Source organism: Pseudomonas sp. MF6394 (assembly GCF_002018845.1).
In the GTDB taxonomy this organism is placed as follows: domain Bacteria; phylum Pseudomonadota; class Gammaproteobacteria; order Pseudomonadales; family Pseudomonadaceae; genus Aquipseudomonas; species Aquipseudomonas lactis.
Genome location: NZ_MVOJ01000015.1, coordinates 115343 through 161085, shown reverse-complemented (window position 1 = coordinate 161085; position 45743 = coordinate 115343). Strand labels below are relative to the sequence as shown.

Annotated in this window: 44 protein-coding genes (1 of these 44 cut by a window edge); 26 read left to right on the top strand and 18 right to left on the bottom strand. The window is 59.5% G+C overall.

Annotated elements, in window-relative coordinates:
* Window positions 1-224: 224 nt before the first annotated feature.
* Window positions 225-1424, bottom strand: a complete 1200-nt coding sequence (gene tyrS / locus MF6394_RS17425) for a tyrosine--tRNA ligase (RefSeq protein ID WP_078467140.1) — start codon at window positions 1422-1424, stop codon at window positions 225-227.
* Between the two features lie 209 nt (window positions 1425-1633).
* Here tyrS and MF6394_RS17420 point away from each other — a divergent pair, with 209 nt between their 5' ends.
* Together MF6394_RS17420 and MF6394_RS17415 are read left to right on the top strand one after the other, a co-directional pair.
* Entirely contained in the window at window positions 1634-3046 is a 1413-nt protein-coding gene (locus MF6394_RS17420) for a peptidoglycan DD-metalloendopeptidase family protein (protein ID WP_078467139.1), read from the top strand.
* Window positions 3047-3049: 3 nt separating this feature from the next.
* Complete coding sequence (locus MF6394_RS17415) at window positions 3050-4141, top strand: anhydro-N-acetylmuramic acid kinase (RefSeq protein WP_078467138.1); 1092 nt, start codon at window positions 3050-3052, stop codon at window positions 4139-4141.
* Window positions 4142-4205: 64 nt separating this feature from the next.
* Here MF6394_RS17415 and erpA read toward each other — a convergent pair whose 3' ends face one another.
* Window positions 4206-4556, bottom strand: coding sequence for an iron-sulfur cluster insertion protein ErpA (gene erpA, locus MF6394_RS17410; RefSeq protein ID WP_003176443.1), 351 nt, complete (start codon window positions 4554-4556; stop codon window positions 4206-4208).
* A 165-nt stretch (window positions 4557-4721) separates the two neighbouring features.
* Complete coding sequence (argC, locus tag MF6394_RS17405) at window positions 4722-5756, bottom strand: N-acetyl-gamma-glutamyl-phosphate reductase (RefSeq protein WP_014720162.1); 1035 nt, start codon at window positions 5754-5756, stop codon at window positions 4722-4724.
* Between the two features lie 134 nt (window positions 5757-5890).
* Here argC and hemJ point away from each other — a divergent pair, with 134 nt between their 5' ends.
* From hemJ to coq7, 6 genes are all read left to right on the top strand, one after another.
* Window positions 5891-6319, top strand: a complete 429-nt coding sequence (hemJ, locus tag MF6394_RS17400) for a protoporphyrinogen oxidase HemJ (protein WP_003194674.1) — start codon at window positions 5891-5893, stop codon at window positions 6317-6319.
* A gap of 24 nt (window positions 6320-6343) precedes the next feature.
* Window positions 6344-7306: an NAD(P)H-dependent flavin oxidoreductase gene (locus MF6394_RS17395; RefSeq protein ID WP_044269422.1), complete on the top strand. Its 963-nt coding sequence runs from the start codon at window positions 6344-6346 to the stop codon at window positions 7304-7306.
* Between the two features lie 68 nt (window positions 7307-7374).
* The gene (locus MF6394_RS17390; RefSeq protein ID WP_044269424.1) at window positions 7375-8331 is read left to right on the top strand and encodes a DUF805 domain-containing protein; all 957 of its coding nucleotides are present in this window, start codon (window positions 7375-7377) and stop codon (window positions 8329-8331) included.
* Window positions 8332-8392: 61 nt separating this feature from the next.
* Window positions 8393-9181, top strand: a complete 789-nt coding sequence (locus MF6394_RS17385) for an SDR family NAD(P)-dependent oxidoreductase (RefSeq protein ID WP_003194680.1) — start codon at window positions 8393-8395, stop codon at window positions 9179-9181.
* Window positions 9182-9225: 44 nt separating this feature from the next.
* Window positions 9226-9564: a histidine triad nucleotide-binding protein gene (locus tag MF6394_RS17380; RefSeq protein ID WP_003194682.1), complete on the top strand. Its 339-nt coding sequence runs from the start codon at window positions 9226-9228 to the stop codon at window positions 9562-9564.
* Window positions 9565-9649: 85 nt separating this feature from the next.
* A complete protein-coding gene (gene coq7, locus MF6394_RS17375; RefSeq protein ID WP_003194684.1) occupies window positions 9650-10297 on the top strand; it encodes a 2-polyprenyl-3-methyl-6-methoxy-1,4-benzoquinone monooxygenase in 648 nt (215 codons plus the stop codon).
* Between the two features lie 47 nt (window positions 10298-10344).
* Here coq7 and MF6394_RS17370 read toward each other — a convergent pair whose 3' ends face one another.
* Window positions 10345-10767, bottom strand: a complete 423-nt coding sequence (locus MF6394_RS17370) for an OsmC family protein (protein WP_003194686.1) — start codon at window positions 10765-10767, stop codon at window positions 10345-10347.
* Window positions 10768-11013: 246 nt separating this feature from the next.
* Here MF6394_RS17370 and crp point away from each other — a divergent pair, with 246 nt between their 5' ends.
* On the top strand, window positions 11014-11658 hold the full coding sequence (crp, locus tag MF6394_RS17365; RefSeq protein ID WP_044269426.1) for a cAMP-activated global transcriptional regulator CRP: 645 nt from the start codon (window positions 11014-11016) through the stop codon (window positions 11656-11658).
* On the opposite strand, the gene MF6394_RS17360 is transcribed toward crp, so the two are convergent.
* From MF6394_RS17360 to MF6394_RS17345, 4 genes are all read right to left on the bottom strand, one after another.
* A complete protein-coding gene (locus tag MF6394_RS17360; protein WP_078467137.1) occupies window positions 11655-12350 on the bottom strand; it encodes a lipoate--protein ligase family protein in 696 nt (231 codons plus the stop codon). The genes crp and MF6394_RS17360 overlap by 4 nt on opposite strands.
* Window positions 12351-12489: 139 nt before the next feature.
* On the bottom strand, window positions 12490-13326 hold the full coding sequence (trpC, locus tag MF6394_RS17355; RefSeq protein WP_078467136.1) for an indole-3-glycerol phosphate synthase TrpC: 837 nt from the start codon (window positions 13324-13326) through the stop codon (window positions 12490-12492).
* A complete protein-coding gene (gene trpD / locus MF6394_RS17350) occupies window positions 13323-14372 on the bottom strand; it encodes an anthranilate phosphoribosyltransferase (RefSeq protein ID WP_003194694.1) in 1050 nt (349 codons plus the stop codon). Before trpD ends, trpC begins: the two co-directional genes overlap by 4 nt.
* 9 nt (window positions 14373-14381) lie before the next feature.
* Window positions 14382-14975, bottom strand: a complete 594-nt coding sequence (locus MF6394_RS17345; protein WP_044269431.1) for an aminodeoxychorismate/anthranilate synthase component II — start codon at window positions 14973-14975, stop codon at window positions 14382-14384.
* Between the two features lie 412 nt (window positions 14976-15387).
* Here MF6394_RS17345 and estP point away from each other — a divergent pair, with 412 nt between their 5' ends.
* On the top strand, window positions 15388-17310 hold the full coding sequence (gene estP, locus MF6394_RS17340) for an esterase EstP (RefSeq protein ID WP_069557396.1): 1923 nt from the start codon (window positions 15388-15390) through the stop codon (window positions 17308-17310).
* A gap of 132 nt (window positions 17311-17442) precedes the next feature.
* On the opposite strand, the gene trpE is transcribed toward estP, so the two are convergent.
* The 4 genes from trpE to MF6394_RS17320 form a co-directional block, all read right to left on the bottom strand.
* Window positions 17443-18924 (bottom strand): anthranilate synthase component I, encoded by a 1482-nt coding sequence (trpE, locus tag MF6394_RS17335; RefSeq protein WP_078467135.1) that lies wholly within the window; start codon window positions 18922-18924, stop codon window positions 17443-17445.
* A 69-nt stretch (window positions 18925-18993) separates the two neighbouring features.
* On the bottom strand, window positions 18994-19812 hold the full coding sequence (locus MF6394_RS17330; RefSeq protein ID WP_078467134.1) for a phosphoglycolate phosphatase: 819 nt from the start codon (window positions 19810-19812) through the stop codon (window positions 18994-18996).
* On the bottom strand, window positions 19809-20483 hold the full coding sequence (gene rpe, locus MF6394_RS17325) for a ribulose-phosphate 3-epimerase (protein WP_003194703.1): 675 nt from the start codon (window positions 20481-20483) through the stop codon (window positions 19809-19811). The genes MF6394_RS17330 and rpe overlap by 4 nt, the downstream gene beginning before the upstream one ends.
* Before the next feature lie 84 nt (window positions 20484-20567).
* Window positions 20568-21716: an iron-containing alcohol dehydrogenase gene (locus MF6394_RS17320; protein ID WP_057710306.1), complete on the bottom strand. Its 1149-nt coding sequence runs from the start codon at window positions 21714-21716 to the stop codon at window positions 20568-20570.
* A gap of 213 nt (window positions 21717-21929) precedes the next feature.
* Between MF6394_RS17320 and MF6394_RS17315 the strand changes: the two genes are divergently transcribed.
* The gene (locus MF6394_RS17315; protein ID WP_047711910.1) at window positions 21930-22904 is read left to right on the top strand and encodes an alpha/beta hydrolase family protein; all 975 of its coding nucleotides are present in this window, start codon (window positions 21930-21932) and stop codon (window positions 22902-22904) included.
* A gap of 177 nt (window positions 22905-23081) precedes the next feature.
* Here MF6394_RS17315 and MF6394_RS17310 read toward each other — a convergent pair whose 3' ends face one another.
* From MF6394_RS17310 to MF6394_RS17300, 3 genes are read right to left on the bottom strand one after another with little or no spacing between them, the layout of a single operon-like run.
* Entirely contained in the window at window positions 23082-23849 is a 768-nt protein-coding gene (locus MF6394_RS17310) for a TerB family tellurite resistance protein (RefSeq protein WP_047711911.1), read from the bottom strand.
* Window position 23850: 1 nt separating this feature from the next.
* Complete coding sequence (gene murU, locus MF6394_RS17305; protein WP_078467133.1) at window positions 23851-24525, bottom strand: N-acetylmuramate alpha-1-phosphate uridylyltransferase MurU; 675 nt, start codon at window positions 24523-24525, stop codon at window positions 23851-23853.
* The gene (locus MF6394_RS17300) at window positions 24522-25547 is read right to left on the bottom strand and encodes an aminoglycoside phosphotransferase family protein (RefSeq protein WP_078467132.1); all 1026 of its coding nucleotides are present in this window, start codon (window positions 25545-25547) and stop codon (window positions 24522-24524) included. Before MF6394_RS17300 ends, murU begins: the two co-directional genes overlap by 4 nt.
* 130 nt (window positions 25548-25677) lie before the next feature.
* On the opposite strand from MF6394_RS17300, the gene MF6394_RS17295 reads away from it, so the two are divergent.
* The 11 genes from MF6394_RS17295 to MF6394_RS17245 all read left to right on the top strand — a co-directional run bounded on the left by MF6394_RS17295 (window position 25678) and on the right by MF6394_RS17245 (window position 39823).
* Window positions 25678-28479, top strand: a complete 2802-nt coding sequence (locus MF6394_RS17295; protein ID WP_057710303.1) for an LPS-assembly protein LptD — start codon at window positions 25678-25680, stop codon at window positions 28477-28479.
* On the top strand, window positions 28460-29794 hold the full coding sequence (locus MF6394_RS17290; RefSeq protein ID WP_137204231.1) for a peptidylprolyl isomerase: 1335 nt from the start codon (window positions 28460-28462) through the stop codon (window positions 29792-29794). Before MF6394_RS17295 ends, MF6394_RS17290 begins: the two co-directional genes overlap by 20 nt.
* Window positions 29791-30780 (top strand): 4-hydroxythreonine-4-phosphate dehydrogenase PdxA, encoded by a 990-nt coding sequence (pdxA, locus tag MF6394_RS17285; RefSeq protein WP_003194722.1) that lies wholly within the window; start codon window positions 29791-29793, stop codon window positions 30778-30780. The genes MF6394_RS17290 and pdxA overlap by 4 nt, the downstream gene beginning before the upstream one ends.
* A complete protein-coding gene (rsmA, locus tag MF6394_RS17280; protein ID WP_003194724.1) occupies window positions 30777-31589 on the top strand; it encodes a 16S rRNA (adenine(1518)-N(6)/adenine(1519)-N(6))-dimethyltransferase RsmA in 813 nt (270 codons plus the stop codon). Before pdxA ends, rsmA begins: the two co-directional genes overlap by 4 nt.
* 212 nt (window positions 31590-31801) lie before the next feature.
* Window positions 31802-32182: a Co2+/Mg2+ efflux protein ApaG gene (gene apaG / locus MF6394_RS17275; RefSeq protein WP_044269452.1), complete on the top strand. Its 381-nt coding sequence runs from the start codon at window positions 31802-31804 to the stop codon at window positions 32180-32182.
* Window positions 32182-33033 carry a symmetrical bis(5'-nucleosyl)-tetraphosphatase gene (locus tag MF6394_RS17270; protein WP_078467131.1) on the top strand — a complete coding sequence of 284 codons (852 nt, stop codon included), beginning with the start codon at window positions 32182-32184 and terminating at the stop codon, window positions 33031-33033. Before apaG ends, MF6394_RS17270 begins: the two co-directional genes overlap by 1 nt.
* Before the next feature lie 9 nt (window positions 33034-33042).
* The gene (gene glpE / locus MF6394_RS17265; RefSeq protein WP_032895035.1) at window positions 33043-33372 is read left to right on the top strand and encodes a thiosulfate sulfurtransferase GlpE; all 330 of its coding nucleotides are present in this window, start codon (window positions 33043-33045) and stop codon (window positions 33370-33372) included.
* Between the two features lie 285 nt (window positions 33373-33657).
* A complete protein-coding gene (locus MF6394_RS17260) occupies window positions 33658-35580 on the top strand; it encodes a PrkA family serine protein kinase (RefSeq protein WP_003194732.1) in 1923 nt (640 codons plus the stop codon).
* A 113-nt stretch (window positions 35581-35693) separates the two neighbouring features.
* Window positions 35694-36965 carry a YeaH/YhbH family protein gene (locus tag MF6394_RS17255; RefSeq protein ID WP_003194735.1) on the top strand — a complete coding sequence of 424 codons (1272 nt, stop codon included), beginning with the start codon at window positions 35694-35696 and terminating at the stop codon, window positions 36963-36965.
* Complete coding sequence (locus tag MF6394_RS17250) at window positions 36962-38527, top strand: SpoVR family protein (RefSeq protein ID WP_003194736.1); 1566 nt, start codon at window positions 36962-36964, stop codon at window positions 38525-38527. The genes MF6394_RS17255 and MF6394_RS17250 overlap by 4 nt, the downstream gene beginning before the upstream one ends.
* Before the next feature lie 63 nt (window positions 38528-38590).
* The gene (locus MF6394_RS17245) at window positions 38591-39823 is read left to right on the top strand and encodes a multifunctional CCA addition/repair protein (protein WP_044269457.1); all 1233 of its coding nucleotides are present in this window, start codon (window positions 38591-38593) and stop codon (window positions 39821-39823) included.
* Between the two features lie 72 nt (window positions 39824-39895).
* Here MF6394_RS17245 and folK read toward each other — a convergent pair whose 3' ends face one another.
* Window positions 39896-40414 carry a 2-amino-4-hydroxy-6-hydroxymethyldihydropteridine diphosphokinase gene (folK, locus tag MF6394_RS17240; protein ID WP_044269459.1) on the bottom strand — a complete coding sequence of 173 codons (519 nt, stop codon included), beginning with the start codon at window positions 40412-40414 and terminating at the stop codon, window positions 39896-39898.
* Window positions 40405-40758 carry a dihydroneopterin aldolase gene (gene folB, locus MF6394_RS17235; protein ID WP_032895029.1) on the bottom strand — a complete coding sequence of 118 codons (354 nt, stop codon included), beginning with the start codon at window positions 40756-40758 and terminating at the stop codon, window positions 40405-40407. The genes folK and folB overlap by 10 nt, the downstream gene beginning before the upstream one ends.
* Before the next feature lie 74 nt (window positions 40759-40832).
* Here folB and plsY point away from each other — a divergent pair, with 74 nt between their 5' ends.
* A complete protein-coding gene (gene plsY, locus MF6394_RS17230; RefSeq protein WP_032895027.1) occupies window positions 40833-41402 on the top strand; it encodes a glycerol-3-phosphate 1-O-acyltransferase PlsY in 570 nt (189 codons plus the stop codon).
* A 31-nt stretch (window positions 41403-41433) separates the two neighbouring features.
* On the opposite strand, the gene tsaD is transcribed toward plsY, so the two are convergent.
* Window positions 41434-42459: a tRNA (adenosine(37)-N6)-threonylcarbamoyltransferase complex transferase subunit TsaD gene (tsaD, locus tag MF6394_RS17225; protein ID WP_003194748.1), complete on the bottom strand. Its 1026-nt coding sequence runs from the start codon at window positions 42457-42459 to the stop codon at window positions 41434-41436.
* A gap of 203 nt (window positions 42460-42662) precedes the next feature.
* Here tsaD and rpsU point away from each other — a divergent pair, with 203 nt between their 5' ends.
* From rpsU to rpoD, 3 genes are all read left to right on the top strand, one after another.
* Window positions 42663-42878, top strand: coding sequence for a 30S ribosomal protein S21 (rpsU, locus tag MF6394_RS17220; RefSeq protein ID WP_002551877.1), 216 nt, complete (start codon window positions 42663-42665; stop codon window positions 42876-42878).
* 442 nt (window positions 42879-43320) lie between these two features.
* Window positions 43321-45291, top strand: a complete 1971-nt coding sequence (gene dnaG / locus MF6394_RS17215) for a DNA primase (RefSeq protein WP_032895025.1) — start codon at window positions 43321-43323, stop codon at window positions 45289-45291.
* A 67-nt stretch (window positions 45292-45358) separates the two neighbouring features.
* Window positions 45359-45743: the 5' end (the start) of an RNA polymerase sigma factor RpoD gene (rpoD, locus tag MF6394_RS17210; protein ID WP_003194751.1), read on the top strand. It continues 1463 nt past the right edge of the window; the window shows 385 of its 1848 coding nt (coding positions 1-385); the start codon lies at window positions 45359-45361; the stop codon falls past the right edge of the window.

The following is a 45743-nucleotide window of genomic DNA, read 5'->3' as shown; positions in this document are numbered from 1 at the left end:
CACTTGCGCTTGCGATCTCTCGTAAGCGGGAGGCGAATTCTACAGCGTTACACGCTGCTGTCAACACCTCTTTTTCAACTTCCTTTTGGCTTCGATGAACTGAAGCAACTTGCTGTCGAGAACCGCGCAACTCATTGTTTACCAAGGAGTTTTCCGTTTCGACTGCGCCGGAAGTGGGGCGAATTATAGACAGATATAATTCGCCGTCAACACCTATTTCAGACTTATTCGGATTTGAGCGTAATACGCGCAAATGCCTTCTTACCCGCCTGGCAAACGTGAGTGGCGCCCAGCTCGTATATAAAGGTGCGATCAACCACCTCACCATCTATACGCACACCGCCCGAACCCAAGAGATCGCGCGCGACCGCCGAGTTTTTCACCAGGCCAGCCTTATTAAGCACAGCCGCAATCGGCATAGCCTCGGCAGCAGCCAGCTCAATCTCCGGCAGATCGTCAGGCAACTCGCCATCTTTCATGCGATTACCTGCCGCACGGTGAGCGCTGGCCGCAGCCTCCTCACCATGGAAGCGTGCAACGATTTCTTCAGCCAGCTTAATCTTCACATCCCGAGGATTAGCGCCCGCCTCGACATCCGCACGCAGCGCATTGATTTCGTCCATCGAGCGGAAGCTCAACAGTTCGAAGTAACGCCACATCAGCGCGTCCGGAATAGACACCAGCTTGCCGTACATCACACCCGGCGCTTCCTGGATACCGACATAGTTACCCAAGGACTTGGACATCTTCTTGACGCCATCCAAGCCTTCCAGCAATGGCATGGTCAGAATGCACTGAGCCTCCTGACCATAGGCGCGCTGCAATTCACGCCCCATCAACAGGTTGAACTTCTGATCAGTGCCACCCAACTCAACGTCCGCACGCAGCGCCACCGAGTCGTACCCTTGAACCAGCGGGTAAAGGAACTCATGGATGGCGATTGGCTGATTGGTCGAGTAACGCTTGTCGAAGTCATCGCGCTCAAGCATGCGCGCCACGGTGTACTGGGACGTCAGGCGAATGAAATCTGCCGGCCCCATTTTGTCCATCCAAGTGGAGTTGAACGCCACCTCGGTCTTGGCTGGGTCAAGGATCTTGAATACCTGGGTTTTATAGGTCTCAGCATTATCGAGCACCTGCTCGCGAGTCAGCGGCGGGCGCGTAGCGCTCTTGCCGCTTGGATCACCGATCATCCCGGTGAAGTCACCTATAAGGAAGATGACCTGATGGCCCAGTTCCTGGAACTGACGCAGCTTATTAATAAGCACGGTATGACCCAAGTGCAGATCCGGCGCAGTCGGATCAAAGCCAGCCTTGATACGCAGGGGCTGGCCACGCTTGAGCTTTTCGATCAGCTCGGACTCGACCAACAGTTCTTCCGCACCACGTTTTATCAGCGCTAGCTGCTCTTCAACCGACTTCATAACAGACCCGCAAGGCTCAGATTCAAAAGGGAACCAACCATACAAGATCAGGGACTAATTACAAGTTTTGCCCTGCGCACGGACACCGTTCAGCAAGCCCAGCGTTCGCGAGCTTGCGCCACAGATGATTTGGTTATATTTTATACAGTTATTTCATCTTCATCATGTCATTCATCTTTTCCATTTCATCTTCAAAGTCAAAATTACCTATGACCACTGAACCGTCTAAAGCGCCGCCGCTTTACCCGAAGACCCACCTGCTCGCAGCAAGTGGTATCGCCGCCCTTCTCAGCCTGGCACTGCTGGTATTCCCTTCCAGTGACGTTGAAGCCAAACGAACATCCCTGAGCCTTGATCTGGAAAGCCCAGTTGAACAACTGACACAAGATCAAGACGCTTCCGACGCACAACAAGCCACAAACACTGCGACTGAATCACCTTTCGCACAGATCGAAAGCACTCCCGAAGACACCCAGCAAGCCGCCCAGGAAGCACCTGCGGCCGCCGCAACCAAGAATCCCCAGCATCGCGAAGTCATCGTGGGCAAAGGCGACACTCTCTCTACCCTGTTCGAAAAGGTTGGGTTGCCTGCCGCCGCTGTAAATGACGTGCTCGCCAGCGATAAACAAGCCAAGCAATTCACTCAGCTCAAACGTGGCCAAAAGCTTGAATTTGAGCTGACGCCAGACGGCCAGTTGAACAACCTGCATACCAGCATCAGTGACTTGGAAAGCATCAGCCTGAGCAAAGGCGCCAAAGGCTTCGCATTCAACCGAATCACCACCAAACCCGTCATGCGTTCCGCCTACGTACATGGCGTGATCAACAGCTCCCTGTCGCAATCGGCCGCGCGTGCGGGCCTGTCGCATAGCATGACCATGGACATGGCCAGCGTATTTGGCTACGACATCGACTTCGCTCAGGACATCCGTCAAGGCGACGAATTCGACGTGATCTACGAGCAGAAAGTAGCCAACGGAAAAGTAGTCGGCACTGGCAACATTCTGTCTGCACGCTTCACAAACCGTGGCAAAACCTACACCGCCGTGCGCTACACCAACAAACAAGGCAACAGCAGCTACTACACGGCTGATGGCAACAGCATGCGCAAGGCCTTCATCCGTACACCCGTTGACTTTGCCCGTATTAGCTCGCGTTTCTCCATGGGCCGCAAGCATCCAATTCTGAACAAAATTCGCGCACACAAGGGCGTCGACTATGCCGCGCCGCGTGGCACGCCAATCAAGGCGGCGGGCGACGGCAAGGTCTTGTTGGCGGGGCGCCGTGGTGGTTACGGCAATACGGTGATCATCCAGCACGGCAACACTTACCGCACGCTGTACGGCCACATGCAAGGGTTCGCCAAGGGCGTGAAGACTGGCGGCAACGTGAAACAAGGCCAAGTGATCGGCTACATCGGTACCACCGGCCTCTCCACCGGCCCGCACTTGCACTACGAGTTCCAGGTCAACGGCGTACACGTCGACCCATTAGGCCAGAAGCTGCCGATGGCCGACCCGATTGCCAAGGCCGAACGCGCGCGCTTCATGCAGCAGAGCCAGCCGCTGATGGCACGGATGGATCAAGAGCGCTCCACCTTGCTGGCTTCGGCGAAGCGTTAAGGTATGCCGCTCTATATCGGCGTGATGTCCGGGACCAGCCTCGACGGCCTGGATATCGCCCTTATCGAACAAGGTGCGGCGATCAATCTGATCGCCACCCGCTACATCCCGATGCCTGACGCCTTGCGCACAGAACTGCTGAGCCTATGCGCCAGCGGCCCGGATGAGATCGCCCGCTCGGCAATCGCCCAGCAACAATGGGTCACGCTCGCCGCCCAAGGCATCCACGCCTTGCTGGATCAACAGAACCTCAAGCCTCAGGACGTTCGGGCGATTGGTAGCCATGGCCAGACGATTCGCCATGAACCCGCCCGAGGCTTTACCGTTCAGATCGGCAACCCTGCCCTTCTCACCGAACTGACAGATATCACCGTCGTCAGCGACTTCCGCAGCCGCGATGTCGCTGCCGGCGGCCAAGGCGCCCCATTGGTTCCAGCCTTTCATGAAGCCTTGTTCGGCGAGCAGACGGGCAATCGCGCGGTATTGAATGTCGGCGGGTTCAGCAACCTCAGCCTGATCGAGACGGGCAAGCCTGTCGCCGGTTTCGACTGCGGCCCAGGGAACGTGCTGCTCGATGCGTGGATTCATTTGCAGCGCGGCGAACACTTCGATCAGGACGGGCAATGGGCGGCCAGCGGAAAGGTACAGCCCCAGTTGCTCACCACGTTGCTCAGCGATCCGTTTTTCTTGACCAAAGGCCCGAAAAGCACGGGGCGAGAGGTGTTCAACCTGGCCTGGCTGCAGCAGCACCTTGGCCGCTTGCCCGCCTTTGACCCCCAAGACGTGCAGGCCACCCTGCTGGAGCTGACGGCCCTGACCGTCGTCGAGTCCCTGCAAAGCGCCCAAACTGACACAACAACCTTGCTGATCTGCGGCGGCGGCGCCCATAACGGGGCACTGATGAGCCGGCTGACCGCGCTACTGCCTTCCACCCATGTCAGCACTACAGCGGCCTACGGCGTAGACCCTGACTGGGTAGAGGCAATGGCCTTCGCCTGGCTGGCCCATTGCTGCCTTGAGGGAATTGCCGCCAATCGCCCCAGCGTCACTGGCGCTCGCGGGCTTCGAGTGCTTGGCGCGATCTACCCCGCCTGAATCCCAGACAGCAAAACGCCGCTTGGCCCGTAAAGCCAAGCGGCGTTTTTGTATCTGCTACCGGTCAGATCGAGAACGAGGACCCGCAACCACACGTCGTGGTGGCATTAGGGTTCTTGATCACGAAGCGCGAGCCTTCCAGACCTTCCTGATAATCCACCTCTGCACCCGCCAGGTATTGGAAGCTCATCGGATCCACGACCAGGCTCACACCCTCGCGCTCAACGATAGTGTCGTCATCGGCCACATCTTCATCGAAGGTAAAACCGTACTGAAACCCTGAACAACCGCCGCCCGTAACAAATACGCGCAGCTTCAAGCGATCATTACCCTCTTCATCGACCAGGCTCTTCACCTTGTGCGCAGCACCGTGGGTGAATTGCAAAGCCGTGGGGGTGAAGGATTCAACGCTCATGCTGATAATCTCCCGGCGTAGCGCCGCCATATGCGTAATGACCGGCATTATCCGCTTCTCCTAGAAAAGCGGTCAACTATTGTTACGGTATATCAATCTGCCCAGCGACCATTAAAAATGCAAAAGGCCCGATCAACGGGCCTTTCGCGCAACGGTAAGCCCGCGTTAAGGCAACATCCCCGCGTGGGACAGGCCCAACTTCTCGTCCAGGCCGAACAGGATGTTCATGTTCTGCACCGCCTGGCCCGACGCGCCCTTGACCAAGTTGTCGATCACCGACAACACCACCACCAGGTCGCCATCCTGCGGACGATGCACCGCAATACGGCACACATTGGCACCACGCACGCTGCGCGTTTCCGGATGGCTGCCGGCCGGCATCACGTCGACGAACGGCTCATTGGCATAACGTTTTTCAAACAGCGCCTGCAGGTCTACCGAGCGATCGGTGACGGTTGCATACAGCGTGGAGTGGATCCCACGGATCATCGGCGTCAGGTGCGGCACGAAGGTCAGCCCCACATCCTGGCCGGCAGCGCGACGCAAGCCCTGGCGGATTTCCGGCAAGTGCCGATGACCTTTTACCGCATAGGCTTTCATGCTTTCCGACGTTTCGGAGTACAGAGAACCTACCGCCGCACCACGGCCCGCACCACTGACGCCCGACTTGCAGTCGGCGATCAGGCGCGACGCATCCGCCAGACCAGCTTCCAGCAATGGCAGGAAGCCCAATTGCGTGGCTGTTGGATAGCAACCCGGCACCGCAATCAGGCGTGCTTGCTTGATCTGCTCGCGATTGACTTCCGGCAGGCCGTAGACTGCCTCTTCCAACAGCTGCGGCGCACCATGGGGTTGGCCGTACCACTTGGCCCACTCATCGGCGTCTTGCAGGCGGAAGTCTGCCGACAAATCGATAACCTTGGTACCCGCCGCCAACAGCTCACCGGCCAACGCATGGGCTACACCGTGAGGCGTGGCGAAGAACACCACGTCGCAGGCACCCAGGGTCTTGGTGTCCGGCACACTGAACGCCAGGCCGTCATAGTGGCCTCGCAGGTTCGGGTACATATCGGCCACGGCCAGCCCGGCTTCGGATCGGGAAGTGATAACCACCACCTCAGCTTGCGGATGCTGAGCCAACAGACGCAGCAATTCGACACCGGTGTAACCCGTGCCGCCGACGATACCGACCTTGACCATAAACCTGCCCTCAACGAACCCACTGGAAAGCCGTCGATAATAGGGGCCGTATCGTCCTGCGACAACCGTCAACGTGACGTACGGGCGCATGAGCCACTACTATCTTCGCTACCGTGAACCTGGGAATAACTAAAATGCTCTATCTATGGGTCAAAGCCTTCCACATCGTCAGCATCGTTTGCTGGTTTGCCGGGCTGTTCTACCTGCCGCGCCTGTTCGTCTACCACGCCCAAAGCGAAGACACCGTCAGCAAGGAACGCTTCAGCATCATGGAGCGCAAGTTGTACCGGGGCATCATGGGCCCGGCGATGGTTGCCACACTGGTCTTCGGCATCTGGATGCTGGCCCTCAACCCCGGCATTTTCCAGTCGGGCGCCTGGATCCACGCCAAGCTGACCCTGGTCGTCCTGCTGATTGGCTACCATCACATGTGCGGCGCACAGGTAAAGCGCTTCGCCCGTGGCGAGAACACCCGCAGCCATGTCTTTTATCGCTGGTTCAATGAAGTCCCGGTTCTGATATTGCTGGCTATCGTAATTTTGGTCGTGGTCAAACCGTTCTAACTTCAATTACTCGGGGAACCTCCAATGTCGCTGCCCGCTCTGCTGGAACAACGTCTGCGCCTGCCCGTGGTGGCCGCGCCGATGTTTCTGATCTCCAATCCGCAACTGGTCCTGGCATGCTGCCGCAACGGCGTAGTTGGCAGTTTCCCGGCGCTCAACCAACGCGAAAGCAGTGGATTCAAGGCCTGGTTGGAAGAAATCGAAGCGGGCTTGGCGCAGTTGGACAACCCTGCGCCCTATGCTGTGAACCTGATCGTGCACAACAGCAACCCGCGGCTGGAGGCCGACCTGGCGATCTGCGTCGAGCACAAGGTGCCCATCGTCATCACCAGCCTGGGTGCGGTAAAGGAATTGGTAGATGCCGTTCACAGCTACGGCGGCCTGGTATTTCATGACGTCACTACCCGACGCCATGCCGAGAAAGCCGCTGAAGCCGGCGTCGACGGCCTGATTGCCGTAGCCGCTGGCGCGGGAGGCCACGCTGGCACCTGGAGCCCCTTTTCGCTGATTGCCGAGATTCGCCAGTTCTTCGACAAAACCCTGCTGCTGGCGGGCTGCCTTAACCATGGGCACGAAATTCTTGCCGCCCAGGTGCTGGGGGCAGACCTCGCTTATTTCGGCACGCGCTTTATCGGCACCACCGAAAGCCAGGCACCGGATGCCTATAAGGAGATGCTGCTCACATCGCGCGCCGCCGACATCGTGCACACTCCTGCTGTCTCCGGCGTACCTGCAAGCTTCATGCGCCAGAGCCTGGAAAATGCCGGTTTTGACCTCGCTGCGCTTCAAGGCAAAGGGGAAGTCAACTTCGGTTCCAAGCTCAAGCCATTGAGCGATGAGGCCAAAGCGTGGAAAACTGTATGGTCTGCCGGCCAAGGCGTCGGTGAGATCAATGATGTGCCCAGTGTGGATGAGCTCATAGCGCGCCTGGATGCCGAATACCGCAAAGCACGCGAGCATGCCGCGCAACTGCGCTGGCCTCGCTGACCCACTGCCGGGCCTGCCAATTGGACAGGCCTGCATACTCCCCCTGATTAAGTGACAAGGATGCCCGCATGAGCGACAGCCGTTTCAAGATTGTGTTTGACGGAGCCTTGCGCCCAGGTGTCGAAAGCACCACCGCCAAGCTGAACCTCGCCGAGTTATTCAAAAGCGATGTTGACGCAATCGAAAAGCTCTTCACCGGCCGCCCCGTCGCGCTCAAACGCGACCTGTCCCACTCCGACGCTGAAACCTACCTCACGGCACTGCACAATGCCGGGGTGGACGCACGCATCGAAGCCGAACAACCCGTGGCATTCAGCCTGGCGGAAACCCACGAGACAGGCTCGTCAACCGCTGACCGCGCCGCCGCGTCACCTTATGCACCACCACGCGCTGCCGTTGGCGACGACCTGCCGGAGTTCGCCACTCTAAAGGTGTTCACCATCCACGGGCGCATCGGGCGCCTGCGCTACCTGGCCTGGACGCTGGCGCTGACCGTCGCGATGTTGGTGGCCGCGGGCATCATCAGTACGGTGGGCTTCGCGGTGGCGACAGCCTCGCCAACCATCGCCATCATTATTGGCTCACTGCTGGGTTTCGCGCTGTTTGTGGCACTGGTAGTGGTGAGCGTGCAAATCGGCGTGCAGCGCCTGCATGACCTGGGCTGGTCTGGCTGGCTGTACCTGCTCAACCTGGTTCCGCTGGTAAACAGCGTATTCCCACTGCTGTTGCTGGTATTGCCAGGCAATACGGGCGCCAACCAATACGGCGCGCCACCACCACGCAACTCCACTGCGGTGAAAATACTGGCCTCGCTGTGGCTGGCGTTTATCCCTTTGATGCTCATCATTGTCGTCACCCTGGGCATGAACGGCTATCTGGACCAGCTTGAAGCCAACATGGACAGCAGCTACGAAAGCAGCTCCATCACCTCCGATGCAGACGCCGATCAAAGCGTTATCGTTGATGAAGCCGCAGCGCAAAGTGCTGACGACGCAGCCGAACCTGTAGACTCTCCAGAACAGTGAAGAAACGCCCGCCGCCTGTGACGCACTGTCATAGGCCGGTGGCGTTGCGATGGAGAAAGGCATGACCCGTTACGCTCTGATCACCGGCGCCTCCAGCGGCATCGGCCTGGCATTGGCCGAAGCCTTGGCACGGCGCGGCCGCAGCTTGATTCTGGTGGCCCGCCAGCGTGATCAGTTGGAAAGCATTGCATTGGAATTGACCCAACGCTTCGGCGTCGAGGTGCTGTTTCGTGCCTGTGACCTGGGCGAACCGCTGCGTTTGTCCGGCTTTTTGCTGGAGCTCGAAGAGGGTGAGCGGCAGATCGACCTGCTGGTCAACTGCGCCGGCATCGGCACCAGCGGGCCGTTCCTGGCCCAGGACTGGATGACCGAGCAGGATCTCATCGAAGTCAATATCCTGGCCCTGACCCGCATGTGCCACGCACTGGGCAATGCCATGGCCCTGCATGGCGGCGGGCAAATCCTCAATGTGGCCTCGGTCGCCGCCTTCCAGCCTGGGCCGTGGATGAGCAGCTACTACGCCAGCAAAGCCTACGTGCTGCACTTTTCCGAAGGGTTGCGCGAAGAATTGAAGACCTGCGGCATCAAGGTTTCAGTGCTGTGCCCCGGCCCTACGCGCACCGCATTCTTCGGCACCGCACAGATGGATACGGCGAAACTCGACCGCAGCCAGCAACTGATGAGCCCGGAAGAAGTCGCGCTCTACACCGTACGCGCACTGGAAAAGAACAAAGCCATCATCATTCCCGGGCGCCGCAACCGTTGGCTGACGTTCAGCCCACGCCTGAGCCCGCGCTGGCTGACCCGCAAAATTGCCGGCGCCATCAACAAGGCCTACTGCCCTCGCTGATGGCCTAAGTACACTCACCTCACATTCACGATGGAGATACAGCTGTGGATACTCTGTTCACCAAGATCATCAACAGAGAAATACCGGCGAAGATCATCTATGAAGATGACCAGGTCCTGGCTTTTCACGATATCGCCCCACAGGCGCCGGTGCATTTTCTGGTTATCCCGAAAAAGCCCATTCGTACCCTCAATGACCTGACCGAGGACGATAAGGCGCTGGCCGGCCATATCCTGTTCACAGCTCAACGCCTGGCCGTGGAACAAGGCTGCGAAAAAGGCTTTCGCGTGGTGATGAATTGCAATGAAGACGGCGGGCAAACCGTTTATCACATCCATATGCACGTGCTGGGTCAGCGCCAGATGAACTGGCCACCAGGCTGAGTGCACAAGGGCAAATTGACTCAGCACAAACGCTGGACGCTCTCTTGCGGTAAACTGGCCGCCGAGATTCTTCCCGGAGGTCAGCATGACTACCCAACGTCACTACTCGCCGATTGACCGTCTGTTGCTGCAAGCCGACATGGCCATGCGCACCCTGCTGCCGTTCAGCGGCCAACCTTACCGTCCATCGCCCGCCATCGTGCAGCCGGATGTACAGCTGAGCGAGACCGACACCCGTCACGTGGCCGGCCTGATGCGCATCAACCATACCGGTGAAGTCTGTGCCCAGGCGCTGTACCAGGGCCAGGCGCTGACCGCCAAGTTGCCACAGGTACGCACGGCGATGGAGCACGCGGCCGAGGAAGAGATCGACCACCTGGCCTGGTGCGAACAACGCATCCGCCAGTTGGGCAGCCATCCCAGCGTGCTCAACCCACTGTTCTATGGCTTGTCGTTTGGTATCGGCGCGGCTGCCGGGCTGATCAGCGACAAAGTCAGCCTGGGGTTTGTGGCCGCGACAGAACATCAGGTGTGCAAACACCTGGATGAACACCTGGAGCAACTGCCGGCCGAAGACGAAAAGTCCCGGGCCATTCTTGAGCAGATGCGCATCGATGAAGAACACCATGCAGAAAGCGCGCTGGACGCGGGCGGCTTCCGCTTTCCAGCCCCGGTACGGTTCGGCATGAGCCTGCTGGCCAAAGTCATGACCAAAAGCACCTATCGAATCTGAACCGAAAAAAAGGGCGCCCAAAGCGCCCTTTCTTTTGCCTGCTGCAATCAACCCAACTCGATGATTTCGTAGTCGTGGGTAATGACTACGCCCGCCGCCCCCAGCATGATCGATGCTGAGCAGTACTTCTCGGCCGACAGCTCAATGGCACGCTTGACCTGGGCTTCTTTCAGCGCCCGGCCCTTGACCACGAAATGCATATGGATCTTGGTAAAAACCTTAGGGTCTTCAGTGGCGCGCTCGGCTTCCAGGAAGGCTTCGCAGCTTTCCACGGCCTGGCGCGACTTCTTCAAGATGCTGACCACATCGAAGTTGCTGCAACCGCCCACACCCAGCAGTAACATTTCCATCGGGCGTACACCCAGGTTACGCCCGCCGGCTTCCGGCGGACCGTCCATGACCACCACATGGCCGCTGCCCGACTCACCGAGGAACATGGCTTCGCCCGCCCATTGGATGCGTGCCTTCATCGCCCAGACTCCACTGCTAAAAAAGGGTCGCCAGCTTAGCACAGGGCTTTGAAACAGCAGCGCCCTGCATAAATTCGATAAATGACAGCGTTTGCCCGATAAATTGGCTAATCGTGACAGAAGGTGTCTGGTAAGCTGGCGCCAAATGAATGGCGCATTGCCATGACTTGTACAGCGTCTATCAATGAGAGGCCGCTGGATAAAAACAACGCCAACTACACCGCGCAGTCTTTTCGGGATACAACCATGGTTGCTCTTACTCCCACACCCAAGATCAAGAACCTCGACAAGCTGCTGTTGCATTGCCAGCGCCGGCGTCATCCGGCCAAGCACAACATCATCTGCGCTGGCGAGCGTTCAGAAACCCTGTTCTTCATTATCAAGGGCTCGGTCACCATCCTGATCGAGGATGAAGATGGCCGTGAGATGATCATTGCCTACCTCAACACCGGGGATTTCTTCGGGGAGCTGGGCCTGTTTGAACAAGCAGGCAAAGAGCAGGAACGCAGCGCTTGGGTAAGGGCCAAAGTTGAGTGCGAAGTGGCCGAGATCAGCTATTCGAAATTTCGCGAACTGGCCCAGCATGATCCGGATATCTTGTATGCCCTGAGCGGTCAGATTGCCCAGCGCTTGCGCGATACCACGCGCAAGGTCGGCGACCTGGCGTTCTTTGATGTCACCGGTCGCGTCGCTCGCTGCCTGCTGGAGTTATGCAAGCAACCCGATGCCATGACCCATCCCGACGGCATGCAGATCAAAGTCACGCGCCAGGAGATCGGACGTATTGTCGGGTGTTCGCGGGAAATGGTCGGCCGCGTGCTCAAGGACTTGGAAGAACGCAATCTGGTGCACGTCAAAGGCAAGACGATGGTGGTGTTCGGCACCCGTTAAACCGGCAGGAAGCCAGCCAGCATCTGACGGTACAGCGTGTCGAGCCGACTGATAGCATCCGGCGCGGGAAACGCTTCGTGCAGTGCGATATGGCTGTCGGCGCGAACTCGCTGCTCCAAGCCGCAGGCTTGATTGAAGCGATTGACCGCCGCAATCAGTTGCTCACGATCGTTCTCCAGCAACATCGCCCCATGCACCAATCCGACCGGGCGGCCACCGCTTTGTCGCCAACGCTGGGCAGTGCCCACCATTTTGCGGCCATCAAGGTTGACATTGTAACGACCGTCGCAAAAGGCACCGTCAATTTCGCCGACGGACGCATTACCGCCCAACTCGATCAACAGATCACAGATCGGTTGGCACAAGCGCTGATAGCCGGTTTCGATACGCCCTTGGTCGCCTTCACTGCGCGGCGGGGCATAGACCAGGGCGATATTGACCGTGGCGCCGGACTGCGGCACCGGCTCACCGCCGGTTTCACGCAGCAACACCGGCCAACCCGCATCGGCCGAGACCTGGCTCGCAGCCTCGAATGCCGGCAACCGGCTCAAACGGCGCGGCATGACCAGCGCTTGGTCACTGGGCTGCCAGAACAGCAATCCGAAAACCTGCTCCCCCGCGCAAACGGCTGCCAATAGGTCTTGCTCGGCGGCAAGGCCTGCTTCGACAGTCATGATCACGGGCTGGAGCATCGAACACCTACCTACCTGAATAAACACAACACCAATGTGGGAGCTGGCTTGCCTGCGATGGCGGTGTATCAGCTACACAGAGGTTGGCTGACCCGCCGCTATCGCAGGCCAGCTCCTACAGTTCCGAGCGTATTTCAAATCAGTCTAGTGTCGAACCGCTGATCGTCGTACCGCGCTCCGGGAAGAACAAGCGCTGCAATTCCGCCCCTGGGTTCTCGGCGCGCATAAACGTCTCGCCCACCAGGAACGAGTACACGCCACTGATTTCCATCAGTTCCACATCGGCGCGGTTGACGATGCCACTTTCGGTAATCACCAGACGATCGCGAGGGATACGCGGCAGCAGGTCCAGAGTGGTTTCCAGGCTGACGTCGAAGGTATGCAGGTTACGGTTGTTGACGCCCACCAGCGGTGTGTCGAGAGTCTTCAATGCGCGCGCCAACTCGTCGCCGTCGTGCACTTCGACCAATACATCCAAGCCGACGCTTTTGGCCACGGCCGCCAGCTCGGCCATCTTCACGTCATCCAACGCGGAAACAATCAGCAACACGCAGTCGGCACCCAAGGCTCGGGCTTCGACGATTTGGTATGGGTCAACCATGAAATCCTTGCGGATCACCGGCAACTTGCACGCGGCGCGAGCCTGTTGCAGGAACAGGTCGGAACCCTGGAAGTAGTCGATATCGGTCAGCACAGACAGGCAGGTCGCTCCACCCTTCTCGTAACTGGCGGCGATTTCAGCAGGTACGAAGTGTTCGCGAATCACCCCCTTGCTCGGCGAAGCCTTTTTGACCTCGGCGATCACGGCCGGCTGCTTGAGCTTGGCCTGAGCGATCAAGGCATGGGCAAAGCCGCGTGGCGCATCGGCGGCTTTCACCTGCGCTTCCAACTCGGCCAGGCTCACACGGGCGCGGCGCTCGGCCACTTCTTCAGCCTTGCGGGCCAGGATCTTTTCCAGAACGGTTGGCACACTCATCCTTCATTCTCCATCTTGAATACGGCGGTGAATGCTCCCAGCTCTTCGAGCTTCTCGCGAGCCAGGCCGGTGTGCAGCGCATCGTGGGCCAAGGCGACACCTTCCTTGAGACTATAGGCATGGTCGGCGGCGTAAAGGGCTGCGCCAGCATTGAGCACAATCATTTCCGCAGCTTTCTGACCGTTTTCGGTCTTGCGACGCCCCAGGGCATCACGAATCAACTCCAACGAAGCCGCCGGGCTTTCCACCGCCAGGCCGTGTAGGCTCTGGCTTTTCATGCCCAGGTCTTCGGGTTCGACCCAATATTCGGTGACCTCGTCATTCTTCAGCTCCGCCACGAAGGTCGGCGCCGCCAGGCTGAATTCGTCGAGGCCATCCTTGGAATGCACTACCAGCACATGCTTGCTGCCCAAACGCTGCAAGACTTCGGCCAGCGGCCGGCACAGCGCCTGGCTGAACACCCCCACCACCTGATGCTTCACACCGGCCGGATTCGTAAGCGGGCCGAGCATATTGAACAGGGTACGCAGGCCAAGGTCCTTGCGCGGGCCGGCAGCGTGCTTCATCGCGCCGTGATGGGACTGGGCAAACATGAAGCCGATGCCAACGCTGTCAATGCAGCGCGCTACTTGCACCGGCGTGAGGTTCAGGTAAATACCGGCCGCTTCCAGCAAGTCGGCACTGCCGCTCTTGCCAGACACTGCACGGTTACCGTGCTTGGCGACGGTGCAACCAGCGGCGGCCACCACAAAGGATGAGGCGGTCGACACGTTGAAAATATTCGCACCGTCACCGCCGGTGCCCACTACATCGACGACGCCGTCGAGGGTCTTGAGTTCGACCTTGTCCGCCAGCTCACGCATCACCGACACCGCACCGACGATTTCGTCGATGCTTTCGCTCTTCATGCGCATCGCCATCATAAAAGCGCCGATCTGAGCATCGGTGCATTGACCGGTCATGATCTCGCGCATCACATCGCTCATTTCCGCGGTGCTCAGGTCCAGATGGCCGACGATACGGCTCAGGGCAGTCTTGATATCCATGAAAAGTCCTTAGCGCGTGCCGCCGCTCTGCTTGAGAAAGTTGGCGAACAGCTCGTAGCCCTGCTCGGTCAGGATTGATTCAGGGTGAAATTGCACCCCTTCGATGTTCAGTGTCTTGTGACGCAGGCCCATGATCTCGTCGACCGAGCCGTCTTCCAGTTGGGTCCAGGCGGTCAGCTCCAGGCATTCGGGCAAGGTCTCACGCTTGACCACCAGTGAGTGGTAACGGGTCACGGTCACCGGCAGGTTCAGGCCTTGGAACACACCCAGGTCGCGATGGAACACCGGGCTGGTCTTGCCGTGCATGACCTCGCGCGCGCGCACCACATCACCGCCAAACGCCTGTCCGATGGACTGATGGCCCAGGCAGACGCCCAGGATCGGCAGCTTGCCGGCGAAATACTGGATGGCTTCCAGAGAGATACCCGCCTCGGTCGGCGTGCATGGGCCAGGTGAGACGACGATGCGCTCGGGGTTCAACGCGGCGATTTCGGCAACAGTAAGTTCATCGTTGCGCACCACCTTGACCTCGGCACCCAGTTCGCCCAGGTACTGCACAACGTTGTAGGTAAAGGAGTCGTAGTTATCAATCATCAGCAACATGTGGGTTCAAACCTCTTGAATTCACTGATTTCAAATGATCACCTTCCAAGAGCGTGACCCGCTGCCAGACGCACGTTCCGGTTGCCAGGGGGAGTTGGCAAGGGGCGTCAGACAACGGGTGAAGAAGGCAAATCGGTACAGGTCCGGCCAGGCCGGCAGAGAAAAATGTCAGGCGCGCCAACGCCAACGGGCGTGTGCCTTGACTACTCGCATCAAGAGTTTGCTGATGATCAACACGGGGAGGGTCTCATTCATACGTTCAGGCACAGTAACGTAGGCTCGCCAGCGGTGCAATATGGAGCCGCAAATACGGGGGCGCAACGTAGGCGGATTCCGGTTTTCCTTACAAAAAATGCCAAAAATTTTGCTAGTGTTTCACCTCCAACATAAAAACAACCGAATGGAATCTTGCATGCTCAGACCAGCGTTTTACGCGCCCCTTGCCGGCTGCCTCCTGTCATTGGCCTGCGCCCAGGCGTTCGCAGCCCCGTCACCTTATTCAACCATGGTGGTTTTCGGTGACAGCCTGGCGGATGCGGGCCAGTTTCCCGACGGTTCGGCCGGCGCCACATTACGTTTTACCAACCGAACCGGGGCGAACTTCCAGGGTGAATATGGCCTGGTCTCCTCGACCCTGCTGGGCGCAAAACTGGGCGTCGCTCCCAACGACCTGAATGCCTCCACCTCACCGGTTCGCGCAGCCCAGGGTTTGCCAGACGGAAACAACTGGGCAGTGGGTGGCTACCGCACCGACAATATCCTCGACTCCATTACCTCAGTCTCCAATGCTGCGATTCCCCCAGGCAACCCCGGGGGCGGAACTGTATTGCGCAGCCGGCAGGGCTATCTGCCGGCTAATGGTGGGAGAGCCGACCCGAACGCGCTTTACTTTCTTTCCGGGGGCGGCAATGACTTCCTGCAGGGCCGGGTCCTCAGCCCCGCTCAAGCGGTCGCCGCCGGAGGCAGGCTGGCGGACAGCGCCCAGGCCCTGCAACAAGCCGGCGCGCGCTACATCATGGTCTGGATGCTACCCGACCTGGGGCTGACGCCGGCCATCAATGGCACCCCACAGCAAGCAGCGACTTCGGCCCTGAGTAATATTTTCAACCAGTCCCTGGTACAGCGCCTGTCACAAGTGGATGCGCAGGTTATCCCGCTGAACATCCCGCTGTTGTTGAACGAGGCTTTCGCCGATCCGGCCCGCTTCGGCCTCGCCACCGGGCAGAATCTGACGGGCACCTGCTTCAGCGGTAACAGTTGCACCGCCAACCCTACCTACGGCATCGGTGGCACCAACCCGGACCCGACCCAATTGATCTACAACGACTCGGTCCACCCTACCGTGGCCGGGCAACGCTTGATTGCCGACTACGCCTATTCGCTACTCGCCGCGCCGTGGGAGCTGACCTTGCTGCCGGAAATGGCCCAAGGCACCTTGCGCGCCCACCAAGACGAGCTGCGCAACCAATGGCAAGCAGACAACGGCGGTTGGCAAGCCGTCGGCCAATGGCGCGCCATAGTCGCCGGTGGCGGCCAACGCCTGGATTTCGATGATCAAAGCAGCTCGGCCAGTGGCGACGGCAGCGGCTATAACCTGAATATCGGTGGCAGCTACCGGCTCAATGAAAACTGGCGCGCGGGCGTTGCCGCCGGCCTGTATCGGCAGACACTCGAAGCCGGTGCCAATGATTCGGACTACAAGCTCAACAGCTATATGGGCACGGCTTTCGCTCAGTACCAGCAAAATCACTGGTGGGCCGATGCTGCATTGACCGGCGGCAAGCTAGACTTCGACAGCCTCAAGCGCAAGTTCGCCCTGGGCGTCAGCGAAGGTTCGGAGAAAGGTGATACCGATGGCTGGCTCTGGGCCCTGAGCGGCCGCGTGGGGTATGACATCGCCGCACCGGGCAGCGACTGGCACCTGTCGCCCTTCATCAGCGCCGACTACGCGCGGGTTGAAGTCAATGGCTACTCTGAGAAAAGCAGCCGCTCCACCGCCCTGACCTTTGATGATCAACAACGCGACTCCAAGCGCCTGGGCATCGGCCTGCAAGGCAACTACCGCATCACGCCACAAACTCAAGTTTTTGGCGAAGTGGCCCACGAGCATGAGTTTGAAAATGACACCCAGAAGGTGAACATTTCGCTCAACAGCGTGCAGGGAATCGACTTCAAGCTGGACGGGTATACGCCTCGCAGCAACTCTGACCGTTTGAGCCTGGGTGTCAGCCACAAGCTGACTCAGGACCTGGCGTTGCGGGCGGCGTATAACCTGAGGAAGGACGACAATTTGACCCAGCAAGGGGTCAATGTCGGGGTCAGTCTGGATTTCTAAACAAATCCCAAGACCGGTGAAAAACTAATGTGGGAGCGGGCTTGCTCGCGAATACGGTGTATCAGTCACACATGTATCGACTGACACTCTGTATTCGCGAGCAAGCCCGCTCCCACATTTTTTATTCCAGCTTTAGTCTTGTGGGGTTTGCTCTGCCAACGCCACCGCACGGAACATCGCCCGACGCTTGTTCAGGGTTTCTTCCCACTCAAGGGCCGGCACCGAGTCCGCCACAATCCCGCCACCGGCCTGCACATGCAGTTCGCCATCCTTGATCACCGCCGTACGGATCGCAATGGCGGTGTCCATATTACCGTTCCAGGCGAAATACCCGACGGCGCCGCCATAGACACCACGCTTGACCGGCTCCAGTTCGTCGATGATTTCCATCGCACGGATCTTCGGCGCCCCCGACAAGGTGCCCGCCGGCAAAATCGCCCGCAGGGCGTCCATCGCCGTCAGCCCGGCCTTCAGCTCGCCGGTGACGTTGGACACGATATGCATCACATTGGAATACCGCTCGATGACCATCTTCTCAGTCAGTTTCACCGAGCCGATTTCCGAGACACGCCCAGTGTCATTGCGCCCCAGGTCGATCAACATCAGGTGTTCAGCGATTTCCTTTTCATCGCTGAGCAGGTCTTCTTCCAGCGCCACGTCGGCTTCTTCGGTCGCGCCACGGGGGCGCGTACCGGCAATCGGGCGCACGGTGATCAGGTTGTCTTCAACCCGCACCAGCACTTCCGGCGAACTGCCCACGACGTGGAAGTCGCCGAAGTTGAAGAAGTACATATAGGGCGTCGGGTTGAAGCAACGCAGTGCGCGGTACAGGTCAATCGGCGCCGCCTTGAAGTCGATGGACATGCGTTGCGACGGCACCACTTGCATGCAGTCACCGGCGAGGATGTATTCCTTGATGGTATCGACGGCGCGCTCGTAGTCATCCTGGGTAAAGCTTGAGCGGAACACCGGGTCGGTCGCCGGTGGACGGCTGAGGTCCAGGCCGCGACGCGGGGTGATCGGCTGGCGAAGCTTTTCCAGCAGCGCTTCCAGGTTGGCCTGGCCTTGTTCGAAGGCATCAGCCTGGGCAGGGTCGGCGAGGACAATCGCATGCATCTTGCCGGCGAGGTTGTCGAACACCACCACCGCGTCGGATACCATCAGCAAAATGTCCGGCACGCCCAGCGGGTCTGGGTTCGGGCATTTGCCCAGGCGCTTTTCCACATAGCGCACGCAGTCATAGCCGAAGTACCCCACCAGGCCGCCGTTGAAGCGCGGCAGGCCAGCAATGGTCGGCACGTTGTAGCGCGCCTTGAAGGTTTCGACAAAGGCCAGCGGGTCTTCTACATCGTGGCTTTCGATCTCCACGCCATCATGGGTGATGCTCACATGATGGTCGTGTACGCGCAGCACCGTGCGACATGGCAAGCCAATGATCGAGTAACGGCCCCACTTCTCACCGCCCTGTACCGACTCGAGCAGGTAAGAGTTGGGCTCGTCGGCCAGCTTCAGGTAGATCGACAGCGGCGTATCGAAGTCGGCCAGGGTTTCGCAAGCCAGGGGGATACGGTTATAGCCGGCAGCGGCCAAACGCAGGAATTCTTCGCGGGTCATGAGGTGCCTCGTGGTGTGAGGGTCAAACAGTCAGGTAGGCAAACGTGCCGCACACGCGGCCAGGATCAGTCAGGCGCGCCAACGCCAGCGGGCCAGGGCCTTGATGACTTTCATCCAGAGTTTGCGAGTGACCACCACGATGGAATTTCCAGAAGGGGACGAATCAATGTCGGGCAACGTTATCTCAGCGCCAGCGCCCAAGCAACCGGGGATTAGCAGTCGCAGGTCATCAATAACCAGCGCGGGGGACTCTTCCGCAATCGGCCGGCCATGGTTGTAACCATAACTCAAGGCTACGCACTGCACGCCCGCCGCTTTCGCCGCCAGCACATCACTGCGCGAATCGCCGACAAACAGCGATTGAGACGCCGGGATATTGGCCATTTTCATCACGAAAAACAGGGCCGCCGGGTCGGGCTTTTTCTGCGGCAAGGTATCGCCGCCGATGATCCAGCGGAAGTAGCGACCGATTTTCATCTGGTCCAACAACGGCGCAACGAAGCGCTCCGGCTTGTTGGTGATCAGGGCCATTTCCACGCCCTGCTTGCTCAACCACTTGAGGGTGTCGCGCACACCGGGGTAAACCACGGTCAGTTCGTGGCTGCTTTCATAAGCGGTATTGAACAGCTCCAAGGCATGTTCCGCCTCAACCTCATCCACGCCCGTGGCATCGATGCCGTTGGCCAAGGCCCGGCGCACCAACATCGGCGCGCCATTGCCAACCCATTCGCGCACCGACTCGATCCCCGCCGGCTTGCGCCCCAGTTTGAGCAGCATCTGGTCCACCGCGGCCGCCAGGTCGGGTACCGAGTCGATCAAGGTACCGTCCAGATCGAACATCACCAGCCGTGGCAATTTGCCGGGGAACAACTGCTCAAAACCGCTCATGGACGCGCCAGCGCCAGTTCGGCACGCATCTTGTCGATGACGGCCTGGTAGTCCGGGGCGTTGAAGATCGCCGAGCCGGCCACGAAAGTATCGGCACCCGCTGCGGCGATCTCACGGATATTGTTGACGTTGACCCCGCCGTCGATCTCCAGGCGGATGTCACGCCCCGAGGCGTCGATCAACGCACGGGCTTCACGCAGCTTGTTCAAGGTGCCAGGGATGAACTTCTGCCCGCCGAAGCCGGGGTTGACGCTCATCAGCAAGACCATGTCGACCTTATCCATCACGTACTCAAGCACGCTCAGCGGCGTGGCCGGGTTGAATACCAGGCCTGCCTTGCAGCCGCCTTCGCGGATCAGTTGCAAGGTGCGGTCAACGTGCAATGTGGCTTCCGGGTGGAAGGTGATGTAAGTCGCACCCGCCTCGATGAAGTCACCGACGATACGGTCCACGGGGCTGACCATCAGGTGCGCATCAATCGGCGCGGTGATGCCGTACTTGCGCAATGCGGCGCACACCATCGGGCCGATGGTCAGGTTGGGTACGTAGTGGTTGTCCATGACATCGAAGTGCACGAAGTCGGCACCGGCGGCCAACACCTTGTCCACTTCCTCACCCAGGCGGGCGAAGTCGGCAGAGAGAATCGATGGAGCAATGACGAAGGGCTGCATGACGCACCTTTTTTGAGCTAAATCACGATGGCGCGCATTGTATACCTCATGCTTTGCTGCGCGCACCGTGACCTATCTCAACGGTTAGTAAGCTGCCCGGTAGATTTTTTCGATATCGGCGGCACTGAGCCTGCGCGGGTTGTTGCGCATCAAGCGCTCAATACCTGCGGCTTCACTGGCCATGGCCGGGATGGCGTCCTCGGGCACGCCGAAACTGCGCAGGCCGGACGGGATCTCCACGGCCGCACACAGTCGTGTCATCGCCTCTACCGCCTGGTCGGCAGCGTCATTCACGCTCAGCCCGGCGATATTGACGCCCATGGCCTGGGCAATGTCCTGCATGCGCTCGACGCAGGCCAACTTGTTCCAGTGCATCACATACGGCAACAACAGCGCGTTGCTTACGCCATGGGCAATGTTGAAGCGCCCACCCAACGGGTACGCCAGCGCATGCACGGCACCGACGCCCGCGTTGCCAAAGGCCATGCCGGCCATCAGGCTGGCGGTGGCCATGTCGTCACGGGCCTGCAGGTTCGCTGGGTTGGCGTAAGCCTTGGGCAACGCGCTGGCAATCAATTTGATCGCACCGATGGCCAAGGCGTCGGTAATCGGCGAAGCATTCAGCGACAGGTAGGATTCGATGGCATGCACCAAGGCGTCCACGCCACTGGCGGCCGTGACACCGCGTGGGCAGGTCAGGGTCATTTGCGGGCTGATCAGCGCGACATCCGGCAGCAAGTAATCGCTGACGATGCCTTTTTTCAGCTGTGCCGCCTTGTCGGACAGTATCGCTACATTGGTCACCTCCGAGCCGGTGCCGGCCGTGGTGGGGATGGCGATCAACGGCGGGCCTTTGCGCGGCACCTGATCAACGCCGAACAGGTCCGCCAGCGCGCCGTGATAACCGGCATAGGCCGCCACGCTCTTGGCGATGTCGATGGCACTACCGCCACCCACACCGATCAGGCCGTCATGCCCGCCTTCGCGGTAAGCACGCATGCAGTCTTCGACGATGGCAATTTCCGGGTCGGGCAGCACGCGGTCGAAAATTTCGTAGGCTCGATCACCCAGGTGCTCCAGAGCCAGCGCCACGGTGCCGGACTGGACCAACGCGGCGTCGGTGACGATCAGCGGGTTATCCACATCCAGGCGCGTGAGTTCGGCAGCCAGTTGTTCGATGGCACCTGCGCCGGTCAGCAGTTTGTGGGCGATCTTGAATGAGGAAGTACTCATGTGCGCGGCCTCTTATGAATGATGGGCTGGCACAAGAATAGCCGCCCCTGGCGTGTTGTCTGCCATTCATTGGTTGAATGGTCGCGCCGCGCCCATCAAGGCGGCGTACAAACCGCCGATAGCCTGTTGGTAACGAGAACCGCGCCTCATACCCCTGACAAATACCGACCAACCCATTAGGCTGCTGGAATCACTTCTGGCCGGGAATCAACGATGCTTTTTCTTCACCGTTCGGCACTGCCAGCATGGTGCCTGTCACTTCTGTTTACCAGCGCACTGCCTGTCCAGGCCGAGGATGCGCCCTCGCCTGCCATCGAAAAGCCGGCTGAACGCCAGCCCTTACCCGAGCGTAGCCAGCAAGAAGCCAATGCGCTCGAACGCCAGGTGCCGCAGCAGGAGCAACAACAATTGCAGGCGGGTAGCGAGTCGTTCCTGGCGCTGTGGAAACCCGCCAACAGCGCCGAAGCCGAGGGTGTGGTGATCCTCATACCAGGTGCTGGGGAGAACGCGGACTGGCCGCAGGCCATCGCGCCTCTGCGGCGCAAGTTGCCGGACGCAGCCTGGGGCAGCCTCAGCCTGTCACTGCCTGATGTCAGTGTGGACACCCTGCCGCCACGGGTCATCGAACCGCCGACAGCGACGGTCGATACCAGCAGCAAGGAAGGCAGCACCGCAGCCAAGCCGGTCGAACAGGCCGCCAGTGCCGAGGCCGAAGGCACTGACCCGGCGGTGGTGCCAGGGGCGGATGAGCAGGACAAGACCGACGCCAAGCGCATCTTCGACCGTATCGACGCCGCCGTCGCCTTCGCCCAGACCCAAAACGCCCGCAGCGTGGTGTTGCTCGGCCATGGCACCGGCGCCTGGTGGGCGGCACGCTACCTGAGCGAGAAACAACCTTCTCAAGTGCAGAGGTTGGTGATGGTAGCCGGCAAGACGCCTGCGGCTCGCCAACCGGACCTGCAACAACTGGCGCCGGCCTTGAAGGTGCCCACGGCGGATGTGTTCTATCAAGAGGGCGCTCAGGATCGCAAAAACGCTCAGGAACGACTTCAGGCAGCCAAGCGCTCGAAGAATGACGGCTATAAGCAGGTGTCGCTCACGGCGTTGCCCGGTAATAGCGCGGCGCAGCAAGAGCAGTTGTACCGCAGGGTTCGCGGGTGGTTGAGCCCGCAGGGCGGCGCAGACTGACACTCCGCTATCGAGGGCAACATCGCCTTCTGTAGGAGCGAGCTTGCTCGCGAAAAACGTCAACGATAATGCGTGCTTGCTGAATAAACGCGGCGCCTGTGAGTTTTTCGCGAGCAAGCTCGCTCGTACAGGGTATTAGGGCTTGCCACTCCCACATGGAGTTGAGTGGCGATGGCCTCAGCGAAAATCCCGACGCTCACGAATCAACGCATAGGCGTTATGCAATTCACGGGTTCGCTCGGTCGCCTCACGCACTTGCGCGGGGCTGGCACCCGTGCCGGCGATCTTGTCCGGATGGTGGCGGCTGAGCAGGCGGCGGTAGGCGCGCTTGATCACCGAAGGCTCAGTGGTTGCCGTCACCCCCAAAATACGCAATGCCTCCTGATAGGCACCGCCACGATTGGCCAGTGGCTTGCGCTCCGGTGCGTAATCGCTCGCCAATGCCTGTAGCTGTTGCGGCGTCCAGCCCAACCACTTGCCCCACTGGTCGATCAGGTCGCGCTCGGCAGCATCCGCCCGACCGTCCGCCCACGCCATGCGCCAACAGGCGCGCAGCACGCCTTCCGCCGCATGGGGCTGCGTTTTGAGCACCCGCAGGTAACTGCGCACCCGGTCGCTGCCGGACTTGCCACGGTTGAAGGCGCTGATCGCGCGGCGCTGTGCCGGCTCAGTCATGTCCAGTGCGCGCATTTCCTGGCGCGCTTGCTGGATATGCCCATCGACTACCCGGCCATTACTCTTGGCCAAGCGCCCCAGCAGCACAAACAACAGTTCATCGTTACGCAAGGCCGGGCGCCCACCCAGGCGTTCACGCAGTTGCGCCCAACTGTGCAATTGCAGGCGGCGGTCCAGCGCCTGCCCCAGCAATGCCCCCAACAAAGCCCCCGGAATACTGGCAATGGCAAAGCCAGCCCCGGCGCCGATCAGCGTCCCTGGCCACAACATCCTACTGCCCCGCTGTCAGCAAGGTTTCGACCTGGGCCAGTCGCTCCAGTGTCCCTACATCCACCCAGCGTCCTGCCATGTGCTCCCCCGTTACCAAACCTTTGGCCATGGCCTCGCGCAACAGCGGGGCCAGTTTGAAGGCACCGGCGCTGCAACCCGCGAACACTTTAGGGTCGAGCACTGAAATGCCACTGAAGGTCAGGTTATCGGCACCGGGCGCGGCATCATGAAGCACGCCGTGATCCAGATAGAAATCCCCGCCCGACGGGTGGTGCGCAGGGTTGTCGACCATCACCAAGTGCGCCAGGCCCCGGATCGGCTGCTTGAGCTGGGTGAAATCGTAGTCCGTCCAGATATCGCCATTGACCACCAGAAACGGTTCGTCACCCAGCAGCGGCAACGCCTGGAAGATCCCGCCCCCCGTTTCCAGCGGTTCATCCTCTGGCGAGTAGCGGATGCGCAGACCAAACTGGGCGCCGTCGCCCAAGTAGTTTTCAATCTGCTGACCAAGCCATGCGTGGTTGATCACGATCTCGGTAAAGCCGGCCTTCGCCAAGGCTTCAAGGTGATACTCGATCAGCCGCTTGCCGCCGGCTTGCACCAGCGGCTTGGGCGTATGCAGGGTGAGCGGACGCATGCGTTCGCCCTTTCCCGCCGCCAGGATCATCGCCTTCATACGCTGGCCTCGACAGGTTCGCGCAGGCTGGCGAGTAACTCGCCCAGGTCACTCAACTCAGGTCGGTCGGCCAGTACCGCTTCTATATAAGCAAAGAAACGCGGCACGTCGGCCAAGTAGCGTGGCTTGCCGTCGCGATGGCAGATACGCGAAAAAATGCCGATGACCTTGAGGTGACGCTGCACGCCCATCAGGTCGCTGGCACGCAAAAACTCTTCAAAGTCGTCCTGCACGGGAATCCCCAACTGCCCGGCACGCTGCCAATAGCCACGCTGCCATTCGCGCACGCGGGCCTGGGGCCAACTGAGGAAGGCGTCCTTGAACAGGCAGGTAATGTCGTAGGTCACCGGGCCGTAGACCGCGTCCTGGAAATCCAGCACGCCAGGGCTCGGCTCACTGATCATCAGGTTGCGCGGCATGTAGTCGCGGTGCACCAGTACCTTGGGCTGGGCCAGGGCGCTGTCGATCAACTGCTGGCTGGCGCGTTGCCAAAGGGCCTGTTGCTCAGCATCGAGGTCGATGCCCAGGTGACGACGCACGTACCATTCCGGGAACAATTCCAGCTCGCGACGCAATAAGGCCACGTCATAGCTGGGCAACGGCGCATCCATCGGCAATTGCTGGAAAGCCAACAGCGCGTCGATAGCATCGGCAAATAATTGGTCGGCGTTTTCACCGTCAATCACGTCCAAATAGGTTTTTGTGCCCAGGTCATTGAGCAAAAGAAAGCCTCGGGGCAAATCTTCTGCATAAATTTTTGGCACATTTATTCCCGATTTCGCGAGCAAATGCGCGATATCGACGAAAGGTTTGCAGTTTTCCTGGGGGGGTGGCGCGTCCATGACGACGAACGTATGGGCACCGCCCTCCCATCGGAAGTAACGCCTGAAACTCGCGTCGCTGCTGGCCGCGGTCAACGTGGCCGGGGGCACGGGGCCCCAGTCCTGAGCGTTGAAGAGGATCGGCAACTGCTCATCCAGCCAGACTTCCAGCTGTTGTAAACGTAGATCGTGCTCGGGCATTACAAGGGTCTCCGACGGCGCTAGCCGTCAAGCGGGGCATGCTTTATTATCACGCATCTTTTTCAGACCATCGAGAGGCGTGCGGCCCAAACCGCGGGCAGATGGCACGCAGGAAGCCCGGACTAATAAGATGGCATTGAAATCCCCCGCGTTTCGTAGAAAATTTCCGTTGCTGGTAACCGGCAGTCTGCTGGCCTTGCAACCTTTCGCCACCTCATTCGTGGTCGCCGCGGAACAGTATGACTGCTCAGTCTCTGCTTCGGGTGCCTGGGATTGCGCGCCGAAGACGGCCGCCGCCCCATTGCCACCGCGCCCGGTGCATGACGGCGCTGCCGTCAGCTCGGCCAACAGCACGCCGCAAGGCAAAGCTGGCGGCAGCGTCGACGCCGAGCCCAAGACCATGCTGGTCACCGAGTCCAAGGGCCGTGGCCTGCGTTCGCGCAGTGCCGACTACAGCCACCTGGACTGGGTACCTCGCGACAAGCTGACCGCAGCACAGTTGGCCGAAACCGGCCCTTACTGCGGCGGCGCGTACATCGAGCCGACTCGTCCTGGCATGAACGACAAGACGAACAAGAGCGATGCACCGACCTTCATCGGCGCCAAGGCCTCGCGTTACGAGCAGGAGCAGCAGGTCGCTACCCTGGCCGGTGACGTGGTCATGCGCCAAGGCAGCATGCAACTGGAAGCGGACGAAGCCAGCCTGTACCAGGCTGAGAACCGTGGCGAACTGAACGGCAAAGTGCGCCTGCGCGACAACGGCGCCCTGATCGTGGGCGACCATGCCCAGGTCCAGCTCGACACCGGCGCCGCCCAGATCGACAACGCCGAATACGTGATGCACAAGTCGCGCATCCGCGGTAACGCGCTGTACGCCAAGCGTGCAGAGAACGCGATCATCCGTCTCAAGGACGGTACGTACACCACCTGCGAGCCGGACAGCAACGCCTGGCAGCTCAAGGGCAACAACATCACGTTGAACCCGGCCACCGGTTTCGGTACGGCGACCAACGCGACGTTGCGGGTCAAGAACATCCCGATCCTGTACACCCCGTACATCTACTTCCCGATCGACGACCGTCGCCAATCCGGCTTCCTGCCGCCGAGCTTCAGCACCGGTGGGGAAACTGGCTTTACGCTGGTAACGCCGTACTACTTCAACCTGGCGCCGAACTACGATGCCACGTTGTACCCGCAGTACATGACCAAGCGCGGCATGTTGATGGAGGGTGAGTTCCGCTATCTGACCAAGTCGAGTGAAGGGCAGTTTGGTGGGGCGTATCTCAACGATGACAATGACGAGCGAAGCAAGCAGACCGACTCCGAAAAAACCCGTTATATGCTCAACTGGCAGCATAAGGGCGGGCTGGATTCGCGCCTGACGACCTTGGTCGATTACACCAAGATCAGTGATCCGTTCTACTTCCAGGACTTGAAGTCCTATCAGGAAGGCGTTCAGAGCCAGGACTTCCTGAACCAGCAGGGTACCGTGAGCTACCGTGGCGACAGCTACCAGGCTGCCGTGAACTTGCAGTCGTACCAACTGGCAACGATTTCCCAGATCACTCCGTATGATCGACTACCGCAAATTACATTTAACGGTACCCTCCCGTTTCAACCGGCAGGGCTGAACTTCTCCTATGAGACAGAAGCAGTAAGGTTTGATCGTGACCTGCGCAGCGGTAGAGTTCGCAACCAGGACGGTGGCCCGTTTAATGCTGATGGCACCATCGGAGAGCGTCGCCTGGATGAAAACGTAACAGGCCTGACCCGTGCAAACGGTACCCGTCTGAACGTTGCGCCCGCAGTCTCGTACCCGATGAACTGGAGTTACGGTTTTATCACGCCGAAGTTGAAGTACGTCTATACCAAATACGACTTGGATCTCGATGGTAAAGGCAAGGACCAAATGGCCTTGGCCGGCCAGACGTTTAACAGCTCGCAAGATCGCTCCGTGCCTATTGCCAGTATCGACAGCGGCCTGTACTTCGACCGTAAAACCAATTGGTTCGGTAAAGACTACAACCAGACCCTCGAACCTCGTGCGTTCTACCTCTACGTACCGAATAAAGACCAGACCGAGATCCCTGTCTTCGACACCAGCGAGAACTCGTTCAGCTACTCCTCACTGTTCCGGGATAATCGCTTCAGCGGTTCCGACCGTATCGGCGACGAGAACAAGCTGTCCTTTGGCCTTACCAGCCGCTGGATTGAAGAGAACGGTTTCGAACGTCAACGCGCTTCCATCGGCCAAGCGGTGTACTTCAAGGATCGCGAAGTTCAATTGCCGGGCGTAGATGCCAAGACACGTGATGACGCGCACTCGAACGTATCTCCTGTTGCACTGGAGTACGAGTTCCGCTTCAACCGCGACTGGCGCGCCACAGCCGACTACAACTGGGATACCGAGACCCATAGTCCTCGCTCCGGCAGCGCAATGTTCCACTACCAGCCGGAAGACAACCCGAACAAGGTCGTCAACCTGGGCTACCGCTATCGCAACGACCAGGTTGTCTACAACCAACTGACCGGCAAATGGCAGTTCGGCGGTGACTTTGGCCAGGAAGGTGACAAGGATTTCGTGAAGGATTACTACAAAATCCAACAACACGACTTCTCGATGATGTGGCCGATCATTCCCCAGTGGAACCTGATCACCCGCTGGCAGTACGACTATGCCCGCAACCGTACCCTGGAAGCCTTCGGTGGTTTCGAGTACGACAACTGCTGCTGGAAACTGCGCGTCATCAACCGTTACTGGGTTTCCAACGACGAATACACGCAGCTCGCCCCTCAGAACGAAAAGGGTGACCACGGGCTCTTCTTCCAGATCGTCCTTAAAGGACTCGGCGGCCTGACCGGCGCCAAGGTAGAGAGCTTCCTCGACAAAGGCATTGAAGGTTATCGTGAACGTGAAGACAAAGCTTTCTGAGTGTTTGCGCCCGCTAGTGCTGGGCGCGCTGTTCCTGGGTACTGTTTCGGCACACGCCGCGGTTCAACAGCTGGATAAAGTCGCGGCCATCGTCGACAACGACGTGATCATGCAGAGCCAGCTGGACCAACGGGTCAAGGAAGTTCAGCAAACCATCGCCAAGCGTGGCGGTGGTGTACCACCGAGCAGCGTCCTGGAACCCCAGGTGCTGGAGCGTCTGATCGTCGAAAACCTGCAATTGCAGATTGGCGACCGTTCCGGCATCCGTATTTCGGACGAAGAACTGAACCAGGCCGTTGGCACCATTGCTCAGCGTAACAACATGAGCATTGATCAGTTCCGCGCCGCCCTGGCTCGCGATGGTTTGTCCTATGAGGACGCCCGTGACCAGATCAAGCGTGAAATGATCATCAGCCGTGTGCGCCAGCGCCGTGTGGCCGAACGGGTTCAGGTGTCCGAGCAGGAAGTGAAGAACTTCCTGGCTTCGGACTTGGGCAAGATGCAGCTCTCCGAAGAGTTGCACTTGGCCAATATCCTGATCCCAACCCCGGACGGAGCAAACTCTGAGCAGCTCAATGCCGCCGCCGCTAAAACCCAGGCGATCTACGAGCGTCTGAAAGCGGGTGCAGACTTTGCCCAGATGGCTATTGCTCAGTCCGGCAGCGACAACGCCCTTGAAGGCGGTGACATGGGCTGGCGTAAAGCCGCTCAATTGCCACCTCCGTTTGATCGCGAATTGAGCGCTATGGAAGTCGGCGGCATTACCCAGCCAGCACGCACTCCGGGTGGTTTCATCATCCTGAAGTTGCTGGAACGCCGCGGCGGCGAAACTTCGTTGAAAGACGAAGTCCATGTTCGTCACATCCTGGTCAAGCCGAGCGAAATCCGCACCGAGGCCCAAACCAAGGAACTGGCACAGAAGATCTATGACCGCATTGAAAGCGGTGAAGACTTCGCCACCCTGGCCAAAAGCTTCTCGGAAGATCCAGGTTCTGCCCTTAACGGTGGCGACCTGAACTGGATCGACCCGAAAGCCCTGGTGCCTGAGTTCCAGCAGGTTATGGCCGAGACGCCACAAGGCGTATTGTCCAAGCCCTTCAAGACTCAGTACGGCTGGCATGTGCTGGAAGTGCTTGGCCGTCGCGCCACGGACAACACCACCCAGGCCCGCGAGCAACAAGCCCTGACCGTGTTGCGTAACCGCAAATACGACGAAGAGCTGCAAACCTGGCTGCGTCAGATCCGTGACGAAGCGTATGTAGAGAACAAGCTGCCAGGCGCCGAGCAAACAGGCACCGACCAGGCACCCCAGTGAAACCCCAGCGTTTCGCGGTGACACCCGGCGAGCCAGCCGGCATTGGTCCAGACCTGTGCCTGCTGCTCGCCTCGCAACCCCAGCCACACCCCCTGATTGCTATTACCAGCCGCGACCTGCTCCTTGAGCGGGCCGCGCAGCTGGGTGTGGCCGTCAACCTGCTGGACGTGGCGCCGGGCAACTGGCCCGACCTGCCGGCCCCCGCCGGTAGCCTGTATGTGTGGGACACCCCGCTGCAGGCCAAGGTGGTGGCCGGGCAGTTGAACACGGCCAACGCGGCATTTGTGCTAGAGACGCTGACCCGTGCGGGCCAAGGCTGCATCGACGGCGACTTTGCCGGCATGATCACCGCCCCCGTGCACAAAGGCGTGATCAACGAATCCGGCATTGCCTTTTCCGGCCATACCGAATTCCTCGCCGAACTGACCCATACCGCCCAAGTAGTGATGATGCTCGCCACCCGTGGCCTGCGCGTGGCCCTGGTGACCACCCACTTGCCGCTGCGTGAAATCGCCGATGCCATCACTGCCGAACGTGTAGAGCGTGTCACGCGCATCCTGCACAGCGACCTGCAACACAAATTCGGCATTGCCCAACCGCGTATCCTGGTCTGTGGGCTCAACCCCCACGCCGGTGAAGGCGGCCACTTGGGCCATGAAGAAATCGACATCATTGAACCGACATTAGAGCGCCTGCGCCAAGAAGGCATGGACCTACGCGGCCCATTGCCTGCAGACACTCTGTTTACCCCCAAATATCTGGAGCACTGCGACGCAGTGCTGGCGATGTACCACGACCAGGGGCTGCCTGTGCTGAAATACAAAGGCTTTGGCGCCGCAGTCAACGTGACACTGGGCCTGCCGATCATCCGCACCTCCGTCGACCATGGCACTGCCCTGGACCTCGCAGGCAGCGGCAAGATCGATACCGGCAGCCTACACGTGGCCCTGGAAACCGCCTATCAGATGGCCGAGACCCGTATATGACTGAGCATTACCAACACCGGGCGCGCAAGCGCTTCGGGCAAAACTTCCTGCACGACGCTGGCGTGATCGATCGCATCCTGCGCTCCATTCATGCCAAGCCTGAAGACCGCCTGCTGGAAATCGGTCCGGGCCAGGGCGCGCTGACCCAAGGCCTGCTGGCCAGCGGTGGGCAACTGGACGTGGTGGAACTGGACAAGGACTTGATCCCGATCCTCAACCAGCAGTTCGCTGGCAAAGCCAACTTCAACCTGCACCAGGGCGACGCGCTGAAGTTCGACTTCAATAGCCTTAACGCTGCGCCTAACAGCCTGCGGGTAGTCGGCAACCTGCCCTACAACATTTCCACGCCGCTGATTTTCCACCTGCTGAATAACGCAGGGATCATTCGCGACATGCACTTCATGCTGCAAAAGGAAGTGGTGGAGCGCCTGGCCGCGGGCCCTGGCGGTGGTGACTGGGGCCGCTTGTCGATCATGGTCCAGTATCACTGCCGCGTAGAGCACCTGTTCAACGTCGGCCCGGGCGCGTTCAACCCACCGCCGAAGGTCGATTCAGCCATCGTGCGCCTGGTGCCGCATGCCGTGCTGCCGCACCCGGCCAAGGATCACAAACTGCTGGAGCGTGTGGTACGCGAAGCGTTCAACCAACGCCGCAAGACCCTGCGTAACACCCTCAAGGCCCTGCTGAGCAACGCCGAGATCGAAGCCGCCGGCGTCGACGGCGGCCTGCGCCCCGAGCAACTGGACCTGGCCGCGTTCGTGCGCCTGGCTGACCAGCTTGCCATCCAGCCAGCGCCAACAGCGGAATAAGGTTCAACACCCTCCAATGTGGGAGCGGGCTTGCTCGCGAATGCGGTGCGTCAGTCAACATTTTCGTCAACTGATACACCGCATTCGCGAGCAAGCCCGCTCCCACAGGTTTAACCGCGTTTCAAGAGCCCAGACAGCATGTCTGGCCTAGTGCCCTCCTCTTGGCCTAGACTGACCCGCATCTGCTGTCCTTCGCTTTTAAGGCCTCTTGCATGTCCGATCCTCGCTATCAGATCGACGTCAGCGTCGTCACCCGCTTCCTGGCGGACCAATCGCAACCCGAACATAACCGATTCGCCTTTGCCTACACCATTACAGTGAAGAACAACGGGCTGGTGCCGGCCAAGCTGCTGTCGCGCCACTGGATCATCACCGATGGCGACGGCCAGGTTGAGGAAGTGCGCGGGGCAGGCGTTGTCGGCCAACAGCCATTGATCGACGCCGGCACCAGCCACACTTATAGCAGCGGCACGGTGATGACTTCCAAGGTCGGCACCATGCAGGGCTCGTATCAGATGAAGGCCACCGACGGCCAACTGTTCGATGCAATCATCAAGCCCTTCCGCCTGGCCGTACCAGGAGCCCTGCACTGATGGCGACGTACGCGGTCGGCGACCTGCAAGGCTGCCTGGACCCTCTCAAGCGCCTGCTGGAGCGCGTAGCCTTCGACCCGGCAAATGATCGCCTGTGGCTGGTAGGCGACTTGGTCAACCGCGGCCCGCAGTCCCTGGAAACCCTGCGCTACCTCTATAGCCTGCGTGATTCTCTGGTCTGCGTGCTGGGCAACCATGACCTGCACTTGCTTGCGGCCGGCAACAACATCGAACGCCTCAAAAAAGGCGACACCCTGCGGGAAATCCTCGAAGCCCCAGACCGCGCTCAACTGCTCGACTGGCTGCGCCGGCAAAAACTCATGCACTACGATGAGGACCGCAACATGGCCTTGGTGCATGCCGGCATCCCGCCCCAGTGGACGTTGAAAAAAGCCCTCAAATGCGCTGCCGAAGTTGAAACTGCGTTGGCCGATGACAACCTGTACACCGCTTACCTCGACGGCATGTACGGCAACGACCCGGTGAAGTGGGACAACGACCTCACGGGCGTGGCCCGCCTGCGAGTCATCACCAACTACTTCACACGGATGCGCTTCTGCACGGCCGAAGGCAAACTGGACCTCAAAAGCAAGGAAGGCGCCGACACCGCCCTCCCCGGCTACAAGCCCTGGTTCGCCTACAAGGAACGCAAGACCCGTGACACAAAGATCATCTTTGGCCACTGGGCCGCGCTGGAAGGCAAATGCGATGAGCCCGGCGTGTTCGCCCTCGACACCGGTTGCGTGTGGGGCGGTGCCATGACCCTGATGAACATCGACACGGGCGAACGTCTCGACTGCCAGTGCGAATCGCCCCTTTCCATTACCCAGACGGCCGCCGCCAAGCCCTAGGAGCCCGCCATGACCGAATTCAAACGTATCCCTCCCCAAGAAGCCCAGGCCCTGCGTGAGCAAGGTGCTGTAGTCGTCGACATCCGCGACCAGCCTACTTATGCCGCCGCTCACATCACCGGCGCCCAGCATTTGGACAACGTCAACATCGCCGACTTCATCCGCGCCGCTGACCTCGATGCGCCGCTGATCGTCGCCTGCTACCACGGCAATTCCAGCCAGAGCGCAGCCGCGTATCTGATCAGCCAGGGTTTCTCCGACGTCTATAGCCTGGACGGCGGGTTTGAGCTGTGGCGTGCGACCTTTCCTGCGGAAATTTCTTCAGGCGATTCGCAATAATTTTTTTCACACCCCGCTACCCCGCGTGACGCTTGGGCTTGCGCCGTTTCTGACGAACGGCGCAGCCAAACTAATTGCGCATCGCGCCTTGACCTCCCGGATTCCGAACTATCCTTAAGCGCAGGCCATCCGAATCAGGGGAGAGCCGGTACACCGGCGTACGGGTCATCGGTAGCGTTTCAGGGTGTTCTGGGGGGAAAACAGCCATTGGCGTGCGTCAATGACTGCCAGCATCGACTGATTGATCCGGCGTCGGCTCCACGTATCGAGCGAGGTGACGACGTCATGAGTATCTTTAGCCACTTCCAACAACGCTTCGCGTCCACACAGCAGGAAGAACTCACGCTTCAGGAGTATCTCGAGCTGTGCAAACAGGACCGCAGCACCTACGCCTCTGCCGCCGAACGCCTGCTACTGGCGATTGGCGAGCCAGAACTGGTGGAAACCGCCAATAATTCGCGCCTGTCGCGGATATTTTCCAACAAGGTGATCCGCCGCTATCCGGCCTTTGAAGACTTCCATGGGATGGAAGAATGCATCGACCAGATCGTTTCCTACTTCCGCCATGCCGCCCAAGGCCTGGAAGAGAAGAAGCAGATCCTCTATCTGCTCGGCCCGGTCGGCGGCGGCAAGTCGTCCCTGGCGGAAAAGCTCAAGCAATTGATCGAGAAGGTGCCCTTCTATGCGATCAAGGGCTCGCCCGTCTTCGAGTCGCCCCTGGGCCTGTTCAACGCCACGGAAGATGGCGCAATCCTGGAGGAAGACTTTGGCATACCGCGGCGCTACCTCAACACCATCATGTCGCCCTGGGCCACCAAGCGCCTGGCCGAGTTCGGTGGTGATATCAGCCAGTTCCGCGTGGTGAAACTCTACCCGTCGATCCTCAACCAGATCGGCGTGGCCAAGACCGAACCCGGCGATGAAAACAACCAGGACATTTCGGCACTGGTGGGTAAGGTCGATATCCGCAAACTGGAAGAATTCCCGCAGAACGATGCCGATGCCTACAGCTATTCGGGCGCATTGTGCCGGGCCAACCAGGGCCTGATGGAGTTCGTGGAGATGTTCAAGGCACCGATCAAGGTGCTGCACCCACTGCTCACCGCTACCCAGGAAGGCAACTACAACAGTACTGAAGGCCTGGGGGCGATTCCGTTTACCGGGATCCTGCTGGCCCACTCCAACGAATCGGAATGGCATACCTTCCGCAACAACAAGAACAACGAAGCCTTCATCGACCGGATCTATATCGTCAAGGTGCCGTACTGCCTGCGGGTCAGCGACGAAATCAAGATCTACGACAAACTGCTGTTCAACAGTTCCCTGGCCAAGGCCCATTGCGCGCCCGACACCTTGAAGATGCTTGCCCAGTTCACTGTGCTGTCGCGCCTCAAGGAGCCGGAGAACTCCAATATCTATTCGAAGATGCGCGTCTACGATGGCGAAAACCTCAAGGACACCGATCCCAAGGCCAAGTCGATCCAGGAGTACCGTGACACAGCCGGTGTGGACGAGGGCATGAACGGTCTGTCGACGCGCTTTGCGTTCAAGATCCTGTCCAAAGTTTTCAACTTCGACCCTCACGAGATCGCCGCCAACCCGGTGCACTTGCTCTATGTGCTTGAGCAGCAGATTGAACAGGAGCAGTTCCAAGCCGAAACCCGTGAGCGCTACCTGCGCTTCCTCAAGGAATACCTGGCGCCGCGCTACATCGAGTTTATCGGCAAGGAAATCCAGACCGCTTACCTGGAGTCGTACAGCGAGTACGGCCAGAACATCTTCGACCGCTACGTGCTGTACGCCGACTTCTGGATCCAGGACCAGGAATACCGCGACCCGGAAACCGGCGAAATCCTCAACCGCGTGGCCCTCAACGAAGAGCTGGAAAAGATCGAGAAACCCGCCGGCATCAGCAATCCGAAGGATTTCCGCAACGAAATCGTCAACTTCGTACTGCGTGCCCGTGCCAACAACAACGGCAAGAACCCCACTTGGCTCAGCTACGAGAAGCTGCGGGTGGTCATCGAGAAGAAAATGTTCTCCAACACCGAGGACCTGCTGCCCGTTATCAGCTTCAACGCCAAGGCCAGCAAGGAGGATCAGCAAAAACACAACGACTTCGTCACACGCATGGTCGAGCGAGGCTACACCGACAAACAGGTACGGCTGCTCTCCGAGTGGTACCTGCGGGTTCGCAAATCGCAGTAAGGCAGCGGCAAGCGCGCACTGCCAGGCATCCGGCCTGGCATGCGACCGCTTGTCCCTAAGCTTCCAGCTCGCGGCTTGAAGCTTGTAACGTGAAGCTGCCCGGAGGGCTCCCTATGAGCTATGTGATCGACCGACGCCTCAATGGCAAGAACAAGAGCACGGTAAACCGTCAGCGTTTCCTGCGGCGCTACCGTGACCACATCAAAAAGGCGGTAGAAGAGGCCGTCAGCCGCCGTTCCATCACCGACATGGAGCATGGCGAACAAATCAGCATTCCCGGCAGGGACATCGATGAACCGGTGCTTCACCATGGTCGCGGCGGCAAACAGACCGTGGTACACCCCGGCAACAAGGAATTCACCACCGGCGAACATATCCAGCGCCCACAAGGCGGCGGCGGCGGCAAAGGCCCGGGCAAGGCCGGCAACTCTGGCGAAGGCATGGATGAATTCGTGTTCCAGATCACCCAGGAAGAATTTCTCGAATTCATGTTCGAAGACCTGGAACTGCCCAACCTGGTCAAGCGCAACCTCACCGGCACCGACACCTTCAAGACCGTACGCGCAGGCATCAGCAACGAGGGCAACCCTTCGCGCATCAACATCATCCGCACCCTGCGCTCAGCCCATGCACGGCGCATCGCCCTGTCCGGTAGCAGCCGCGCCAAACTCAAGCAGGCCAAGGAAGAGTTGGCACGTTTGAAGCGCGAAGAGCCCGACAACTTCGGCGATATCCAGGAAATTGAGGCCGAAATCGAAAAACTCAGCGCGCGTATTCACCGCGTGCCGTTCCTCGATACCTTTGACTTGAAGTACAACCTGCTGGTCAAGCAACCCAACCCCAGCTCCAAGGCGGTGATGTTCTGCCTGATGGACGTTTCCGGCTCCATGACCCAGGCCACCAAGGACATCGCCAAGCGCTTCTTTATCCTGCTGTACCTGTTTCTGAAACGGAACTATGACAAGATCGACGTCGTGTTCATCCGCCATCACACCAGCGCCCGGGAAGTGGACGAAGAGGAGTTTTTCTACTCGCGGGAGACCGGCGGCACCATCGTTTCCAGTGCACTGAAGCTGATGCAGGAGATCATGGCCGAGCGCTACCCCGCCAACGAGTGGAACATCTACGCCGCCCAAGCCTCCGACGGCGATAACTGGAACGACGACTCGCCGATCTGCCGGGATATTTTGATCAACCAGATCATGCCGTTTGTGCAGTACTACACTTACGTCGAAATCACCCCCCGTGAGCACCAGGCCCTGTGGTTCGAATACGAGCGCATCGGCGAAGCCTTTGCCGATACGTTCGCCCAGCAGCAACTGGTCTCGGCCGGCGATATCTACCCGGTCTTCCGTGAACTCTTCCAGCGCAGGTTAGTGACATGACCGCCAAAAAAGAGAACAAGCGCCAACCCATTTCCACCGGCTCCGAGTGGACCTTTGAACTGATCCAGGCCTATGACCGGGAAATCAGCCGTATCGCGGCGGGTTATGCCCTGGACACCTACCCCAACCAGATAGAAGTCATCACCGCTGAACAGATGATGGATGCCTATGCCTCGGTGGGCATGCCCCTGGGCTATCACCATTGGTCCTACGGGAAACACTTCCTTAGTACCGAGAAGTCCTACACCCGGGGCCAGATGGGCCTAGCCTACGAGATCGTGATCAACTCCGACCCGTGCATCGCGTACCTGATGGAAGAAAACACCATCTGCATGCAGGCGCTGGTAGTGGCCCATGCCTGCTATGGGCATAACAGTTTCTTCAAGGGCAATTACCTGTTTCGCACCTGGACCGATGCCAGTTCGATCATCGATTACCTGGTGTTCGCCAAGCAATACATCATGCAGTGCGAGGAGCGCCACGGTATCGATGCGGTGGAAGACCTGTTGGACTCCTGCCATGCGCTGATGAATTACGGGGTCGATCGCTATAAGCGCCCCTATCCTATTTCTGCCGAAGAGGAGCGCCTGCGCCAGAAGGAACGCGAGGAGCACCTGCAGAAACAGATCAACGACCTGTGGCGCACCATCCCCAAGCGCGCCGACAAGAACAGCGACAAGGACAATGCACGCTTCCCCGCCGAACCGCAGGAAAACATCCTGTACTTCCTGGAAAAACACGCACCGCTGCTGGAACCCTGGCAGCGTGAAATCGTGCGCATCGTACGCAAGATCGCGCAATATTTTTATCCCCAGCGCCAAACCCAGGTGATGAACGAAGGCTGGGCTACCTTCTGGCATTACACCCTGATGAACGACCTGTACGACGAAGGCCTGGTCACTGACGGCTTTATGATGGAGTTCCTCACGTCCCACACCAGCGTGGTCTTCCAACCAGGCTTCGATAGCCCGTATTACAACGGCATCAACCCCTATGCGCTGGGTTTTGCCATGTATCGCGATATTCGCCGTATGTGCGAGCACCCCACAGAGGAAGACCGCCGCTGGTTCCCGGAAATCGCCGGCAGCGACTGGCTATCGACCATCAAGTTCGCGATGAGCAGCTTCAAGGATGAGAGTTTTATCCTGCAGTACCTGTCGCCCCAGGTGATTCGCGACCTCAAGCTGTTCAGCATCCTGGACGACGACCTCAAGGATGACCTGGTGGTGCCTGCCATCCACGACGAACCCGGCTACCGCATCATTCGCGAAACCCTGGCCGCGCAATACAACCTGGGTAACCGCGAGCCTAACGTGCAGATCTACAGCATCGACGTGCGTGGCGACCGTTCGCTGACCCTGCGTCACCAGCAGCACGACCGCAAACCCTTGGGCGAATCCACCGAGGAAGTGCTCAAGCACCTGCATCGGCTCTGGGGTTTTGATATTCATCTGGAAACCCTGCAGGGCGACCAGGTGATGAAAACCCACCATGTGCCACCGCGCAGCGATCATAACGACAACGACTACGGCCGCTTGGACATGGCCGTCGTTCATCTCTGAAACAGCAAAGCCTCCATTGGCCAGGCTCAGGCGTTATCCTGTGCCGCTAATGGAGGCTTTTTCATGAAAATCTACAAAGTCGGCGGCGCCGTACGTGATCGCCTTCTGGGCATCGAGGTCACCGATATAGACCGCGTCGTCGTTGGCGCGACGGCCGAAGAGATGCTCGCCAAAGGTTATAAACCGGTGGGCGCTGATTTCCCGGTATTTCTCGACCCGAAGAACGGTGACGAATACGCCCTCGCTCGCACCGAACGCAAGAATGGCCGGGGTTACGGCGGCTTTATATTCCATGCGAGCCCCGACGTTACGCTGGAAGAAGACCTGATCCGGCGTGACCTGACCATCAATGCCATGGCGGAGGACGACGAAGGTAATCTGACCGACCCTTACCACGGCCAACGCGACCTTGAAGCGCGTATATTGCGGCATGTTTCTCCCGCGTTCGCCGAAGATCCCCTCCGCGTCTTGCGCGTTGCACGCTTCGCCGCGCGCTATGCGCCTCTGGGCTTCACAGTCGCCCCTGAGACCCTGGCGTTAATGCGCCAACTCAGTGAGTCCGGCGAGCTGGAGGCCCTTACCCCCGAGCGCAGCTGGAAGGAAATCTCACGGGCGCTGATGGAAGCTCAACCCCAGGTATTCATCCAAGTGCTGCGTGACTGCGACGCGCTGAAAACCTTGATGCCGGAAGTGAATGCGCTGTTCGGCGTGCCGCAGCCCGCAGCGCATCACCCGGAAATAGACACCGGCGTGCACACCTTGAGCGTGCTGGAGCAGGCCGCCCTGCACAAGCAACCGCTGAGCGTGCGCTGGGCCTGCCTGCTGCATGATTTGGGCAAAGGCCTGACGCCTGTGGATAAGTTGCCGCAGCATATTGCCCACGAGCAACGCGGCCTGAAGCTGATCAAAGCGGTGAACGAGCGTTTCAAGGTGCCGAAGGATTGCCAGGAGTTGGCCCTGCTGGTGGGGCAATATCATACCCATGGGCATCGTGCGCTGGAGCTCAAGGCCTCGACATTGCTGGAGTTGCTGCAAAGCTTCGACGTGTACCGTCGGCCGCAACGCTTTGAAGAGTTCGTGGCGGCCTGCGAAATGGACGCTCGGGGCCGCCAGGGTTTTGAGCAACGCAGTTATCCACAGGCCGATTATTTGCGCGCAGCGGCAAAGGCCGCACGCGAAGTGCCGGTAGCGCCACTGCTGGAAAAAGGCTTCAAAGGCCCCGAACTGGGCGAGGCGCTCAAGCGCGAACGACTAAACGCATTGAAAGCCTACAAGGAACAGCAAAAGCCCCTGTAGGAGCGAGCTTGCTCGCGAAGAACCTCAACGATGACGCAGCGCCCTCAGGTTTTTCGCGAGCAAGCTCGGCGCCTACAAAAGAGCTAGCGGCGTGAGTGGCTGCCCCTGCCACTCGAACGCCACAGGTGCCAGCACCTGATCAATCTGCGCGTCTCGCCACAACTGGGCCATCGTCTTGCCGGCCTCAGGATGCATACGCTGCGGCGCCATCATCGACAGCGGCCACAACACAAAGGCGTTTTTCAGAATTTCGGCTCGCGGTAGGACCAAGCCATCAAAATCGCCCACCAGATCGCCATACAACAACACATCGATATCCAGCGGCAGGCCTTTGCGGTCGGGCGCGTAGCGGCCATTGTCGGCCTCGATGGATTTCAAGCGGCGATCCAATTCCATCAACGGCAGGTCGGTATAAGCCGACACCACCAGATTGAAAAACGGCCCGCTCTTGATACCCACCGGCTGGCTTTCGAACACCGCTGAACAGCGCATATCCGTCAAAAAGCCCGCCAACGCATCCAAGCCGGCGCATAAACGAGCCTCGCGCTCGATATTGCTGCCAAGCCCGAGGTAAACCTGAGTCAACGACATCCGCGCTCGATCTCCACGCCCACGCCCTTGGCAGCCGGTACCGCGCCGGGCTTGGTCAACTTGAGGTGCAGCCAGGGAATCTGGAATTCACTCATCAGCACTTCGGCCAGGCGCTCGGCAAAGGTTTCCACCAGCTGGTACTGGGACTGCTCGGCAAAGGCCTGGATACGCGCAGACACCCTGGCGTAATCCAGTGCCAGGGTCAGGTCATCACCGGCCGCGGCTGGGCGATTATCCCAGGCGAAGCTCAGGTCCAGGCGCAGGCATTGCCGGATTCCGCGCTCCCAGTCGTAAGCCCCGATCACGGTGTCGACTTCCAGGCCTTCGATAAACACTCTGTCCAAGCACTTTTCTCCGCAGCACGACAAGGGCGCGATGCCCCGTTAGAATCAGGGCGTCCTCGCCCGGAATAGTTAGCATGTTTTGGTCACTGGCGATTTTCGCCTACCTGCTCGGCTCGCTGTCCTTCGCCATTTTGCTCAGCCGCTTGACGGGAAATCCCGACCCGCGAATGAGTGGCTCAGGCAATGCCGGCGCCACCAATATGTTGCGCCTGGCCGGCAAGAAACTCGCCGTCCTGACCTTGCTGGGCGACCTGTGCAAGGGCCTGCTGCCCGTGCTGATCGCCAGCCTCGTCGGCCTTAGCTTGCAACAGCAAGCCTGGGTGGGCCTATGTGCCGTCTTGGGCCACCTGTTCCCGTTGTACTTCCGCTTTCGCGGCGGCAAGGGCGTCGCCACGGCGGCCGGCATGCTGCTGGGCATTTACCCCCCTGCGGCGTTACTGGCCATGCTCGCCTGGCTACTGACGTTCTACCTGACCCGCACCAGCTCGCTGGCCGCGCTGATTGCTACGCCACTGACCCTACCGCTGCTGGCCTGGCAGGAACCGCAAGCACTGGTGCCGATGAGCGTACTGACACTGCTGATCGTCTGGCGTCACCGCGGCAATCTACGCGACCTGTTTGCCGGGCGCGAACGGCATTTTTAAATACCCCGCCTGGGCCCGGCGCCCTTGAACCTTACAACGGCGGCAATTGTTCCATCGGCCAGCGCGCCTGCACGCTGATCGCCAGGCTTTCGTGCTGCCCGGCCTGCAAGCGCTGGCAACCGGCGTAGGCGATCATCGCGCCGTTGTCAGTGCAGAACTCAGGGCGTGCGTAGAACACATTGCCATTCATGTCGCCGAGCATCTTTTCCAGGGAACTGCGCAACGCCTTGTTGGCACTGACGCCACCTGCGATCACCAGCCGCTTCATGCCCGCCTGTTTCAGGGCGCGCTTGCACTTGATGGTCAAAGTCTCCACCACAGCCTGCTGGAACGCCAGCGCGATGTCGCAACGGGCTTGTTGGCCGTCGTCCCCGGCGCTGACGCTCTGCTGCCAGGTGTTCAAGGCAGAGGTTTTCAAGCCGCTGAAACTGAACATCAAGCCAGGACGATCACACATCGGCCGCGGGAAGGTGTAGCGACCGGCAACGCCGTTCTCAGCCAGGCGAGCGATTTCCGGACCGCCAGGATAATTAAGCCCCATCATCTTCGCGGTTTTGTCGAACGCTTCGCCGGCAGCATCGTCCAGCGACTCGCCCAACAGCGTGTATTGGCCGATCCCATCCACCTGAACCAGCTGCGTATGCCCCCCCGAAACCAACAAAGCGACGAACGGGAACTCTGGCGGTGTTTTTTCCAGCATGGGCGCCAATAAATGGCCTTCCATATGGTGCACGCCAAGGGCAGGAATACCCCAGGCAAAGGCCAGCGCCTGGGCACAAGAGGCCCCAACCAGCAGGGCTCCGACCAATCCAGGGCCTGCGGTGTAAGCGATGGCATCGATCTCGGTTGCCACACAGCCGGCTTCATCCAGCACTTGGCGGATCAGCGGCAGCATGCGCTTGACGTGATCGCGGCTGGCAAGCTCCGGCACCACGCCGCCATAGGCGCGATGCAGGTCGATCTGACTGAACAGTGCATCGGCCAAAAGCCCGCGTTCACTGTCGTATAGTGCGACTCCGGTTTCGTCGCAGGAGGTTTCAAGTCCCAGTACTAGCATGGGTTTGCGCCTTGTAGAGGCTGAATTCGAAGGCGCGCATAATAGTCGCCACTCCCCCTCCCGACTAGCGGTTTTCGATCAGAGGCTTTGCATTCCGGGCAATGAGGGGTTAACATCCGCAACCCTTAAAAACCGACGACCTCAGCCGCGAATTTTTTGCGACGAGAACGTTGATTCCCGGTAATGAAAGAAGGTAGCTCTGGATGCCAGCCGTCAAAGTAAAAGAGAACGAACCCTTCGACGTAGCTCTGCGTCGTTTCAAGCGCTCCTGCGAAAAAGCCGGTGTTCTGGCTGAAGTTCGTAGCCGCGAATTTTATGAGAAGCCAACTTCTGAGCGTAAGCGCAAAGCAGCAGCCGCTGTTAAGCGTCACGCTAAGAAAGTTCAGCGCGAACAGCGCCGCGCCGTTCGTCTGTACTAATACACAGACGTTCGTAGCAAGCTTCTGCCAAGCCCGGCCCTCAGCCGGGCTGTTGGCATTTGCGGATATCGCTTGATGCTTCACCGTCGACGCCGCACACGCGACCGAGACACTGCTTCACACGTCAGGGCTGGCTCTTTTGCCAGCGGTGCACGTCTCTTCTGACGAGCCTAACAAGGCTACTGACGAGCACACCTATTCTTCAAACAGACGATCAACCGTGTCGGCTGTGCCCATCGATGCGTTTCCGAGGCCGCCATTGGCCAAGACCGGACGCCCGGGCAACATTTCCATGCCGAAGACTGATCAGAAACTACCCTCAGTGAATATTCGGCAGATACACTTCCTGATGACCCATGCAGACGATGATGATCAAGCACGCCATACGTGCGCTTGAACACGTCACGGGCCCTCATTTACACGCAGTGATGACGAGAACGCCATGGCCGGGCTGATTCCCCAGAGCTTTATTGACGACCTTCTGAACCGCACCGACATCGTCGATGTTGTCAGCTCACGCGTACAGCTGAAAAAAGCTGGCAAAAACTACACCGCCTGCTGCCCTTTCCATAAAGAAAAAACCCCATCGTTCAGCGTCAGCCCCGACAAACAGTTTTATTACTGCTTCGGTTGCGGCGCAGGCGGGAACGCCCTGGGCTTCCTGATGGACCACGACAACCTGGACTTCCCCCAGGCTGTCGAGGACCTGGCGAAAGCCGCCGGCATGGAAGTGCCCCGCGAAGAAAGTGGTCGCCCGCACAAACCCCGGCAACCCACCGATTCGCCGCTGTACCCGCTACTGACCGCCGCTGCCGACTTTTACCGCCAGGCACTCAAGAGCCATCCGCAGCGCAAGGCCGCTGTCGATTACCTCAAAGGGCGCGGCCTCACCGGCGAAATCGCTCGGGATTTTGGTCTCGGCTTCGCCCCGCCGGGCTGGGACAACCTGTATAAGCACCTGAGCAGCGACACCCTCCAGCAAAAGGCCATGATCGATGCCGGCCTGCTGGTGGAAAACGCCGAGACCGGCAAGCGCTATGACCGCTTCCGCGACCGCGTGATGTTCCCGATACGCGACAGCCGTGGCCGTATCATCGCCTTTGGCGGCCGCGTGCTCGGGGACGACAAGCCCAAGTACCTGAACTCTCCGGAGACCCCGGTGTTCCACAAGGGCCAGGAACTCTACGGCCTGTTCGAAGCGCGCAAGAACAACCGCAACCTCGACGAGATCATTGTGGTTGAAGGCTATATGGACGTGATCGCCCTCGCCCAACAAGGCCTGCGCAACGCGGTCGCCACCCTCGGCACCGCCACCAGCGAAGAACATTTGAAGCGCCTGTTTCGCGTCGTGCCCAGCGTGCTGTTTTGCTTCGACGGCGACCAGGCTGGCCGCAACGCCGCCTGGCGCGCGCTCGAAGCCACGCTGTCGAGCCTGCAGGATGGGCGTCGCGCTCGCTTCCTGTTCCTGCCCGAAGGCGAAGACCCGGACACCCTGGTGCGTTCGGAAGGTACCGACGCGTTCCGCGCACGCATCAATCAACATGCGCAGCCGCTGGCGGATTATTTTTTTCAGCAACTGACCGAAGAGGCCGACCCGCGCTCCCTCGAAGGCAAGGCCCATATGGCCACCCTCGCGGCGCCCCTGATCGATAAAGTCCCGGGCGCCAACTTGCGCACACTGATGCGTCAGCGCCTGCTGGAGATCACCGGTTTGAGCGGCGAAGCCGTAAGCCAGCTGGTGCACAGCGCCCCGCAGGATGCGCCGCCAGCCTACGACCCCGGCATGGATTACGACGCCATGCCGGACTACGCTGACTTTCATCAACCTCAGGAGGCCTTCGCGCCCCAGCAGGAATGGACGCCGAAGAAGCCGGGCGCCGGCGGCAAGAAGTGGGACAAAAAGCCCTGGAGCAAAAACGGCAAACGCGGTGATCGCGATGAAGCCTACGCGCCACGCACACCCGTAGCGGTGGAAGCCCCCACACTGATTGCACTGCGCACACTGATTCACCACCCGCAATTGGCCGGCAAGGTTGAAAGTGCCGACCACTTTGCCAACGAGAGCAACACCTACGCTCAGGTACTTATCGCACTGATCGAAGCCGTGCAGAAAAACCCTAAGCTAAACTCAATTCAGTTGATGGCTCGCTGGCATGGCACGGAACAGGGCCGTTTATTGCGGGCACTGGCGGAAAAGGAGTGGCTAATTGACGGCGACAACCTTGAACAACAGTTTTTAGACACCATTAATAGGTTATCCGCGGGTCAACACACTCAGACCCTCGATGAACTTATCAAGAGAGCGAGGCAGCCGGGATTATCGGCTGAAGAGCAAATTCAGATAGCAAAACAGATGCGCGACCTCTTAAAACAGAATGTTTACGCATCAAACCCGACCTCAGCTGGCGTGTGAGGTCATAGCTCGGGTATAATCCTCGGCTTGTTTTTTGCCCGCCAAGACCTTCAGTGGATAGGGTGTTATGTCCGGAAAAGCGCAACAGCAGTCTCGTATCAAAGAGTTGATACTTCTTGGTCGTGAGCAGGGTTACCTGACTTACGCGGAGGTCAACGACCACCTGCCTGAGGATATTTCAGATCCTGAGCAGGTGGAAGACATCATCCGCATGATTAACGACATGGGGATCAACGTATTCGAAGTCGCGCCAGATAAGGATTCCCTTATGCTGGCCGACGCTGATACCGACGAGGCCGCCGCTGAGGAAGCTGCTGCCGCGCTGGCTGCAGTAGAGACCGATATCGGCCGCACGACAGACCCGGTGCGCATGTATATGCGCGAAATGGGTACCGTCGAGCTGCTGACACGCGAAGGCGAAATCGAAATCGCCAAGCGTATCGAAGAGGGCA

Coding starts and splice junctions, on each gene's coding strand:
- MF6394_RS17245 (WP_044269457.1), top strand. CDS start 38,591: ATGAAAATCTACAAAGTCGGCGGCGCCGTACGTGATCGCCTTCTGGGC.
- argC (WP_014720162.1), bottom strand. CDS start 5,756: ATGGTCAAGGTCGGTATCGTCGGCGGCACGGGTTACACCGGTGTCGAA.
- MF6394_RS17370 (WP_003194686.1), bottom strand. CDS start 10,767: ATGAAGGCACGCATCCAATGGGCGGGCGAAGCCATGTTCCTCGGTGAG.
- apaG (WP_044269452.1), top strand. CDS start 31,802: ATGTCCGATCCTCGCTATCAGATCGACGTCAGCGTCGTCACCCGCTTC.
- MF6394_RS17420 (WP_078467139.1), top strand. CDS start 1,634: ATGACCACTGAACCGTCTAAAGCGCCGCCGCTTTACCCGAAGACCCAC.
- MF6394_RS17255 (WP_003194735.1), top strand. CDS start 35,694: ATGAGCTATGTGATCGACCGACGCCTCAATGGCAAGAACAAGAGCACG.
- crp (WP_044269426.1), top strand. CDS start 11,014: ATGGTTGCTCTTACTCCCACACCCAAGATCAAGAACCTCGACAAGCTG.
- MF6394_RS17295 (WP_057710303.1), top strand. CDS start 25,678: ATGGCATTGAAATCCCCCGCGTTTCGTAGAAAATTTCCGTTGCTGGTA.
- MF6394_RS17390 (WP_044269424.1), top strand. CDS start 7,375: ATGAGCGACAGCCGTTTCAAGATTGTGTTTGACGGAGCCTTGCGCCCA.
- glpE (WP_032895035.1), top strand. CDS start 33,043: ATGACCGAATTCAAACGTATCCCTCCCCAAGAAGCCCAGGCCCTGCGT.
- MF6394_RS17360 (WP_078467137.1), bottom strand. CDS start 12,350: ATGCTCCAGCCCGTGATCATGACTGTCGAAGCAGGCCTTGCCGCCGAG.
- plsY (WP_032895027.1), top strand. CDS start 40,833: ATGTTTTGGTCACTGGCGATTTTCGCCTACCTGCTCGGCTCGCTGTCC.
- MF6394_RS17260 (WP_003194732.1), top strand. CDS start 33,658: ATGAGTATCTTTAGCCACTTCCAACAACGCTTCGCGTCCACACAGCAG.
- estP (WP_069557396.1), top strand. CDS start 15,388: ATGCTCAGACCAGCGTTTTACGCGCCCCTTGCCGGCTGCCTCCTGTCA.
- dnaG (WP_032895025.1), top strand. CDS start 43,321: ATGGCCGGGCTGATTCCCCAGAGCTTTATTGACGACCTTCTGAACCGC.
- hemJ (WP_003194674.1), top strand. CDS start 5,891: ATGCTCTATCTATGGGTCAAAGCCTTCCACATCGTCAGCATCGTTTGC.
- folK (WP_044269459.1), bottom strand. CDS start 40,414: ATGTCGTTGACTCAGGTTTACCTCGGGCTTGGCAGCAATATCGAGCGC.
- tyrS (WP_078467140.1), bottom strand. CDS start 1,424: ATGAAGTCGGTTGAAGAGCAGCTAGCGCTGATAAAACGTGGTGCGGAA.
- rsmA (WP_003194724.1), top strand. CDS start 30,777: ATGACTGAGCATTACCAACACCGGGCGCGCAAGCGCTTCGGGCAAAAC.
- MF6394_RS17385 (WP_003194680.1), top strand. CDS start 8,393: ATGACCCGTTACGCTCTGATCACCGGCGCCTCCAGCGGCATCGGCCTG.
- MF6394_RS17320 (WP_057710306.1), bottom strand. CDS start 21,716: ATGAGTACTTCCTCATTCAAGATCGCCCACAAACTGCTGACCGGCGCA.
- MF6394_RS17415 (WP_078467138.1), top strand. CDS start 3,050: ATGCCGCTCTATATCGGCGTGATGTCCGGGACCAGCCTCGACGGCCTG.
- MF6394_RS17300 (WP_078467132.1), bottom strand. CDS start 25,547: ATGCCCGAGCACGATCTACGTTTACAACAGCTGGAAGTCTGGCTGGAT.
- trpD (WP_003194694.1), bottom strand. CDS start 14,372: ATGGATATCAAGACTGCCCTGAGCCGTATCGTCGGCCATCTGGACCTG.
- rpsU (WP_002551877.1), top strand. CDS start 42,663: ATGCCAGCCGTCAAAGTAAAAGAGAACGAACCCTTCGACGTAGCTCTG.
- tsaD (WP_003194748.1), bottom strand. CDS start 42,459: ATGCTAGTACTGGGACTTGAAACCTCCTGCGACGAAACCGGAGTCGCA.
- erpA (WP_003176443.1), bottom strand. CDS start 4,556: ATGAGCGTTGAATCCTTCACCCCCACGGCTTTGCAATTCACCCACGGT.
- murU (WP_078467133.1), bottom strand. CDS start 24,525: ATGAAGGCGATGATCCTGGCGGCGGGAAAGGGCGAACGCATGCGTCCG.
- MF6394_RS17330 (WP_078467134.1), bottom strand. CDS start 19,812: ATGAGCGGTTTTGAGCAGTTGTTCCCCGGCAAATTGCCACGGCTGGTG.
- MF6394_RS17315 (WP_047711910.1), top strand. CDS start 21,930: ATGCTTTTTCTTCACCGTTCGGCACTGCCAGCATGGTGCCTGTCACTT.
- MF6394_RS17250 (WP_003194736.1), top strand. CDS start 36,962: ATGACCGCCAAAAAAGAGAACAAGCGCCAACCCATTTCCACCGGCTCC.
- trpE (WP_078467135.1), bottom strand. CDS start 18,924: ATGACCCGCGAAGAATTCCTGCGTTTGGCCGCTGCCGGCTATAACCGT.
- MF6394_RS17270 (WP_078467131.1), top strand. CDS start 32,182: ATGGCGACGTACGCGGTCGGCGACCTGCAAGGCTGCCTGGACCCTCTC.
- MF6394_RS17345 (WP_044269431.1), bottom strand. CDS start 14,975: ATGTTGCTGATGATTGATAACTACGACTCCTTTACCTACAACGTTGTG.
- trpC (WP_078467136.1), bottom strand. CDS start 13,326: ATGAGTGTGCCAACCGTTCTGGAAAAGATCCTGGCCCGCAAGGCTGAA.
- MF6394_RS17310 (WP_047711911.1), bottom strand. CDS start 23,849: ATGTTGTGGCCAGGGACGCTGATCGGCGCCGGGGCTGGCTTTGCCATT.
- MF6394_RS17395 (WP_044269422.1), top strand. CDS start 6,344: ATGTCGCTGCCCGCTCTGCTGGAACAACGTCTGCGCCTGCCCGTGGTG.
- rpe (WP_003194703.1), bottom strand. CDS start 20,483: ATGCAGCCCTTCGTCATTGCTCCATCGATTCTCTCTGCCGACTTCGCC.
- coq7 (WP_003194684.1), top strand. CDS start 9,650: ATGACTACCCAACGTCACTACTCGCCGATTGACCGTCTGTTGCTGCAA.